The following is a 42,257-nucleotide window of genomic DNA, read 5'->3' as shown; positions in this document are numbered from 1 at the left end:
CTGTCGTGGGCGCAGGAAATTTGAGAGGAGCTGTCCTTAGTACGAGAGGACCGGGATGGACGCACCGCTGGTGTACCAGTTGTTCCGCCAGGAGCATAGCTGGGTAGCCAAGTGCGGACGGGATAAGCGCTGAAAGCATCTAAGCGTGAAGCCCCCCTCAAGATGAGATTTCCCAATTAGTAAGACCCCTGAAAGACGATCAGGTTGATAGGTTCGAGGTGGAAGCGCAGCAATGTGTGGAGCTGACGAATACTAATCGGTCGAGGGCTTATCCTAAACAAGTTAATCAAGCAAGAACTTCGCAAAGGTTCGTATCCAGTTTTCAGGGCGCAACTCACTGATGAATAATCGACAAGCGCGGGTATTCAGAAGTATTTTGCAGGAACGTTTGGCGACGTTTTTACCTGACCTTTATGGCTGCCTCGGTCATGATGGACAAGCAGTAATTGAGGCAATTGTGTGGCGGTGTAGCTCAGCTGGCTAGAGCATTCGGTTCATACCCGGAGGGTCGGGGGTTCGAGTCCCTTCGCCGCTACCACACCTATATGGAGGCTTAGCTCAGCTGGGAGAGCATCTGCCTTACAAGCAGAGGGTCGGCGGTTCGATCCCGTCAGCCTCCACCATCCATTTTTTAAATGCGGAGCCGTGGTGTAGTGGCCCAACATGCCTGCCTGTCACGCAGGAGACCGCGGGTTCGAATCCCGTCGGCTCCGCCATTTAACTCAATAACTAAGGCTCGGTAGCTCAGTTGGTAGAGCAGAGGACTGAAAATCCTCGTGTCGGCGGTTCGATTCCGTCCCGAGCCACCATTCATCATGGAGGGCTAGCGAAGTGGCCAAACGCGGGAGACTGTAAATCTCTTCCTTCGGGTTCGGTGGTTCGAATCCATCGCCCTCCACCATTCTCTTCACGAGAGCCATTAGCTCAGTTGGTAGAGCACCTGACTTTTAATCAGGGTGTCGTAGGTTCGAGTCCTACATGGCTCACCATTTCGATATCCATTCAACCTGTAGGCGACGCGCCTGCAGGTTTTTTTGTTGTTCCCCACATACAGATTATTTCAATCCCCAACGGGCAAACTGAACACAACGGCTGCTTCAGGGGGTTAGTAGAGACAATGGATTTCCTGTTATCTGCACTATTGTGTTTTGGGCTTGTTGCGGTGTTAGTACCGATCCTTCGTAAGTACGCGCTTCGAATGGGGTTCGTTGATCGCCCATCCGCGCGTAAAATCCACCGGACGCCGATACCGTTAATGGGCGGTGCAGCACTTTATATCGGTGTCGTTGTAACGTTGTTTATTTTCCAAGGGGCCACACCTCTTAGCATGACGATCGGTATTGGCGGCTTCATTCTTGTTGTCATTGGACTTGCGGATGATGCGGCGAAGGCGAACGGCAATGAGTTCCCGGTATGGCCGCGTGTTATTGTCTATATAGCGGCTTCCATTATTCCGCTGTTATTTGATATTCGCATTCAGGGCTTATCTGGGCTGCACGGAACGATTGATTTCCCGTTCTGGCTCCAGATCATCAGCTCAATCGTATGGGTGTTTGCGCTCATCAATATGATAAATTTCATAGATGGTGTGGATGGACTTGCTTCCGGCGTATCCACTTTATCGTCATTAACGCTTTTTATTACAGCAATAATGAAGCATCAGTTTCCTACCGCACTGCTCGCAGTTATTCTGGTGGGAGCATGCTTAGCTTTTCTCATCTACAATTTCTATCCGGCCCGGATCTTCATGGGGGACGCCGGTGCGGCTTTTCTTGGCTATGCGCTGGCGGTTACTGCTGTCGATGGGGCATTTAAGAGCGCCACGCTTGTGACGGTTGCAGTACCGCTGCTCGCGCTTGGCGTACCGATACTCGATACAGCAGTTGTCATGCTTCGCAGATTACTCTCGGGCAAGGGGCTGCATCGCGCTGATAAGCTGCACACGCATCACGTGTTGATGCGGTGGGGACTAACGCAGATCCAAACGGTATCTTTTATCTACTTGGTGGCGGCGTTGTTCTCCTTGCTTTCCATCGTTCTCCTGCTCGCTCTAAGCTGATTGAATCGCCTAATCTATGGTACAATGTGCTAAAAAAGCACATTCATGCGCAGTAGGTGTGGTACAATGAGCCAAAAAGCGCATAGACGCGTGTAGGATAGGGGCAAGCCGATGAGTGAAGCAAAGTGGATCAAGCAATTGCAAGCTGTCCTGGATTGCCCAGTAAGGCAGCTTCAGCTGCCGATCCAAGATTGGAACATGATACTGGAGGACCAAACGACGCATCAACATCAGCCAAAGCCGAAGGCGGTTACAATTGGCGATCATGTGATCGGTCCAGAAGGCGTTGTATGGTTTCTGCTGCACGTAGAAGCACAGTATGTCGATCTGCTTGAAGTAAGTCGTGAGCTCTTAAGGGAGAAGGAAATACGGCTTATTGGTTGGACATTAGCTCAGATGCTCGCTGAGAAGACGAAGAGCTACGAAGGCATTCCCGAGTCTGAGCGCTATGCCCGCGAGCTTGGGGCTTGGATTGAAGAACAGCTGGAAGCAAGTGAGCCGAAGCAGCAGCTGCCTGACCGGCTCATATCGAGAGGCCGACTGTTCTCCTCGATGATTCCGTTCTTACTTGTATGCGAGCAGGCTGAGTCGGGACGAGCAAGTTATAGCGAGCTGGAGAAACTGCTGCGTACTTTCCTCGCTGAAGAAGTGATGATTATTCCTTTGAAGGAGCAGGAGTGGCTCATTCTAGGCCCTGTTTCATTAATTCATGATGCCCAGCTCGAGGAACGGGATGAAGATGCGGAGGAATCGGTCGAAGAGAATCTGACCTCCATCGTATCCGGTCTGCACGATATGCTTTCGAGTGAGTGGATTGGCGAGTGCCATCTGGCAGTTGCGCAACCGATCTCACCGACGAGCTCGATTGTCAGCACAACTTCTGTGCTGCGGGAAACCGTTCATCTCGGACGATCTTTCCATGTCGGGACGAACATTCATCTGCCATGGCTGCTTCATCTAGAGCGGCTGCTCGATACGATCCCTGAAGCTCAACGTATCAAATTCGTGGAGCAGGCGCTGAAACGGAAGGATTCTTTTCTCGAGCCGGAGATTCTTACAACGCTCGAGACGTTCTTCTCACTGGATTGCAACGTCAGTGAAACAGCAAAGAAACTCTATATCCACCGCAATACGCTAATATACAGGCTGGACAAGCTGAAACAGGAGACAGAGCTGGATGTTCGTCAGTTCCGAGATGCCGTTCTCGTCAAAATTATTTTGCTATTGTACAAAGTAACGAAAAGGACGTAGTTTTTTTGTAAAGTATGTGCATAGTCATTATGAGGTCGCTGATATACACTAAGTGTATTGAAAGACTATTACCGTTTAGGGGGAAATACAAATGGCTGGTGTACGCTTAGAGCACGTTTACAAAAAATACGCGGGTACTGATCTCGCTTCAGTAAAAGATTTCAACCTCGACATTAAAGACAAGGAATTCTTGGTTCTTGTCGGTCCATCAGGTTGCGGTAAATCCACAACACTTCGTATGATCGCTGGTCTGGAAGAAATCTCTGAAGGTAAACTGTTCATCGGCGAGCGTCTTGTGAATGACGTAGCACCTAAAGATCGCGATATCGCGATGGTATTCCAATCCTACGCGTTATACCCACATATGAACGTATACCAAAACATGGCTTTTGGTCTTAAACTTCGTAAATTCAAAAAAGCAGAGATCGACAAGCGCGTTCGTGAAGCTGCTAAAATTCTTGATATCGAGCACTTGCTCGACCGTAAGCCGAAAGCACTCTCCGGTGGTCAACGTCAGCGTGTTGCCCTAGGCCGTGCGATCGTTCGTGAACCACAAGTATTCTTGATGGATGAGCCGCTCTCCAACTTGGACGCTAAACTCCGTGGCCAAATGCGCGCAGAGATCTCCAAGCTTGCTAAGCGTCTTGAAACTACTGTTATCTACGTAACGCATGACCAAATCGAAGCTATGACAATGGGTGACCGTATCGTCGTTATGAAAGACGGCGTTATCCAACAAGCTGCTTCCCCGGAAGAGCTGTACAACCACCCAGTAAACATCTTCGTAGCAGGCTTTATCGGTGCGCCTTCGATGAACTTCATCACTGGCACATTGTCCGAAGGCGGCGGCGCTGTTCGCTTCAAATCGAACGGTATCGACGTTCTTGTACCAGACGGCAAAGCTGCACAATTGCGTGAAAAAGGTCTGATCGGCAAGGAAATCATCCTTGGTATCCGTCCGGAAGATCTGCACGAAGAGCCAGTATTCCACGAGGCTTCCCCGCAAACTATCGTGAATGCTCACGTTGAAGTTGCTGAGAACCTTGGTCACGAAATGTTCCTGTACTTGAACGGTCTTGGTAAAGACACTGTTATCGCACGTGTTGACGGCCGCTCCGGTGTTAAAGAAGGTACTAACGTGAAGCTTGCTCTCGATATGAACAAAGTTCATGTCTTCGACAAAGAGACAGAACTGAACGTATTCGAACAATAATTGATAAGGCGCTGAGCCTTTACTGACAACCGCCCGATCACGAATCGGGCGGTTGTTTTTATTGCGCATTTTCGTTACGATAACAATAGCTGAAATCATCTAGAACTTTACATAACAAACTCGTAGCTGGCTGCGACTGTTGAGGAGGCCAACCGATGGCTAAAAAGGTGAAAGTATCTGAGCTAATCAGTCAATTCCAGCTCGAAATATTAAGCGGTGAAGATGGGCTGCGCCGCAGCATTTCTGTCGATGATTTGTCGCGCCCAGGCTTGGAGATGGCAGGCTACTTCGATTACTATCCGAAGGAACGTGTGCAAATTCTAGGAAGAACCGAACTGACCTTCATGGATACGCTAAGCAAGCAAGAGCGTATCGACCGTTTGGAGCGGCTATGCGATGAGGAAACGCCATGCTTCATTATTACGCGCGGCATGGAAGCGCCAGCTGAGCTGATCGAGCTGTCGAACCAGAAGCAGATTCCTGTTCTTCGCAGCAATTCGGCGACGACAATCTTCCTAAGCCGGATTACGAACTTCCTGGAGCGCAAGCTTGCTCCAACTGCCACGATTCACGGCGTTCTTGTCGATGTGTATGGCGTAGGCATGCTCATCACAGGCGGCAGCGGTATCGGTAAAAGCGAAACCGCGCTTGAGCTTGTGAAACGGAGCCATCGCCTCGTAGCGGATGATGCGGTTGAGATTCGTCAAACATCAGACGGTCAGCTGCACGGTACCGCACCTGAACTCATTCGCCATCTGCTTGAAATTCGCGGTCTAGGCATTATTAACGTTATGACTCTATTCGGTGCCGGTGCGGTTCGTAACATGAAGCGGATCAGCGTCGTTATTAAGCTGGAAAACTGGCAGGCAGACAAGCAGTATGACCGCCTTGGACTTGATGAAGAGACCACTCGCATCATCGATACGGAAATTCCGATCGTAACGGTACCCGTTCGTCCAGGCCGAAACTTGGCAGTCATTATTGAAGTGGCAGCGATGAACTTCCGTTTGAAGCGGATGGGCTACAATGCCGCACTACAGTTTACGAACAAGCTAACAGAGACAATTGCAGAAGACGCGGACGATTTTGATTGACATGCAAAACGATAGTTAAGAGAAGGAGTCTGTGATACATGTTTGGATTACGTTTAGATCCTATTGCTTTTTCCATTGGTTCCATCAGTGTCCACTGGTACGGTATTATCTTAGGAACCGCAGCGCTTGTAGGCTTGCTCCTCGCTGTTCGCGAAGGCAAGCGCTTCGGCCTGTCGCCTGACTTCTTCATGGATTTGCTGCTGCTCGGCGTGCCTTCGGCGATTGTCGGCGCACGTCTTTACTACGTGATGTTTACGTGGGATGAGTATAAGAACAGCCCGCTGGATGTGTTCAAGATCTGGCATGGCGGTATTGCGATCTATGGTGCGCTTATCGGAGCATTTATCTGCGGGATCGTTTATTTCCGCGTGAAAGGCTACAGCTTCTGGCGTATTGCCGATATCTGTGCGCCATCGCTTATTGCCGGTCAAATGATCGGACGTTGGGGCAACTTCGTCAACCAAGAAGCGTTCGGCGGTCCTGTCGAAGAGAGCTTCCTGCGTAATACGCTTCACTTGCCGGATTGGATTGTGAATCAGATGCTCGTCCAATCAGACGGCTTGTACCACCATCCGACGTTCCTTTACGAATCGCTTTGGAACCTGGTTGGACTTATCATTCTGCTCGTTCTTCGACGCCGTTCGTTCCTGCGCGCTGGCGAGCTGCTGTTCTCGTACTTCATCTGGTACTCCATTGGCCGTTTCTTTATTGAAGGCCTTCGTACGGACAGCTTGGCGTTCCATGGCGCTTCATGGGCAGCTTCGATGATGAATGGACTGTGGTCGCCAATGAAGCTCTTCGGATTCGAGGCGGGCTACTTGGACCCTGCAATCGGTAATATCCGTATTTCGCAGCTCATTTCCGTTCTGCTTGTCATTGCTGCAATCATCCTCATCATTGGCCGTCGTACAACTGGAGAAGCAAAGGTCCGTTACCTGGATCCGATCATTAACTTCAAAACGGGACTGCCTGCCGGTACGGAGACAGCTGAGAAGAAGACAGCCGCTTCTGCAGAAAGCCGTACAGATATTCAGAACCACTCTGACGATACAGGCAGTGACAAGACAATAAAGGAGTAACACCATTCGCATGACTACGATTAAAACGATGTTGTTTGATCTGGACGGCACGATTATGGATACGAATGAGCTCATCATTCAATCCTTCCTTCACTCGCTGAAGGGCATCGTGCCGCCGGAGTTTAGCCGTGAGCATATTATTCCGAGCATGGGACAGCCGCTGACGACACAGATGCAGCTGTTCTCAGGCCGCGAAGATGTGACAGACCTGGTTGCCGCTTACCGCGAAATCAATCTTAAGATGCACGATGATTATGTAACGGCATTCCCGTATGTTCGTGAGGTGTTTGCGAAGCTGCATGAAGCGGGCTTCCAAATCGGAATTGTAACGACGAAGATGCGGCTGACGACAGAGCGCGGCTTGCGTTTTGTCGGCTTGTATGAATATGTGACATCTGGCGCGATTGTGACGATTGAAGATGTCGAGCATCCGAAGCCGCATCCGGAGCCGGTTCAGAAGGCGCTTGAGCTGTTAGGCGCAGATCCGAAGACGACGATGATGGTCGGAGACAGCGGCGTGGACATCGAATCCGCTGAGGCGGCCGGTGTTGTATCCGTCGGCGTGGCGTGGTCACTTAAAGGTGAAGCGAAGCTGAAGGAGAGCGGTGCGCGTCATATCATTCATGACATGCGCGATTTGTACGCATTCGTGGGATTGGAGTAAAACTCCTTGAGAAATGTTGAACGTTTCCCGGTCGAAGGGCCGAATGCTTTGTGGCAAGTATATCGCACAGTCAGCCGGTTTAAGGCAATTCGCAATTTCGTGTTTATACAAGTGGCGCGCTACTGTCCGTCCTTGCCGGTGAAAAATTGGATTTACCGGCATGTGCTCGGGATGCAGGTAGGGCGCCACTGCTCGTTTGCGCTAATGGTGATGGTGGACGTATTTTTTCCAGAGAAGATATCCGTCGGCGAGAATTCAATCATCGGCTATAATACAACGATTCTCACGCACGAGTATTTGATCAAAGAATACCGGCTTGGTCCTGTACGGATTGGATCGAACGTGATGATCGGCGCGAATACGACGATTCTTCCCGGCATAACAATTGGAGATGGAGCGGTTGTTGCGGCAGGTTCTGTCGTGCATAAAGACGTACCGGCAGGCGCTTTTGTCGGAGGCAATCCCATCAGAGATATTCGTCAGAAGTAAGGAGCAGGATTCATATGAATCGGAAAATGATTGCGATCTCCGTGTTGTTCATCGTTGCGGCATTATGTACAGGCGGTTATTACGTGCATATGAAACGCGTGCAAGCATTGCGCTCTATAGAGCAAGCAGAGCATCGTGCCAGCTCAGCAAGACGGACGACTTCAGCGAGCCAAACAGTAACAAGGCGCAGAGGCAGTACGTCTATTCAGCCGGAGACGTACTATAGTAACAAGGTCATTGTGCTGATGTATCACGAGGTCGCTGCGGTGCCGAAGGATGATAAGGCGCTGCCGCTGAACAAGTTCGAACAGCAGTTGGCGATGATGAAGGCGGACAACTTCCACTGGATTACGATGAAGCAGTATGAACAGTTTATTTTGCACGGGGCGCATGTTCCGGTTAATGCCGTTCTGATGACGTTTGACGATGGTTACGAGTCGTATTTCACAGACACTTACCCCGTATTGAAGAAGTTTCATGTTCCGGCAACCAACTTTTTAATCGTCAATACAGTAGGCAATCCACATCATATCGGTATTCCGAAGCTCGACTGGCAGCAGGTAGCCGAAATGCACAAGAACGGCTATGACTTCTATAATCATACGTACGATTCCCATTTGTACGAAGCAACTGATCGCGCGGGTAAACGGCAGAAGCCGGCACTTGCGTCACCGATCTATCTGAAGGATAAGCATCGCAGGGAAACGACGAAGGAATATCGGACGCGGGTTACGTCGGATTTGTCCGAAGCAAATACGATATTGGCGCAAAAGCTTGGGGTCGGCGAAGACAAAGTTCTCGCATTCCCATACGGTGCCTACAATAAGCAGGTACTCGATATTTGCCGCAAGCTGGGCATTCAAGTTACATTTACGGTTAAGAGCGGCATTAATGCGGTTGGTCAGAGGAATGGATACCGCGTTAACGCTGGAGGCATCGACGATAATCCGGAATCATTGATCCAGATCATGAAGCAGGGGGGTCACTCTTCGGAGACGGAGAAGGCGACGCCCCTTTTCTTTATTCAATTAGGCGTCTTCGGAACGGCAATTATTGGACTTATACTCATACGGATGCTTGTCTTCGCATGGGAGGACAAGCATGGGCATTGGATTTTCAGAAACCGGCGGCACTAATGGCCAGTTATTGGGCAAGTTATACAGGAAAATGCTGTATTGACGAATAGATAGGCGCATGTTATTATTACGACTAATCCTTTATTTTGGCAGTATGGTAACATGGTAACACGTTAACAAACTAAAGTGTCGGTGGTGAATCTGGTGTCCAAACCTAAGGTGTTTGAGAAACCGATTGGGGTCAAAGATTATTTGCCGCATGCGGTATCGAAACTTAGACAAATTGAGAACCAAGTGTTGGCCTGCATGAGCTCATGGGGCTACGAGCAAATCATGACGCCAACGATGGAATATTACGATACGGTGGGCGTTGCAAGCTCGACGTCTGACCAGAAGCTGTTCAAGCTGCTTAATAACCGGGGTACGACGCTTGTACTCCGCTCCGATATGACGGCTCCGATTGCGCGGGTCGTTGCTTCTGTATTGAAGGACGTGCAATTCCCGATCCGTCTCTCCTATCATTCGAACGTGTTCCGTGCGATCGAAGAGGAAGCGGGACGCGAGGCGGAGTTCTTCCAAACTGGCGTAGAGCTGGTTGGGGATGCTTCTGCTGAGGCGGATGCCGAGGTTGTCGCGCTAGCGATTGCTTCGCTCCAAGCTGCTGGTGTCAGCCGCTTCAAGATCGCGATTGGCCATGTCGGCTTCTTGAACGGGCTGTTCGAAGAGGCGCTGCCAGGGCAGCTTGAAGCGCAAGAAGAGCTGAAAGCTTATTTGCTCGGCCGGGACTATGTCGGCTATAGAGAATGCCTGCGCGGCTTGACGTTGTCAGAGCAGATGCGCCTTGAGCTTGAGGGCATTATCCGTCTTCGCGGCGGACAGGAAATCTGCGATCAAGCGATGGCACTCAGCCTGGATGCGACGGCACAGGCGTCTATCAAACATCTATGCGAGATGTGGGATGTGCTGGCTGCGTACGGCGTACAAGAGCATGTGCTGATTGATCTAACGATGATTGGCGATTTTAAATATTATACAGGCATGACGTTCGAAGGCTATGCGGCAGACTTGGGCTTCCCGGTTGCGAGCGGCGGTCGCTACGATAATCTGCTGCAGCAGTTCGGACGCCCGGCACCAGCCACAGGGTTCGCGATCAAGACGACGCGTATCCTGGAGCTAATCGGTGCTGCTGCGGGCGAACAAGCGGCTGAGCGGATTTTGATCGGCTATGACGCCGAGGGCCGACAAGCTGCACTTGCGAAGGCTAGTGAACTGCGGGGGGCGGCGACTGCCGATGAGGCGGTTATCGTTGTGACGGAGCGTATGGATAGCTCGGCTGAGCAGAAGATGCAGGACGTCGTTAATGCGGCGGACGGAGGTCCGCTGCAGTATAAGGGCGCTACGTTTACGAAGCTGCTGACCTACTTCGGCAGCGGGGTACGAGGAGGTGCTGCGAAGTGAGCACAAACGGATTGAATCAAGCTGCGGATGGAGCGAACCGGGAGCTGTTGAAGGTTGCGATGCCGAAGGGCCGCATCTATAAAGTAGCATCGAAGCTGTTCCGCGAAGCCGGCGTGCCGATTCCAAGCGATTTCGAAGATACGCGCAAGCTCATCATCGACTTGCCGGAAGCGGGCATGTCGTTCATCATGGCGAAGCCGGTCGATGTACCGACTTACGTCGAGTACGGCGTTGCTGACATCGGTATCGTGGGCAAGGACGTCTTGATGGAAGAGAGTAAGGATGTCTACGAGCTGCTAGATCTCGGCATTGCCAAGTGCCGCATGTCCGTTATCGGACTGCCGGACTGGAAGCCGGTCATTCATCCTCGCGTAGCGACGAAGTACCCGAATGTCGCTTCGCAATACTTCCGCGAGCTGGGACAGCAGGTTGAAGTGATCAAGCTGAACGGCTCGATCGAGCTGGCGCCGCTGATCGGGCTGGCCGATCGGATTGTCGATATGGTCGAAACCGGCCAGACGCTGCGCGAGAACGGCCTTGTCGAGATGGAGCAAATCTTCGGCATTACGAGCCGATTGATTGCGAACCGGGTCAGCTACCGGATGAAGAACGATGCGATTCAAAGCTTATGCGATAAGCTGCAGCATGCCATTGCGGCGAATGCAGTGAGATAGATTGATTTGATGGCAGGTCGCTGCTGGATGGCAGCGGCTCTTGCGGAGGGAGAGAATGGCGTATGCGTAAGCTGCGTGCGGAGCAGTTCGGCTTAACGCGCAAGGTGGACTACGGTTCACCTGAGCAAAATGAATCGGTTCGCCAGATCGTCGAGGCGGTGCGAACCGAAGGAGATGCGGCATTGCTGCGCTATGCGGAGCAGCATGACCGTGTTCGTCTGAACGCGGCGGAACTTCGCGTCACGGAGAGCGAGATTCAGGCCGCCTACGACCGTGTAGATGCGGCGTTCCTGACGGCGATTCGCGAAGCGGCGGCGAACATTCGCAAGTTTCACGAGAAGCAGCTGCGCCAGTCCTGGGTCGACGTCCAGCCGGACGGCACGATGCTCGGCCAGCTGCTGCGGCCGCTGAAGCGCGTCGGCGTCTATGTGCCTGGCGGCAAGGCAGCGTACCCGTCCTCGGTGCTGATGAATGTCATCCCGGCACAGGTCGCTGGCGTGCCTGAGATCGTCATGGTGACGCCTCCCGCAACAGGCGGCAAAGCCGGCATTGACCCGTACATTCTCGTCGCGGCTGCGGAAGCGGGCGTGAAAGAGATGTACCGCGTCGGCGGCGCGCAAGCGGTTGCCGCGCTCGCTTACGGCACGGAATCGATCCCGCCGGTGGACAAGATTTGCGGTCCCGGCAATATCTACGTTGCGCTCGCGAAGCGCTCGGTATTCGGCGTCGTCGCCATCGACAGCATCGCCGGCCCGAGCGAAATCGTCGTGCTGGCGGATGAAACGGCTGATCCTGCGTACGTGGCAGCTGACCTGCTGTCGCAGGCGGAGCATGATGAGATGGCGTCGGCGATTCTCGTGACGACATCGGAGCAGCTCGGCGATGCCGTTGCTGCAGAAGTGGAGCGTCAGCTTGCTACGCTTCCGCGCGAAGGAACGGCGAGACAGTCGATTGCCGATTACGGCGCGATTCTGCTCGCCGAATCGATGGATGAAGCGATTGCCGCCGTCAACCGGATGGCGCCGGAGCATCTGGAAGTGATGACTGCAGAGCCGATGGCGCTGCTTGGCCGTATTGAGAATGCAGGCGCGATCTTCGTCGGGCCGTACAGCTCGGAGCCGGTTGGCGACTACTTCGCCGGACCGAATCATATTCTGCCGACGAACGGGACAGCACGCTTCTCCTCGCCGGTGAACGTGGACGATTTTGTGAAGAAATCGAGCCTCATCTACTACAGCAAGGACGCACTGCTTGCGAATGGCGACCAAATTATGACGCTTGCCCGTCATGAGGGGCTTGAAGCGCATGCAAGAGCGATTGAGATTCGGCTAGAGCGGGAGCGTTAAGCACCGTAAAAATAAATACAGGCTACCCTGGAAAGAAGGATGCATTCATGGCAGAGAACGTGATTCGTGCCTCCGAAGTGGCGCGCAAAACGAATGAAACGGACATTAAGCTGGCGTTAGCAGTGGACGGCAGCGGCACAGCGAAGATCGAGACGGACGTGCCTTTCCTGAACCATATGCTCGATCTGTTCACGAAGCATGGTCAATTCGATCTCGCAGTTGAAGCGCAAGGCGATGTGGATATCGACGATCACCACACGGTTGAGGATATCGGCATCTGCCTCGGCCAGACGCTCCGTGAGGCACTTGGCGATAAACGCGGCATTAAGCGTTATGCCTCCGTGTTCGTTCCGATGGACGACGCGCTGGCTCAGGTTATCATCGATATCAGCAACCGCCCGGCTTTCGAATACCGCGCTCAATATCCGTCCCAGCAAGTGGGCAGCTTCCAGGTGGAGCTGGTTCACGAGTTTCTGTGGAAGCTTGCTCTTGAAGCGCGCATCAATCTTCATGTTATCGTCCATTACGGGGTGAACACGCATCATATGATCGAAGCGGTATTCAAGGCGCTTGGCCGCGCGCTCGACGAGGCGACAAGCATTGATCCGCGCGTGCAAGGAGTGCCTTCGACGAAAGGAGTGCTGTAGGATGATCGCGATCATCGATTACGGCATGGGGAACCTCCACAGCGTAAGCAAAGCGGTTGAGCGGCTCGGATTCGAGGCGTTCATTACGGCGGACGCGAAAGAAATTATGGAGGCGGACGGTGCGATTCTGCCAGGGGTCGGCGCCTTCGGCGATGCGATGCAGAACCTGCAGAACACCGGTCTAGACGAAGTGACGAAGTTCTACGCTGCTTCGGGCAAGCCGCTGCTCGGTATTTGCCTTGGCATGCAGCTGTTGTTCAGCGAGAGCGAGGAATATGGCCGTCACGAGGGACTCGGCTTGCTGCCAGGTACCGTGAACCGTTTCCAAGGCGATTTCAAGGTGCCGCACATGGGCTGGAACAAGCTTGAATTCAAGCAGCAGCAAAGTCCGTTATTCGAAGGACTGACGCCAGGCCATGTCTACTTCGTCCACTCCTTCCATGTGAAGCCGGAGCGGTCCTCGGATCTGCTCGCGACGACGGATTATTATGGACAAGTAACGGCGATCGTCGGACGCGGCAACGTGTACGGCATGCAGTTTCATCCGGAGAAGAGCGGCGAGCTCGGCATGAGCCTGCTGCGCAATTTCCTTGCATTAAAGGGAGCGCGAGAAACAGTTCGTTAAGGGTAAGAGAAGGGAGGTAAGCATATCCATGCTAGCCAAACGTATTATTCCATGTCTGGATGTCAAAGACGGACGTGTCGTAAAAGGGGTTAATTTCGTCAACTTGCGCGATGCCGGCGATCCGGTGGAGCTTGCGGCGATTTACGACAAGGAAGGCGCGGACGAGCTTGTCTTCCTTGATATTTCTGCATCGGTTGAAGGCCGGGCGACGATGATCGAAGTGGTCAAACGGACAGCCGGCGAAATTACGATTCCGTTCACGGTAGGCGGCGGCATCTCGCACGTTGATGACATGAAGCGTCTGCTTCGTGCTGGTGCTGATAAGATCGGCATTAACACGGCGGCCGTGAAGAATCGCGACCTTGTGAAGGACGGCGCGCGCAAGTTCGGCTCGCAGTGCATCGTCGTTGCAATCGACGCGAAGTTCAATCCCGCATGGGGCGAATGGGAAGTGTACACGCATGGCGGACGGACGGCAACGGGCATCAAGGCGCTTGCTTGGGCCAAAGAGGTCGAATCGCTCGGGGCGGGTGAGATCCTGCTGACAAGCATGGACGCGGACGGCACGAAGGACGGCTTCGACTTGAAGCTGACGCAGGCCGTATCCGATTCACTCAGCATTCCGGTTATCGCTTCCGGCGGTGCGGGCAAGGTAGAGCATTTCTATGATGTATTCCAGCAGGGGCACGCGGATGCGGGCCTCGCAGCAACGATATTCCACTACAAAGAGATGACGATCCGCGAAGTGAAGGATGATTTGCGGCTGAAAGGAGTCGAAATCCGGTGAGTTTGAATACGAGTTCGATCAAATGGAATGAAGCGGGACTGGTCCCTGCCATCGTGCAGGACGCCGTTAGCAAAGAAGTGCTTATGATGGCGTACATGAACGAGGAATCCTATGCGCGCTCCATCGAGACAGGCGAGACGTGGTTCTGGAGCCGTTCGCGCGGCGAGCTGTGGCACAAAGGCGCAACGAGCGGCCACACACAGCAGATCGTCTCGATGCACTATGATTGTGATGGCGATACGCTGCTTGTGCGCGTTGTACAGAACGGGCCGGCTTGTCATAACGGCACGTACAGCTGCTTCACGAATGCAGTTGAAGGTGTTGGCGCTTCGGCTTCAACTTCAGTTTCGGCTGGTGAGCTGTTGCAATCAAGCGACCGGTTCGCGATGCTGAACCAACTCGAAGCGACGATCGCTCAGCGCTATATCGAGCGTCCGGAAGGCGCTTATACGACGTATCTGTTCGAGAAGGGCGTCGATAAGATCCTGAAGAAAGTCGGCGAAGAGTCGGCAGAGGTTATTATCGCAGCGAAGAACAAAGACAATGACGAGCTCCGCTGCGAAGCTAGCGACCTTATCTTCCATCTGATGGTGCTGCTCCGTGAACGCGGACTGTCACTTGATGAGATCATGGCTGAGTTGAATCGACGTCATAATAAGTCCAAGCAGCCTTCCTAGGCGTGTCTAGCACGATACGAAACCGAGTCCTCGTCCGCGAGCGCTCGGTTTCTGTGGCGTTAGCCAACCTTTTTGCCATACAATTGTCAAACAATGCGGCAAAATGCGTGAGAGGATGCAAGTGGACGAGATTAGGCATTTCGTGGAGTTAAGCACTTCCATAGTGCTTTTGATCGATTTTTGAAATATGGTGAATTCCATGTATAATGGATGATGTCGAAAGAAGCGGTTTTTGTAAGCATATAAATTAAAGTGGTCTAATCGCTCAGGAGGGTAAAATGTTGTTTAGCGACAAGCTGCGTATTTTCTCGGGTTCCTCGAATCCCAAACTAGCTGCACAGATCTGTGAGAATCTCGGTGTGGAGCTCGGTAAAAGCAAACTGTCTCGTTTCAAAAGCGGTGAAATTTACGTTCACTATGAGGAGACCATCCGTAACTGTGACGTATTCATCGTACAGTCGTTCTCGCATCCCATCAATGATCATTTTGTCGAGCTGCTCGTCATGATCGATGCGGCGAAGCGTGCTTCCGCACGTACCGTCAACATCATCGTTCCGTACTACGGTTATGCACGTCAAGAGCGCAAGGCTGCTCCGCGTGAACCGATCTCGGCTAAAATGCTTGCGGACGTGCTGACGACTGTTGGTGCGAACCGCGTTATCACAATCGATTTGCATGCACCTGCGATCCAGGGCTTCTTCAACATCCCAGTGGATCACCTGACAGGTCTTGATCTGATCAGTGATTATTTGAAATCGAAGAACATCAAGAATCCAATCGTCGTTTCCCCGGATGCTGGACGCGCCTCGACTGCCGAGAAGCTGGCCAACTATCTGGATGCACCGTTCGCGATTATGATTAAGAAGCGTCCGGCGCATAACGAGTCTGTCATCACACACGTTATTGGTGATGTAGAAGGTCAGACACCGATTATTATCGAGGACCTGATTGATACGGGCACAACGATCGTCAACGTCGTTGAAGGTCTTAAAGAACGCGGCGCTGAAGACGTGTATGTATGCGCGACGCACCCGCTCTTCTCCGGCCCTGCGCTGCAGCGATTGGATCACCCGAATATTAAAGAAGTCGTTGTTACTGACTCCATTGCACTGCCAGAGGATCATTCCGATCGCTTTACTGTGCTGTCTGTTGCGCCAATCTTGGCAGAGACAACACGCATCATTCTTGAGGGCGGATCGATCAGCACACTCTTCAAGAATGCTGGCATCTAGTACACATATGGGCCGCGTCACAGCGACCAATTACCGAAATCGCGGGCCTATGCCCGCGATTTCCCACATATTCTTTCGTGTAAGGATAGGCCGCGCTATGGTATAATCGTAGATACTTTGATGTACCGGGGAGGTGCCTTGTGCTATGAAGGAAAAGAAAATTGCGATAGCCAGCCAGAACACAAAGATCATACCGATTCAATGGGACGCAACGTTCTTCTTCGAGCGAGCGGTCCGGTCGATGGATCGTTATCACTACGACAAGGCACTGAAGTATTTCCGCCGCGCGGCCGAATATGAGCCAGAGAATCCTGTGAACCATTGCAATATGGCCGGGATTCTGTCGGAGATGGGGAACTACGAGGAGTCCAATCGGATTCTGAATTCGATCGTGAGCGAGCTCGATCCCGAGATGACGGAATGCCATTTCTATATGGCGAACAATTACGCCAATATGGAGAACTATGAAGCGGCCGAAGAATCGCTTATTCGTTACTTGGAGGAAGACCCCGACGGTCAGTTCCTTGAGGAAGCGGAAGAGATGATGGAGCTGCTGCATTTCGAACTGGAACGACCGACGAAGCTCGCTTTTATTAAAGCGCGCGAAGGTTTCTTCGAGCATGACCGGGCGAGGTCGATGCTTGAAGAAGGCAAATTCGTCGAAGCGGTAAGATTGCTTGAGAGCATTGTGGAGAAGAACGGCGAGTTTATGGCGGCCCGCAACAATTTGGCGCTGGCCTATTACTATATGGGCATGTTCGAAAAAGCGATGGTGACGATTCAGCAGGTGCTGGAGCTCGAACCGGGCAATTTGCATGCGCTTTGCAACCTTGCGATTTTCTATCAGCAGGCCGGAGACAAGGAGCACTTGAAGCCGCTTGTGGAGCTGCTGTGCAAGACGGTGCCTTTCCATCAGGAGCATGTGTTTAAGCTGGCGACGACAATGGGCATTCTAGGTGAACATGGCGAAGCGTACCGTCACTTCACTCGTTTGCTGAAGGATAACGCGCTGAAGTCTGATCCTTGCCTGTATCACTACGCCGCTGTTGCGGCATGCAACATCGGACGCTATGAAGAAGCGAGACGACTGTGGCATCAAGTGAGCAAGCTGGACAGCGAATCGCATGTGCCGGGCTACTACTTGGAGCAGCTCGAGCTGATGGAGAACGGCCTGAATGCAGCGCCGACGAGTTATCACTACCATCTCCCGTTCGAAGAGCAGTTCAAGCTATGGGAGAAGCGGTCCGAAGCGCTGCCCGATCATATGAAGCGGGATCCGCTCGTGCGGTCGTCCTTCTTCTGGGCGCTGCGTCACGGTGATCGGCATACGAAGCTGCAGGTCATTCAAGCGCTCGGCATGATTGCCGACAATGAAGTGAAGGACGCCCTGCGCGACTTCATTCTGGAGCCGCAAGAGGATGACTACTTGAAGCGGATTGCGATCTTCGTGCTCCGCTCGATCGGTGTGCATGAGTCGCTGCGTGCGGTGCTTGAGGGCAAAGAGACGGTCATCGAGCATAGCCGGATGCCGTCGCGTCTGCCGATTTGGGAAGACAAGTGGCAGTCGGTGCTCGAAGCGGCACTCGCACGCATGAACAAACATTATGATCTTGTGCAGCAGCATGACCTGCTGACGCTCTGGATCGAGTTTCTGTCGCGCATCTATCCGAACGTGCCGAAGCTCGGCAAAGTAGAAGGCTGGGCGGCTGCGCTTGAATATTTGACTGCGAAGATGCATCGCAGAGAAATCTCGTATCACGAAGTGTCTCAGCGTTACGGCACGTCGATCGCGACCGTAAGCAAATGCGCGAAGCGCATCGATGAGATATGCGGCATTAAAGAGAAGATGCGCATGGTTTTGCCTGGGCAAAACCTTCGCTAACAGATAAAGAGAAGAACAACAAGCAATAGACATTATTGTTGTAGGAGGCACCAATCGTGTACAAAGCAATTATTATCGGAACAGGTCCTGCGGGACTGACAGCTGCGATTTACTTGGCACGTGCGAATATGAATCCGCTTGTTATTGAAGGTCCGGAACCGGGCGGTCAATTGACAACGACGACGGAAGTGGAGAACTTCCCAGGCTTCCCTGAAGGTATTATGGGTCCGGATCTGATGGCGAATATGCGTAAGCAAGCAGAGCGCTTCGGCGCGGAATTCCGTACAGGCTGGGTAAACTCGGTCGATACGTCGAAACGTCCGTTCACGCTTCAAGTCGAAGGTCAAGGCGAGCTCCAAGCGGAATCGCTTATTATCTCGACTGGCGCTTCCGCGAAGTACCTCGGAATCACGAATGAGCGCGAGAATGTGGGCAAAGGCGTAAGCACTTGCGCAACTTGCGACGGCTTCTTCTTCCGCGGGAAGAAGATTATCGTTGTCGGCGGCGGCGACTCCGCGATGGAAGAAGCGAACTTCCTGACTCGCTTCGCTACCGAGGTTGTGCTTGTACACCGCCGTCCGGAGCTGCGCGCTTCTAAAATCATGCAGGACCGTGCGCGCGAGAACAGCAAGATCAGCTGGGCACTAGACCGCACGCCGCTTGAAGTCGTTGCGACTGGCATGGGCGTAACTGGCCTTAAGGTTCGCAACAACGAGACAGGCGAAGAAGAAGTGATCGAGACGAACGGTATCTTCGTTGCAATCGGCCACACGCCGAACACGAAGTTCCTCGGCGGTCAGCTGGAAACAGACGAGACAGGCTATCTGAAAGTGAAGCCGGGCACTTCCGAGACGAACATTCCGGGCATCTTCGCTTGCGGCGACGTACAGGACAACAAGTACCGCCAAGCGATTACTGCAGCGGGAAGCGGCTGTATGGCTGCGCTTGATTGCGAGAAGTTCCTCGAAGGCCACGCTACGCACGACTGGAGCCAATCGCTTTAACACAAGGTCGTTTCATTTATAGCCTATATCACATGGATGACGCTGTCCGAAATTAACGGACGGCGTCACTTCATGTACGAGCGGCAACCCTTGCCGGCCTTGGTTCATGGGGCGTTTTCGCTCGGAATTCGCCGGAGTTTGTTTGTCCTTGACCAGTTGGAAGCGTTCGCTTATAGTTTTAGTTGCAAGCCAAGAACGAAGGAATCACTAATTTCCTATATTATAGAGGTGGCCTAATATGTCAGAGAAAATTGTCGTAGGTGTCGATATCGGCGGAACTTCCATTAAAGTTGGGATTTGCAGCATGGAAGGCGAATTGCTGCATACATTTGAAGGACCGACTGAAGTTGAGAAAGGTTCTGACGTCGTTTGCGATAACATCGCAAAATACGCGAAGCAAATCGTTGAAGAGTCCGCATACACTTGGGAGCAAGTTGAAGGCGTAGGCATTGGCATCGCCGGCTTCTTGGATATTCCAAACGGTATTGTCAAGAAATCGGTCAACCTGTTCTTCGACAATGTGCCTCTGAAGGCTATTCTTGAAGAGAAGCTTGAGAAGAAAGTACTTGTAAACAATGACGCGAACGTTGCGGCGCTTGGCGAAGCATGGGCTGGCGCGGGTCGCGGCATCAGTGATTGCGTATGCTACACGCTCGGTACAGGCGTTGGCGGCGGCGTCATCATTAACGGTAAAGTCGTTGAAGGCTTCGCTGGCATGGCTGGCGAGCTTGGACATATGGTTATTGTTCCTGATTTGGAAGCTATTCAATGTAACTGCGGTCAAATGGGCTGCCTGGAGACAGTATCCTCCGCTACCGGGATTATTCGCATGGCGAAAGATGCTGTTGAACGCGGCGATCGCACCTCGCTCTCGTTCGTTGAGAACATCGCAGCGAAAGACGTTATCGATGCGGCAAAAGCTGGCGACGAAGTTGCAGCGCGCATCGTAACTCGTGCCGCTTACTACCTGGGCAAATCGCTCGGTACGATGGCCGTTGTTCTGAACCCGCAGCGCTTCATCATCGGCGGCGGCGTGTCGAAAGCAGGCGAATTCCTGTTTGAACAAATCCGCGAAGCATTCAAGAAGTCGGCTCCGGCTATGGCGCAAGAAGGCGTCGAGATCGTTCCTGCGATTCTCGGCAACGATGCTGGTGTGGTTGGCGCGGCTGGCCTTATTATTCGTTCTTAAGAAGAACGTCTGTTTCGGGTAGGGGGAGGGAAAGACGATGGAAGTGGGAACAGCGAAGGCAAAGCTGGTTATTATAACGGGCATGTCCGGCGCTGGCAAGACGATTGCAGTACAGAGCCTAGAGGATCTCGGTTTCTTCTGTGTCGATAATTTGCCGCCGGTGCTAATACCGAAGTTTGCCGAGTTGATTGAACAATCGAATGGCAAAATCGGCAAGGTAGCGCTCGTAATAGACCTGCGTGGGCGCGAGTTTTTCACCGCATTGTCGGAGTCTCTAGCTTACGTGAAAGAGCATTATACAATCGGGTACGAGATCTTGTTCCTCGATGCGACAGATAGCGTGCTCGTTCAGCGTTACAAGGAGAGCCGCCGGCTGCATCCGCTGGCGGCGGAAGGGCTGCCGCTTGAAGGAATCAAGCTGGAGCGGCGCCTGCTCGAAGATTTGAAGGGCTGGGCGACGCAGGTGATCGATACAAGCAACCTGAAGCCGGCACAGCTTAAGGAACGTATTATCTCCCGATTTACGAATTCCGATGTGAGCAAAATATCGGTTAACGTCATTTCATTCGGATTTAAATATGGCATTCCAATCGATGCCGATTTGATTTATGATGTCAGATTCCTGCCTAATCCGCATTATGTTGATCATCTCAGACCGAACACAGGGCAAAATCCTGAAGTGTACGAGTATGTCATGAAATGGCCGGAGACGCAGACCTTTCTGACGAAGCTGCTCGATATGCTTCAGTTTCTGATCCCGCTGTATCACAAAGAAGGCAAGAGCCAGATTGTCATTGGCATAGGCTGTACCGGCGGTAAACACCGGTCGGTTGCCATTGCCGAGTATTTGGGCCGTATGCTGGGCAGCAGTGATACGGAACTCGTTCGTGTCAGCCATCGGGATTCAGAGCGTGATCGGAGCTGAGGCAGAATGACGACGACTGAGCGTCGAAAGGAACAATTGCCCCGTATCGTCGTCATTGGCGGCGGTACGGGTCTTTCCGTCATGTTGCGCGGATTGAAGGAGAAGCCCCTTGATATTACGGCCATCGTGACCGTGGCAGATGATGGCGGCAGCTCCGGAATATTGCGTAACGAGCTTCAGATGCCGCCTCCAGGCGATATCCGCAACGTGCTGATTGCGCTTGCGGATGTGGAACCGCTTCTGTCTGACATGCTGCAGTACCGGTTCAACTCGGGTACAGGGCTTGCCGGGCACAGCTTGGGCAATTTGATGCTTGCAGCGATGACGGACATCTCGGGCGATTTCGTCTCCGGCGTGCGGATGCTGAGCAAAGTATTGGCGGTGCGCGGACGTGTCCTCCCAGCTGCTGGCGAAGCGATCGTGCTTAAAGCGGAAACGGTAGACGGAACGATTATTACCGGGGAGTCGAACATTCCGAAGGCAGGCAAAGCCATCAAGCGGGTCTTCATTGAACCGCCGGATGTGGAGCCGCTGGAGGAAGCGGTGGAGGCCATAAGGCAGGCCGATGCCATCTTGATCGGGCCAGGCAGCTTGTACACGAGTATCATTCCGAATTTGCTCGTGCCGAAGCTGGCAGAGAGCATCGTCGATTCGAATGCGGTCAAAATGTTCGTCTGCAACGTGATGACACAGCCAGGCGAAACCGACAACTATTCGGTCAGCGACCATCTGGCGGCGGTCCATGCGCATATCGGACATCATCTGTTCGACTATGTCATCGTCAACGATGGTGAAATACCGGAGCAAGTGCAGATGAAATATGCCGAGCGCGGTGCGAAGGCGGTTCATCTGGATTTAGAAGAAGTGAAGCGGCGCGGCTATGAGGTCATCGCCGATAAACTGGTGCTGTTCCGTACGTATCTGAGACATGATGCGGTGCGGCTCAGCCATCATATTTATCAGCTTGTGGAAAGCTGGATGGAACGAAAGAGGTGAGTTACATTGTCTTTTGCGGGACAAACCAAAAAAGAGTTGACGCTCATCGAAGCGGATCCGTGCTGTGAGAGAGCGGAGCTTTCGGCGCTCATCCGAATGAATGGCTCGGTATCGCTATCCAGCCGTAAAATCATCCTCGATATCTCTACCGAGAATGCCGCGATTGCAAGACGAATCTACTCCCTCATTAAGAAGCAGTTTGACGTGCATACGGAGCTGCTCGTGCGCAAGAAGATGAGACTGAAGAAGAATAACGTCTATATCGTACGGATTCCGGCCAAGGTTCAAGAGATATTGAGTGAGTTAAGGATTGTTTCTGAAGGATTTATGTTCAATCAGGGCATCGATAAGGAGATCATCCGCAAGTCCTGCTGCAAACGGTCGTATTTGCGCGGCGCGTTTCTGGCAGGCGGCTCGGTGAATAATCCGGAGGGGTCCTCCTATCATCTTGAAATTGCAACCATGTACGAAGAGCACTGCAAGGCGCTTGTGGAGCTGGCGAACAAGTTCGAATTGAACGCCCGCTGCATCGAACGCAAAAAAGGCTTCATCTTCTACATGAAAGAGGGCGAGAAAATTATCGAGTTCCTCAGCATCGCCGGTGCGCACCAGGCGCTGTTCAAGTTCGAGGATGTCCGCATCATGCGGGATATGCGTAACTCCGTGAATCGGATCGTTAACTGCGAGACAGCCAATCTGAATAAGACCATTGGTGCGGCTGTGCGGCAGATCGATAATATTAAGCTGCTGGAGCGGGAGGTTGGCCTTGATTCCTTGCCGGATAAGCTTCGGGAAGTGGCTCAAGTGCGGCTGACGCACCCTGACCTGAATCTGACGGAAGTCGGCGAAATGCTTAGCGGTAAAGTGAGCAAGTCCGGTGTGAATCACCGTTTGCGCAAAATCGACGAGCTTGCCGAAAAAATACGGAACGGTTCAGCGGAAGGCTAGTGTAGACTTAAGAAAAGTGCTATAATGGTGAGCAAGTGTAAACGGATGTCGCCATCCTTTGGCGACAAAAAGCTAACGTTTCACGGAGACATTATAGAAATTCATACAGATGAAGCATATAAATTCTATAATGTTAAAATGACGTTTGTAAATGTCTCAATCGTTGGATTGAATTTCGTATAGGGGGTAAGGTTTCCATGACAAGACACCCGGTTGTCGTTCGACTGAAGACGGGTCTTCATGCAAGACCAGCCGCACTTTTTGTTCAGGAAGCGAACAAGTTTTCTTCTGAGGTGTTCGTAGAGAAAGACGATAAAAAAGTGAACGCTAAATCGATTATGGGTATTATGAGCCTTGCAATCAGCTCCGGTACTGAAGTTACGATTAGTGCAGAAGGTTCCGACGCCGATCAGGCTGTAACCGCTTTAGTCAACTTGGTAAGCAAGGAAGAGTTGGAAAACCAATAAGATCGGCAAAACGATCACCATGAAGAAACTCCCTTGCGGGGGTTTTTTCTATTTTCGGAACTATTTTCCGCAGCGCCCGCAACAAAGGAAAGACTTGCAGCGTCTGAGTAGACAGAAGTGACAATTTGATTAGAAAAGGGGCTGCGATCAAATGTTGTGGAATCGGAAATGGGTACTGGTGCCTGTACTGGCACTGGCGGTAGGGGTTGGAACGGTGTTCGGAGCGGCAAGCCATAACGGCAATGAGGTGTACGCGGTCGATAACAGCGCTATCGTTCAGAAGAGCACGATTACGGTTGCGGGAACAGGCAAGCTGCAGGTCACGCCTGACGTTGCTTATGTGAACGTTTCCGTGGAGACTCACGCAACGACAGCGAAGGATGCACAAGCGCAGAATGCGACACAGTTCGCAGGTCTGAAGAAGGTGCTGTTCACGACGTACAAGATGGCGGAGAAGGATGTAAAGACAACGGGCTTCTACGTTCAGCCGGAGTACAGCTACGATCAGAAGACGGGCGAGAGCAAAGTGAAAGGGTACGTAGCGACACATAGCGTTCAAATTACGACGCGTAACCTGGATGGCATCGGACAGCTGCTGGATGCATTGTCGGCATCGGGCGTTAACCGTGTGGAAGGCGTTCAATTCGATACTGAGAAGCAAGACCAATACGAGTTGCAGGCGCTCGATAAGGCGATGGCGAATGCAAGAGCGAAAGCCGATACACTTGCGAAGGCAGCGGGCAAGCAAGTGAAAGAAGTCATCTCGATCTCGCAAAATAGCGTCAATGCCGGTCCGATCTACTACGGTCAAGGCAACATGGCGGCAGCGGACAGCGCAATGTCGGGTTCGAAAGCGCCAACGAGCATCGAGACAGGTACGATCAACGTCTCCACCGACATTACCGTCGTTTACGAAATGCAATAATAGAGATAGAAACAGAGAAGGCAGGCCATTCTCCCGAAGGAGAGCGGCCTGCCTTTATTCATGCAATACGCTTATGCCAGCGTCTTATGGTCGTCGTTGATCGATAGTCCTCGCTGCTCGATGGCATGTTCAATCAGGGCAATGAATTCTTCGGACAAACGCATTGCAATCGCTTCGTGATAAACCTCAATCAGATGATTATCGCTAAGCGGACGCAGCAGCAGAGACTTGTCCTGCATCGGCAAGAACAAATTGTGGGTATCCCCATCTGTCGTATGTGCATAGCCCGGCTCGTAGCCAGGGGTGTACTGCGCGTATGCGTTTCCAGCATCGCTCGTTCGAATGAAATTTCGCACGCTTGCGAATGGATTCGTAAGTTTCATGCGTGTGCAACTCCGTTATTATAGATTTCTGTGTCATAGCCTAAGGGACGGTGAATATGGAATCATTTAGTACATAGTAACATGATTTTTATAGCCAGTCCGCACCGATTCAGCGCGTTAAATGACCATTGACAGAACAAATAATTTATGGTATTTAATAACAATTTTAACCAGAGAAGGCAAAAGAGCGATCCTCCTAAGCAGGAAGATCGCTCTTTCATAGCGTGCATATTTAAGGCTGTTGCAAGCTTACGTGCTAAGGATTACAGCTTATCAATGACTTTATCAACGAGGCCGTAAGCAGCAGCTTCCGCAGCCGACATGAAATTATCGCGGTCCGTATCGCGCTCGATCTTCTCGAAGGATTGACCTGTGCGCTCTGCCAAGATTGTGTTCAGTCTGTCGCGAGTTTTCAAGATATGCTTCGCGCGAATCTCGATATCGCTTGCTTGACCTTGAGCGCCGCCGAGCGGCTGGTGGATCATCACTTCGCTGTTAGGCAGCGCATAACGTTTGCCCTTCTCGCCTGCAGCGAGCAAGAATGCACCCATCGAAGCGGCCATACCGACGCAGATCGTCGATACTTGGGGCTTAATGAAATTCATCGTATCAAAAATAGCGAGACCAGCGGATACCGAACCGCCAGGGCTGTTAATGTAAAGGGAGATGTCCTTATCCGGATCATCGGCTGCAAGGAACAACAGCTGCGCGATAATGGAGTTGGCGACCATATCGTTGACCGGCGTGCCGAGGAAAACAATTCGATCCTTCAGCAAACGGGAGTAGATGTCGTAAGCGCGTTCGCCGCGGTTGTTCTGTTCAATAACCATTGGTACGAAATTCATCATTTCCATCGTAAGACCTCCTTGGGAACATGTATTAAATAGTGAATCGTGTAATCATCATAACGGATTGATCAGGAAAAGTCAAAGATGGTCAAAACATCGCAAAAGTCAGTCAAATTGACGGGTTAGCAAGGTTACTTTGCAGTGGAATTGGAGATGCTGTATGAGGTGCAGGGGCATTACATGCGTGCGCGCGTGGATATGCAAGAAGGACCCTCCGTTATCGGAAGGTCCTTTGTTATGAATGCAGATGTAATTGAATTGTAAATGGCGCGCCCGCGAGGAATTGAACCTCGATCTCAGGCTCCGGAGGCCTACGTCATATCCATTGGACCACGGGCGCGTATAGTGACAGCGAAGATTAGTATATGCCATTGCACCGAGAAAAGCAAGTGTGGGCAATAAATTAAATTTTCGGAAATCGTGACAGTAAACGGTTTCACCGGGCAAACTGATCTTGCCCCTGCCTGAAGTTTGGAGTACAATATGTGTGGGACTAAAAAAGTGCATGCGGGACATTACACGTCCACGCACCTTGTCCCCTTGAATCGCGCTCTTTTCGTAACAGGAGTTGATGTTGAAGGATGCAAACTCTCATCGAAATACAGCAGCAGCTTCTTCCGGACTTGCTCGTTGTGATGAGAAAACGGTACCTCATACTCCGCCAGGTAATGCTCTCGGATATGGTCGGCCGGCGCACATTAGCAGCATCATTGGATATGACAGAGCGTGTGCTCCGAGCGGAGACGGATTTCCTGAAGGCTCAGGGGCTTCTCCTAATAGATGCGGCAGGCATGCGCATCAGTGAAGCCGGGAAGCGACTGCTGGAGGATATGGAGCCATTCTACAAGACGATGTTCGGCTTGTCGGAGCTGGAGGAACGAATTCGCCATCATTTTGGACTGAAGCAGGTTGTCATCGTATCCGGTGATTCGGATTCATCTCCGCACACGAAGCGGGAGCTTGGCAAGGCCGGCTGTGCCGTGCTGAGCAAGGCGATGAAGCAGAACGATGTCATTGCAGTAACCGGCGGATCCACGATGGCCCAAGTAGCGAATCAGCTGACGACACAGACGCCGTTCAAAGGGAATTGGTTCGTACCGGCACGGGGCGGGCTTGGCGAAAGCCTCGATTATCAAGCGAATACCATCGCCTCGACGATGGCGAAACGGACCGGCGCGCAGTACCGGATGCTCCATGTACCGGATCATCTCGGAGAGGAAGCTTACACATCCTTGATGCAGGAACCGAACGTGAGGGAGATTGTGGAGGTTATCCGCAGTGCCCGCATCGTCATACATGGGATCGGGGACGCTATGGTCATGGCGCGGCGCAGACGCGTGGACGCGACTGTAGTGGAAGCGATGGAAGCAGAAGGCGCGCTTGCGGAATCATTCGGCTACTACTTCGATCGAAGCGGTGCCGTCGTTCACAAGATGCTGACCGCGGGCCTCAGACTTGAGGACATTATGGAAACAGAAGTCGTCATCGCTATCGCAGGCGGACGCAGCAAGGGCGAAGCGATCGCAGCGGTGATGCATTTTGGGCATGATGATGTGCTCGTCACAGATGAAGCTGCGGCACTTGAGATTGCAGCGATCATCGATAAGGAAGAGCAAGAAGCTTCGGCCACAAGCAAGTGATCTTGACGAAAGCGGCCGGCTTACAGCTGCTGCTGGTACTCGTCTTGAGATAAATGAAATTATGTCTAGGAGGAATTTACAATGGTAAAAGTTGGTATTAACGGATTTGGTCGTATTGGTCGTAACGTGTTCCGCGCAGCGCTGAACAACCCTAATGTTGAAGTGGTGGCTGTTAACGATTTGACAGACACGAACACACTTGCTCACCTGCTGAAGTACGACACGACTCACGGTACACTCGAAGGCACTGTTGAAGCTAAAGAAGGTGCTTTGATCGTAAACGGCCGCGAAATCAAAGTTTTTGCTGAACGCAACCCTGAGAACCTTCCTTGGGCATCTGTAGGCGCAGAAATCGTTGTTGAATCGACTGGTATTTTCACAGCGAAAGAGAAAGCTGAGCTTCACTTGAAAGGCGGCGCGAAGAAAGTTATCATCTCCGCTCCAGCTACGAACGAAGACATCACAGTCGTTATGGGCGTTAACGAAGACAAGTACGATGCAGCTGCTCACACTATTATCTCCAATGCTTCTTGCACAACGAACTGTCTAGCTCCATTCGCGAAAGTTCTTAACGACAAATTCGGTATCGTTAAAGGTATGATGACTACAATCCACTCGTACACTAACGATCAATCCGTGCTTGACGTTCCTCATAAAGATCTGCGCCGCGCTCGCGCTGCCGCAGAGAACATCATTCCTTCTTCGACAGGCGCTGCAAAAGCAGTATCCCTTGTACTGCCTGAGCTGAAAGGCAAATTGAACGGTATGGCTATGCGCGTACCTACACCTAACGTTTCCGTAACTGACCTGGTTGCTGAACTGAAAGTTAACGTTACAGTTGAAGAAGTTAACGCAGCTTTGAAAGACGCTGCTAACACTTCCCTTAAAGGCATCTTGAACTACTCCGACGAGCCGCTTGTATCGAGCGACTACAATGGCGACCCTGCTTCCTCCACAATCGATGCTCTGTCGACTATGGTTGTTGAAGGCAACATGGTTAAAGTGATCTCCTGGTACGACAACGAGTGGGGCTACTCCAACCGTGTAGTTGACCTGGCTGCTTACATCGCATCCAAAGGTCTGTAAGACATAGACATTCGTTACTAACGTGAAGGAGCTGCTTGAATGCAGCTCCTTCTCGATAGTTTTCGGGACACTATAGCATTATCTAAACTATAAATATAAACCTGCGGAAAGCCGCGGGATGGATAGCAAGTGGCGAATTTTTAATATACTTAGACCTTTATCCTGGGATGATTGGAAGGCAGCATTCATCTTAGTGAAGTTAGGTACCCCGGGAGGATTTCTACTTATGAACAAGAAGAGTGTACGTGACGTTGAAGTAGCCGGCAAACGCGTATTTGTCCGCGTTGATTTTAACGTGCCAATGGAAAACGGTGCAATTACCGATGATACACGGATCCGCGAAACACTTCCAACCATTAAGTATTTGATCGAGAACGGCGCGAAAGTCATTTTGGCGAGCCACCTGGGACGTCCAAAAGGTCAAGTTGTAGAGAGCATGCGTCTGACAGAAGCCGGCGTGCGTCTGTCCCAATTGCTCGGCAAGCCTGTTGTAAAAACCGACGAAGCAATCGGAGACTCCGTGAAGGCTGAAGTTGCCGCTCTGAATGATGGCGACGTGCTTCTTCTGGAGAACGTGCGGTTCTACGAGGGCGAAGAGAAGAACGATCCGGAACTGGCAAAAGCTTTTGCCGAGTTGGCTGATCTGTTCGTAAACGATGCATTCGGCGCAGCTCACCGTGCACATGCATCGACTGAAGGCATTGCGCACCACCTGCCAGCTGTTTCGGGTCTGCTGATGGAGAAAGAGCTTGACGTGCTTGGCCGTGCGCTGCTGAACCCAGAGCGTCCGTTCACGGCAATTGTCGGCGGCTCCAAAGTGAAAGACAAGATTGACGTTATTAACAAAATGATCGAAATCGCGGATAACATCATCATCGGCGGCGGTCTGTCCTACACATTCTTCAAAGCGCAAGGCCACGAAATCGGCCAATCGCTGTGCGATAACTCCAAGCTGGATCTGGCGCTCGAGTTCATCGAGAAAGCAAAATCCCTTGGCAAGCAGTTCCTGCTGCCGGTTGATATCGTCATTACGGACGAGTTCAGCGCGAAAGCAAACACGAAGATCGTTGACGTTGACGGCATCCCGGCGGATTGGGAAGGCATCGACATCGGTCCTAAGTCTCGCGAAATCTATGCAGACGTGATCAAGAACTCCAAGCTGGTCGTATGGAACGGACCAATGGGCGTATTCGAGATCGAGCCGTTCTCGCATGGTACACTCGCAGTCGCACAAGCTTGTGCAGAAACTTCCGCTTACACTGTAATCGGCGGCGGCGACTCGGCTGCTGCAGCTGAGAAGTTCGGCCTCGCTGACAAGATGGATCACATCTCCACAGGCGGCGGCGCTTCGCTTGAGTTTATGGAAGGCAAAGCGCTCCCGGGCGTTGTTGCACTGAACGATAAGTAAAAAGGATTAAGAACGTTAAGGTTAAAGGAGCGAATCGACATGCGTACACCGATTATTGCAGGCAACTGGAAAATGTTCAAAACGGTTTCGGAAGCAACGGCATTCTTCGCTGATGTGAAAGGCAAAGCAGAAGTAAGCGGCGTTGAAACGGTTATCTGCGCACCGTTCACGACGCTGCCAGCGCTTGTAGAAGCAGCAAAAGGCACAAGCATCGCGATCGGCGCACAGAACGTCCACTTTGAGGACAACGGTGCATTCACAGGCGAAATCAGCGGCGTTATGCTGAAGGACCTGGGCGTGAAATATGTGATTATCGGCCACTCGGAGCGCCGCGCATATTTTGCAGAAACGGATGAAATCGTAAATAAGAAAGTACATGCTGCGTTCAAGCACGGCCTCACGCCAATCGTATGTGTCGGCGAGAAGCTGGAAGAGCGCGAAGCAGAACAAACGAAGAACGTTTGTAAAGTGCAAACAGAAGCAGCTTTCGCAGGCTTGTCTGCAGAGCAAGCGGCTGAAGTGGTTGTTGCTTACGAACCAATCTGGGCAATCGGCACTGGCAAATCGTCGACATCTGCAGACGCAGAGGACGTTATCGCGTTCATCCGCGGCGTTCTTGCAGGCTTGTACGATGCAGCTACAGCTAACGCAGTCCGCATCCAATACGGCGGCAGCGTGAAGCCGAACAACGTAAGCGAATATCTTGGTCAATCCAATATCGACGGCGCTCTGGTCGGCGGTGCAAGCCTTGAGCCTGCATCCTTCATCGCACTGGTCGAGGGGGCATCGTCACGATGACAGCACCTGTAGCGCTTATTATCCTGGACGGCTTCGGTCTTCGTAACGATGTGACAGGCAATGCCGTGGCACAAGCGAACAAGCCGAATTACGACCGTTACTGGGCAACTTTCCCGCACACGACGCTGACAGCTTGCGGCGAAGCGGTAGGTTTGCCGGAAGGCCAGATGGGCAACTCCGAAGTTGGCCATCTGAACATCGGCGCGGGCCGTATCGTCTATCAGGATCTGACTCGCATCAGCAAGTCGATCCGCGATCGTGAATTCTTCGACAACGAGACGCTTAAAGGCGCGATTGCACATGTGAAAGAGAAGGGCACGAAGCTGCACCTGTACGGACTGCTGTCCGATGGCGGCGTGCACAGCCATATCGCTCACTTGTTCGCGCTGCTTGAGTTGGCGAAGAAAGAAGAGATCGGAGAAGTCTATATCCATGCGTTCCTCGACGGACGCGACGTATCGCCAGACAGCGCGAAAGGCTACTTGGAGCAGCTCACAGCGAAGATCGAGGAAATCGGCGTAGGCAAGATCGCGACTGTACAAGGCCGCTACTACGCAATGGACCGCGATAAGCGTTGGGAGCGTACAGAGAAGTCGTACCGCGCAATGGTCTATGGTGAAGGTCCTCAGTATACAGACCCGATCCATGCGGTTGTGGAGTCTTACGAGAAATCGGTATTCGACGAGTTCGTTATGCCGACGGTTATCGTGAAAGAAGACGGCAGCCCGGTAGGCGTGGTGGAATCGGATGATGCCGTTATCTTCTTCAACTTCCGTCCTGACCGTGCGATCCAACTGTCCCAAGTGTTCACGAACACCGACTTCCGCGGTTTCGACCGTGGACCGAAAGAACCGAAGAACCTGTATTTCGTCTGCTTGACACTGTTCAGTGAAACGGTGGGCGGATACGTAGCGTATAAGCCTAAGAATCTCGATAACACGCTTGGCGAAATTCTTGTGCAGAACAATAAGCGCCAGCTGCGTATCGCAGAGACGGAGAAATACCCGCATGTTACGTTCTTCTTCAGCGGCGGCCGCGACACGGAGCTGCCAGGCGAGACGCGCATTCTAATCCCTTCGCCGAAGGTTGCGACTTACGACCTTCAGCCAGAGATGAGCGCGTATGACGTAGCAGCAGCTGCAGTGAAAGAAATCGAAGCGGATCGTCAGGACGTTATTATCCTGAACTTCGCGAACCCGGATATGGTCGGTCACTCCGGCATGCTGGAGCCGACGATCAAAGCGGTAGAAGCAACGGACGAGTGCCTTGGCCAAGTCGTTGAAGCAGTTCTTGCCAAAGGCGGCGTATGCCTGATTACAGCGGACCACGGCAATGCCGATATGGTTATTGACGAGAACGGCCGTCCATTCACGGCCCACACGACAAACCCGGTTCCGTTCATCGTAACGAAGCAGGTTGGCCCATTGCGCGAAGGCGGCATCCTCGCCGATATCGCACCGACTATTCTTGCGCTTGCAGGGCTGAATAAGCCGGAAGAGATGACGGGAACGTCGCTTGTACAAGGTTAAGCATTAAATTCGTTTAACAGTATCCTTGATGCGGTAAAAGATTAAGGATGTCATTTTACACAAACAATTGAAGGAGTGTTTCGTACATGTCTATCATTACTGACGTTTATGCACGCGAAGTGCTTGATTCCCGCGGTAACCCTACCGTTGAAGTTGAAGTTATGCTGGAGTCCGGCGGCAAAGGCCGCGCAATCGTTCCATCCGGTGCTTCCACTGGCGCATACGAAGCAGTTGAGCTTCGCGACGGCGACAAATCCCGTTACCTCGGCAAAGGCGTTCTGACAGCTGTTGATAACGTAAATACAATCATCGCTCCTGAGATCATCGGTCTGGACGCGCTTGATCAAGTATTGATCGACCGCAAAATGATCCAGCTTGACGGCACAGACAACAAAGGCAAGCTCGGCGCTAACGCGATCCTTGCTGTATCGATGGCTGTAGCTCGCGCAGCTGCTGACGCTCTCGATATGCCTTTGTACACATACCTCGGCGGATTCAATGCTAAGACGCTTCCGGTTCCAATGATGAACATCGTGAACGGCGGCGAGCACGCTGACAACAACATCGACGTTCAAGAGTTCATGGTTCTGCCAGTTGGCGCAGAAAGCTTCAAAGAAGCGCTTCGCATCGGCGCAGAAATCTTCCACAACCTGAAATCGGTTCTGAAAGATAAAGGCCTGAACACGGCAGTTGGCGACGAAGGCGGCTTCGCACCGAACCTTGGTTCCAACGAAGAAGCCATCACTACAATCATCTCCGCTATCGAGCGCGCAGGCTACAAGCCGGGCGTTGACGTATTCCTCGGCATGGACGTTGCGTCCACTGAGTTCTACAAAGATGGCAAGTACCACCTCGAAGGCGAAGGCCGTTCCTTCACTTCCGCGGAATTCGTTGACCTGCTTGCTTCGTGGGCGGATAAGTACCCAATCATCACAATCGAAGACGGCTGCTCCGAAGACGACTGGGAAGGTTGGAAGTTGCTCACTGACAGACTGGGCGGCAAAGTACAACTCGTTGGCGACGACCTGTTCGTAACGAACACAACTCGCTTGTCCGACGGTATCGACAGAGGCGTAGGTAACTCGATCCTGGTTAAAGTAAACCAAATCGGTTCCTTGACTGAAACATTCGATGCCATCGAAATGGCGAAGCGCGCTGGTTACACAGCAGTTATCTCCCACCGTTCCGGTGAATCCGAAGACAGCACAATCGCAGACATCGCTGTTGCGACAAACGCTGGCCAAATCAAAACAGGCGCTCCGTCCCGTACGGACCGCGTTGCGAAATACAACCAATTGCTTCGCATCGAAGACCAATTGGGCTCGACTGCTCAATACGCAGGCAAGAGCGCGTTCTATAACCTGAAGAACTTCAAAAAGTAATTCCGGTTAGGAAGCAATACCAAAATGACAAAAGAATGTCCCAAAAGGTGAGGTAGTTTACGCCGGGGCGTTCGATATAATGAGAGGAGAGAGGCGTGGCGCAAGGACATGTCGCTCTCCTCTTTTTTGTATTTTCATCCAAAATAATCGATTATGAGGTGGAAGCAGTGGCAAAACCAGTTGTAGCTTTACAGTTGTACACGCTCCGTGATCAAACGGAGAAGGACTTTCTCGGTACGATCCGTAAAGTAGCGGGAATGGGCTATCAAGCGGTGGAATTTGCAGGTTACTTCAACACGCCGGCGAATGAATTGAAAGCGCTTCTGGACGAGCTTGGCTTGCAGGCGCCTTCTGCGCATGTTGGTTTGAACTTCGGCGAGCCGGAGAAAATCGAGGCGGATCTTGCGAAGCAAATCGAGTACGCGAAGGAGCTTGGCCTCCAATATATTATTACGCCTTGGGCTCCGCTGCCTGAGAACCCTACGATTGACGATGTAAACAGACTTGCCGGCATCCTCGAAGCAGCAGGCAAGCAAGTGAAGGAAGCAGGCCTTATCTACGGCTATCATAACCATGATTTCGAATTCAAGCTCGTGGACGGCAAGCCGGTTATCGACCTGCTGCTCGAGAAGGTTTCCCCGGAATATCTGCAAGCGGAATTCGACTTCGGATGGGTGCATATGGGCGGCCAAACGCCGGTTGATTATGCAACTCGTTACGCAGGCCGCGTGCCTCTGGCGCACTTTAAGGATTTCGGCGACGGCCGCAGCGACACTGAGGTAGGTAAAGGTGTGGTTGACCTGAAGAGCGTGCTGGATATTGCGGAGCAAGTCGGCATTCAGTACATTATCGTGGAGCAAGAGCAGTTCGCGAACTCTTCGCTGGAGAGCGCAGAGCTGAGCCTCGAGTTCTTCCGCGAAAACGGTTATTTGTAGGATAGAGCGGCCCCGGGCTTAAGGAGAGATCCTTGAGTCCCGGGGCTTTTTTGGCGTTGGCGGTGTTGACGGTCGGGAGTGCTGTTGGAGGCTGCCTATAGTGGAAAAATCCACTGTATAACCGGCATTTAGGCGTTTTCTGTGAGCTATGTTGGATTTATCCACTCCTATGACCCGAGAAAGCGGGAATTGGTGGCATTTCACTGAAAATGAGTGGATTTATCCATTATAGGCGACGAAAAAGGACGTTTTCGGCAAAAATGAGTGGATTTTTCTGATTTATCCAACATAGGCTTGAATTGCGGATTGCAAAGGGCGGAGGGAAGAGGAAGAGGAAGAGGAAGAGGAAGAGCACTCCCCTGGCCTCAAATAAAGCGGGACTGCTTGCGAAACCGCCCCGGAGGCATGCCGGTGTGCTGCTTGAACCATTTGGTGAAGTTGTGGATGGTGCCTGCCTCGAGCTCATCGGCAATGGCGAGCAGCGTCAGCTCCGAATGCGTGAGCAGTTCCTTAGCTAGCTGCAGCTTGCTCGTCATGAAATAGTCATGCGGAGTAACATCGAGCTCGGCACGGAACAATCTTGCAATATGGTCCGGATGATACGCGCTCCACTCACCGAGCCAACTGTGATTGTAACGTTCCCGTGCGTGCTCAGCGAGCTGCTTCGCCACGCTGCTGATGAGCGGAGATACCGGCTTCCGGGACTTCTCACGCTCTTCTTGCCGCTTGATCTCGGCGATTAGCTCAAGCAGCATCCCGCTTAACAGCGGCTGTTTGAACTCGCGTTCTTCCATGCCATAGGCCTCCGCCAGCCGAATGAAGCGGGGCTCGAAACGCTGCGCGGGCAGCTGTCTGACATCGTCGATGAGCAGGCTGTCCGGGGACTGCGAATGCGGACTCTCCTCATTGCCGACCAGCATCCGATTATCCTTCCTCATATCAACAGCGGGGTCGAACTTGGCGTCGCGGATATGAAGTGGCGAGCCTCGGCGCTCTCGGTACTTACCAGACCAGCTGAAATGCAGGCCATACAGCAGAAAAGGATCAGCTTCATCCGCGATAAAGTGGTGCACCGTATCCGGACCGTAATAAAATAAGCAGCCAGGCATGGCCTCATAGCGCTCGCCCTGAATCCACGCAGTGCCTTTGCCTGCGGCGACGAAGATGAATTGATACTCTTCAATAACACGCGGACCGAAAGCAAACCCGGGCAGACATTGCAGCCTATTCGCGTAATGTACAGAAGGCTGTAGAGAGTGCCAGGGAATCGATGGTGGCTGATGTATAGACATGAATCAAAGAAAGCCTCCCCGCTCACACGAATATGTCGACCAGAGTTAAAAATGCGTCTAGCGCTCATAAATACAGCTAATCAACTAGAGCATACAATAGAAATACAAGGTCGGCAATCGACAAATTCCAATAGAGGGGGATGTGGCGTATGGATCCTGCAATCAAACCGGCTACACGAGCATTCGAAGACGCAACACCGCTGCTCGCAGCACCTGAGGAGCTGCGGCGCGAAGCGGTGAGGAAGGGATATCTGTTCTTCAAGCACTTTTTCTCACGGGAAGAGATTATGGAGCTTCGAACTCAAATTCTTAATGTGCTTCAAGGCGAAAATCTGCTAGATCCCGCGAAACCGTTCATGGACGGTTATGGCAATCTGCCGTTGATCGATAGCATGACGATGGAGGAGCTGAACTGGAACGGCATCGGAACGACACAGCAGGTGTACCATAAGGTGCAGAAGCTGGAGGCATTTCACGCTTTCGCTCATCATCCGAAGCTGATCGGGCTGTTCGATACATTGTTCGGCGAGCGGACCTTCCCGCACCCGCGCAATATTGCGCGCATTATGCTGCCGAGCGACAAGCTGAACGTGACGCCGCCGCATCAAGATTTTCTTCATATTCAAGGCAGCAGCAATACATGGACCTGTTGGGCACCGATCGGTGATGTACCGTTATCGCTAGGCACGCTCTCCATGCTTGAGGGCAGCCATGACGGCGGTCTGCTCCAAGTGACAGGCAATCCCGGCGCTGGAGGATTGGAGTCCATTCTATGCGGGCTTGGCTACGAGTGGGCGGAGGGGGATTATGAAGCGGGCGACATCGTTATTTTTCACAGTATGATGGTGCATAAGGCGCTGCCGAATCAGCAGCCCGGCCGTATACGGCTGTCACTCGATCTTCGGTTCCAGCCGGCTAGCCAGCCAATCGAGAATGCATCGCTGCTGCCGCATGGCCCTTTCGAATGGGATGAACTCTATGAGGGATGGACACGGGAGGACTTGAAGTACTACTGGAAGAAAGAGCAATTCACGTTCTTGCCGTTCGACGAAAGCATCCGCTGGCAGAAGGACAAAATTTGCTAAGTGAAATTGAGGCGTAAGGCGATTCCGCTGGCTTGTATTCGCTTCCTTGCTATGCTACAATAATAATGCTGTTTCTAGGTCTTGTCTCCATTACTCGCGACAAGGCAGCGACGCGTACAAATTTGCTCCTTGTGCAGGAGGTGGAACTTTTGGCAATTACGTTTAAAATTTTGCTTATTATTTTTGCGCTTGCTCTGATCTCTGTTGTTCTATTGCAAAAAGGTAAGAGCGCAGGGTTGTCTGGTGCTATTTCCGGTGGTGCTGAGCATTTGTTCGGCAAGACGAAGGCACGCGGCTTGGATCTGTTCTTGCAGCGTCTAACGATTGCAGTTGCTGCGGGCTTCTTTATTACAGCCCTCATTGTTGCATACTTGGTTAAAGTTTAATAATGAACGCAGAAAGCGGGCTTATGGCTCGCTTTTTTTGTTGCTTGCTTGGGATGGGATGATATTCCAAGCGAACCCTGCAGGTGAAAAATGTTAATTTTGCGGGGCTGTCCGCGGATGCTGACTGCCCCTTTCGTGTATACTATATAGTATATGAGAATCTATCAACCGACGGCTGTACAAGGGATTGACGGCACCATCGGTACTTGAGGTGAAGAAGTTATGGTGACAGAGCAGCAGCTGCTGGATTACATGCGAGAGCCGGCGTACAAGCCGATGACCTATCAAGAGCTTGATAAGCAGCTGGGCGGGGGAGGCAATGCGGAGTCGTTCCGCAATTTCCTGGTGGTCTTAAATGAACTGGAGAACGAAGGAAAGCTCGTACGGAATTCCAGTGACCGCTATGGCCTTCCAGAACGGATGAATTTAGTGCGCGGACGCATTCAGGCGCATGCGAAAGGCTTTGCATTCCTCATTCCTGAGGACAAAGCACATGGTGATGTATATATTGGCGCGCATGATTTGACGAGCGCGATGAACGGGGATACCGTGCTTGTGCGCGTGACGTCCAGAAGCGAGCATGGCGGACGCATGGAAGGGGAAGTCATCCGCATCGTGGAGCGAGCGGTGACGCAGATCGTCGGTACCTTCCAGAACCACGAGTCGTATGGTTTTGTGCTGCCGGATGATAAACGGATTAATCGGGATATTTTTATTGCGAAGGATCATTTTCACGGCGCGGTGACAGGACAGAAGGTTGTTGTGAAAATCCTTACGTATCCGGAAGGACGCTCGGCCGCAGAGGGAGAGATTGTTGAGGTGCTCGGTCATAAGGATGACCCGGGTATCGATATCCTGTCCATTATCCGCAAGCATCAGCTGCCGGAGGGGTTCCCGGTTGATGTGATGGCAGAGGCGGAAGCGGCGCCGGACTCCATTACGGAGGACGAGATTGTACGTCAGGGTCGTCGCGATCTGCGCGATAAAGTGATCGTCACCATCGACGGTGAGGATGCAAAAGACCTTGATGACGCGGTCAACATTGAGCGGCTGGAGAACGGCAACTATGTGCTTGGCGTACATATCGCTGATGTCAGCTATTACGTCAAGGAGAACTCGGCGCTGGATCAAGAAGCATACCGCCGCGGCTGCTCGGTATACTTGGTAGATCGGGTTATTCCGATGCTGCCGCACCGGCTGTCGAACGGGATTTGCTCGCTCAATCCGAAGGTAGACCGGCTCACGATGTCGTGCGAAATGGAGTTCGACGGGGAGACGCTGAAGCGTGTCCGGCACGACGTCTTTACGAGTGTCATTCGGACGAAAGAACGGATGACGTACACGAATGTTCGCAAAATCCTGCAAGGTGAGGACGAGGAAGTGACGGAGCGTTATGCCGACCTCGTCGATACGTTCAAACTCATGGAGGAACTTGCAACGAGGCTTCGCGGGAAGCGGATGAAGCGCGGCGCGATTGATTTTGACTTCGTGGAGTCGAAGGTCATCGTGGATGAGACGGGCAAAGCCGTTGATATCATCAAGCGCGAGCGTTCGATCGCGGAATCGATTATTGAAGAGTTCATGCTTGCGGCCAACGAGACGGTGGCGGAGCATTTCTACTGGCTGAAGGTGCCGTTCCTGTACCGGACGCACGATAATCCGGACCAGGAGAAGCTGCTGCACTTCGTGCAGTTCGCGGCGAACTTCGGGTACACGATCAAAGGCAAAGGCGGAAGCGTGATTCATCCGCGTGCGCTGCAGACGCTGCTTGAGGATGTACGCGGTTCGAAGGAGCAGACTGTTATCTCGACAGTAATGCTGCGGTCCATGAAGCAAGCAAAGTACGATGCGGAGAGCCTTGGACATTTCGGGCTTGCAGCAGAGTTCTATTCGCACTTCACTTCGCCGATTCGGCGTTATCCCGACTTGGTCATTCACCGCGTCATGCGCGAGGTGCTCGAGAACGGCGGCACGCTGCCGGAAGCTCGCCAAGAGTCGCTCGCGGCGCGGATGCCGGACATTGCGCAGCAATCCTCCGAGCGTGAGCGGGTCGCCGTTGATGCGGAACGGGATACCGAGAAGCTGAAGAAGTGCGAATATATGCTCGACAAGGTCGGCGAGGAATTCGACGGTATCGTCAGCAGCGTAACGGGCTTCGGCATCTTCGTCGAACTGCCGAATACGGTTGAGGGATTGATCCGTCTGAGCGAGCTGTCGGACGATTATTATCACTTCCACGAGCAGCATATGCTGCTCATCGGCGAACGGACGTCGAAGACGTACCGGATCGGCGATGAGGTACGCGTCCGCGTGGAGCGGGTGAATATGGATGAGCATACGATCGACTTCACGATGCTCGAGAATATGAGCGCGGACGACGCGGACCGTGCCCGCGAGTTCGGCTGGGTCGGCCGCGGCGGAGGCAAACGTGGCGGTAATGCGCGCGGCGGCGGTCGCGAGCGTGGCGGCGCAGCGGCATCGGCGCGCAGCGACGGCGAGCGGGGTGGCCGCGCAGGCGGCGGGCGCGGTGAGCGCGGCGCGGGCCGCCGAGGCGCCCGTGGCGGAGCCGGCGGCGCAGCGCCAGCGGCAGCCGCAGCGCGCGAAGCGAGCGCGGCCGTGGGCCCGCGCGGCCGCGGCAAGCGACGCGGCGGCGGAGCAGCGCCGAGCGCGGCAGGCGAAGCCGCGTGGGGCGCGAGCGGAGCGCGCGCTGGCGCAGGCGCAGCGGCGCCGGCGGAGCAGCGCGGCGGCCGCAGGCGCAATGGCCGCGGCGGCGGCGAGAGCGGCGGAGCAGCAGCCGGCGGCGGGAACGCGCCGGCGCAGCGCGAGCGCGGGAGCGACTCGCGTGCGTGGAAGCCGGAGGACGATTACAATCTCGACCGGCTTCTGGGCAATGACCGCAGCGGCGGGAGCAGCAACGGTGCCTCCTCCAGCGGCGGTGCCCGTAAGGTTAAGACTGACATGTGGGGACTGCCGATCACGAACGCGGGCTCGTTGAAGGACTACGGCGAAGATCCGGATTCCTCATGGTCTTCCCGCGGCCGAGGCGAGGGCGGTGGTCGACGTGGCGGGCGCTCTGGCGGTGGCGGCGAGCGCGGCGGCGGCAGTGCTGGCCGCAGTGCCGAGAATGCCGGAACTGGCTCGCGCCGCAAGAATAAGGGCGGTGGTCCTGCTCCTTCGAAGTCCTCAGCTGCGGACCGAGCAGGCGGCGGCAACGGCAATGGCTTCAGCCAGCGCAAGAAGAAGAAAAAAGGCAATTCCACCGCAGCTTTCGTTCGTAAGAATCGCGTGTAATCCGCGGTTGGAGCTTGCTTTTACCAAATCTTGATTTCACGATGTAAAGTTGCTACAATGGACTCCTAGCCAAGGTTAGGAGTCCGTTCATTTACGCGTTTGGGGAGAGGTGATTAGCGTGGCAAGCAAGAAAAGTGACGGGAAACAGCTGGCACAGAATAAGAAGGCTTCCCATGACTATTTCATCGAGGAGACCTTCGAAGCGGGTATGGTGCTGATGGGAACGGAGATCAAGTCGCTGCGGACAGGCAGGGCGAACATAAGCGATGCGTTCGCAACCATTCGTGACGGCGAGATTTTCATTCACAACCTGCACATAAGCCCGTTTGAACAAGGAAACCGGAGCAACCCGACCGATCCGACACGGACGCGCAAGCTGCTCATGCACAAGACGCAGATTCATAAGCTGCTCGGCCAGTCGAAGCAAGAAGGCTACACGATTGTGCCGCTCAAGATCTATATTCGCAACGGTTACGCGAAGCTGCTGCTCGGCTTAGGTAAAGGTAAGAAGCAGTACGACAAGCGTGAATCGGCGGCGAAGAAGGATGCGCAGCGTGATATTCAGCGTGCACTTCGTGAGAAGCAGAAGGTCGCTCGCTAAGGCAGTTTGGCCTGTTGGGATGTAAGGCGATCGCCGCCAATGCTTCCAACAACATATAGCTTCAAGATCGCTTCACCTGTGTTATACTAAGTAAGCAACGAACGAAGTACATGCTCACCTGATGTAGCTGCCTTTTGCAGGATTGATAGAATGGTAGCTGCAGTCGAATGAGCGCTTTACCAACTGCTAAACGGAACGTATGGAGCCGTTTATGCGATATCGGGGGCGTTTATGGATTCGACGGGGATAGTACGAGCATGGGTTGCGGGTAGTGGGGACGCGTCCACTTCATCAACGCTAAAGCCAATTAAATGGCAAACAACAACAAACTTACGCTTTCGCAGCTTAATAACCTGTGAGCGTGCTTCTACCTAGCATCGCCCATGTGACTAGGCTAGGGGCTAACAAGTAGTGGGATACGCCGCTTCGGTCTCCGCCTGGGGTCGACGGAAGAAGATAATCAGGCTGACCCAACGCGTAGTCGGTTACGGGACGACGCTCGGGTGACATCAATACCGTGACTACACCCGTAGAAGCCTGTGTGGCGTTGTCTTCGGACAGGGGTTCAAATCCCCTCGCCTCCACCATGTAAACCACTACCGCATGAGGTAGTGGTTGTGCTTTAAACCATAAGTTTGCCGCCGCGGCAAACAATTGCTTTAAAATTCTCGCGGCAAACAATTGCTTTAATTTTTCTTACGGGGCCGTTTATGGATTCGACGGGGATAGTTCGAGCATGAGTAGCGAGTAGTGGGGATGCGTCCACTTCATCAACGCTAAAGCCAATTAAATGGCAAACAACAACAAACTTACGCTTTAGCAGCTTAATAACCTGTTAGCGTGCTCCTACCTAGCATCGCCCATGTGACTAGACTAGGGGCTAACA

At 52.7% G+C, this 42,257-nt stretch carries 38 protein-coding genes, 7 tRNA genes, 1 rRNA gene and 2 other RNA genes; 44 read left to right on the top strand and 4 right to left on the bottom strand.

Going from position 1 to position 42,257, the window contains the following annotated elements:
* From A8990_RS27870 to A8990_RS27720, 31 genes are all read left to right on the top strand, one after another.
* Positions 1-276 (top strand): 23S ribosomal RNA (locus A8990_RS27870); the annotation flags it as partial.
* 185 nt (positions 277-461) lie between these two features.
* Positions 462-538 (top strand) — tRNA-Met (locus tag A8990_RS27865).
* Between the two features lie 9 nt (positions 539-547).
* Positions 548-623 (top strand) — tRNA-Val (locus tag A8990_RS27860).
* A gap of 16 nt (positions 624-639) precedes the next feature.
* A tRNA-Asp gene (locus tag A8990_RS27855) sits at positions 640-716 on the top strand.
* 17 nt (positions 717-733) lie between these two features.
* Positions 734-809 (top strand) — tRNA-Phe (locus A8990_RS27850).
* Positions 810-817: 8 nt separating this feature from the next.
* Positions 818-901: transfer RNA gene (locus tag A8990_RS27845), tRNA-Tyr, on the top strand.
* Between the two features lie 12 nt (positions 902-913).
* Positions 914-989, top strand: a tRNA-Lys gene (locus A8990_RS27840).
* 128 nt (positions 990-1,117) lie between these two features.
* Positions 1,118-2,059, top strand: coding sequence for an MraY family glycosyltransferase (locus A8990_RS27835; protein WP_116192287.1), 942 nt, complete (start codon positions 1,118-1,120; stop codon positions 2,057-2,059).
* Between the two features lie 111 nt (positions 2,060-2,170).
* The gene (locus tag A8990_RS27830) at positions 2,171-3,310 is read left to right on the top strand and encodes a PucR family transcriptional regulator (protein WP_116192286.1); all 1,140 of its coding nucleotides are present in this window, start codon (positions 2,171-2,173) and stop codon (positions 3,308-3,310) included.
* 91 nt (positions 3,311-3,401) lie between these two features.
* Positions 3,402-4,523 carry an ABC transporter ATP-binding protein gene (locus A8990_RS27825; protein WP_116192285.1) on the top strand — a complete coding sequence of 374 codons (1,122 nt, stop codon included), beginning with the start codon at positions 3,402-3,404 and terminating at the stop codon, positions 4,521-4,523.
* Positions 4,524-4,678: 155 nt separating this feature from the next.
* Positions 4,679-5,617, top strand: coding sequence for an HPr(Ser) kinase/phosphatase (hprK, locus tag A8990_RS27820; RefSeq protein ID WP_116192284.1), 939 nt, complete (start codon positions 4,679-4,681; stop codon positions 5,615-5,617).
* 38 nt (positions 5,618-5,655) lie between these two features.
* The gene (lgt, locus tag A8990_RS27815; protein ID WP_116192283.1) at positions 5,656-6,696 is read left to right on the top strand and encodes a prolipoprotein diacylglyceryl transferase; all 1,041 of its coding nucleotides are present in this window, start codon (positions 5,656-5,658) and stop codon (positions 6,694-6,696) included.
* 10 nt (positions 6,697-6,706) lie between these two features.
* A complete protein-coding gene (gene ppaX, locus A8990_RS27810) occupies positions 6,707-7,360 on the top strand; it encodes a pyrophosphatase PpaX (protein WP_116192282.1) in 654 nt (217 codons plus the stop codon).
* A gap of 6 nt (positions 7,361-7,366) precedes the next feature.
* The gene (locus A8990_RS27805; RefSeq protein WP_116192281.1) at positions 7,367-7,849 is read left to right on the top strand and encodes an acyltransferase; all 483 of its coding nucleotides are present in this window, start codon (positions 7,367-7,369) and stop codon (positions 7,847-7,849) included.
* A gap of 14 nt (positions 7,850-7,863) precedes the next feature.
* Complete coding sequence (locus A8990_RS27800; protein ID WP_245996262.1) at positions 7,864-8,985, top strand: polysaccharide deacetylase family protein; 1,122 nt, start codon at positions 7,864-7,866, stop codon at positions 8,983-8,985.
* 144 nt (positions 8,986-9,129) lie between these two features.
* Positions 9,130-10,383: an ATP phosphoribosyltransferase regulatory subunit gene (locus tag A8990_RS27795; protein ID WP_116192280.1), complete on the top strand. Its 1,254-nt coding sequence runs from the start codon at positions 9,130-9,132 to the stop codon at positions 10,381-10,383.
* 59 nt (positions 10,384-10,442) lie between these two features.
* A complete protein-coding gene (gene hisG / locus A8990_RS27790) occupies positions 10,443-11,057 on the top strand; it encodes an ATP phosphoribosyltransferase (RefSeq protein WP_116192291.1) in 615 nt (204 codons plus the stop codon).
* Positions 11,058-11,119: 62 nt separating this feature from the next.
* A complete protein-coding gene (hisD, locus tag A8990_RS27785; protein ID WP_116192279.1) occupies positions 11,120-12,403 on the top strand; it encodes a histidinol dehydrogenase in 1,284 nt (427 codons plus the stop codon).
* A gap of 47 nt (positions 12,404-12,450) precedes the next feature.
* Complete coding sequence (gene hisB / locus A8990_RS27780) at positions 12,451-13,050, top strand: imidazoleglycerol-phosphate dehydratase HisB (RefSeq protein ID WP_116192278.1); 600 nt, start codon at positions 12,451-12,453, stop codon at positions 13,048-13,050.
* Position 13,051: 1 nt separating this feature from the next.
* Positions 13,052-13,675 carry an imidazole glycerol phosphate synthase subunit HisH gene (gene hisH / locus A8990_RS27775; RefSeq protein ID WP_116192277.1) on the top strand — a complete coding sequence of 208 codons (624 nt, stop codon included), beginning with the start codon at positions 13,052-13,054 and terminating at the stop codon, positions 13,673-13,675.
* A gap of 28 nt (positions 13,676-13,703) precedes the next feature.
* A complete protein-coding gene (gene hisF, locus A8990_RS27770; protein WP_116192276.1) occupies positions 13,704-14,462 on the top strand; it encodes an imidazole glycerol phosphate synthase subunit HisF in 759 nt (252 codons plus the stop codon).
* Positions 14,459-15,139: a bifunctional phosphoribosyl-AMP cyclohydrolase/phosphoribosyl-ATP diphosphatase HisIE gene (gene hisIE, locus A8990_RS27765; protein ID WP_116192275.1), complete on the top strand. Its 681-nt coding sequence runs from the start codon at positions 14,459-14,461 to the stop codon at positions 15,137-15,139. Before hisF ends, hisIE begins: the two co-directional genes overlap by 4 nt.
* 281 nt (positions 15,140-15,420) lie before the next feature.
* Positions 15,421-16,371, top strand: coding sequence for a ribose-phosphate diphosphokinase (locus A8990_RS27760; RefSeq protein WP_116192290.1), 951 nt, complete (start codon positions 15,421-15,423; stop codon positions 16,369-16,371).
* Positions 16,372-16,516: 145 nt separating this feature from the next.
* Positions 16,517-18,253 carry a tetratricopeptide repeat protein gene (locus A8990_RS27755; protein WP_116192274.1) on the top strand — a complete coding sequence of 579 codons (1,737 nt, stop codon included), beginning with the start codon at positions 16,517-16,519 and terminating at the stop codon, positions 18,251-18,253.
* Between the two features lie 56 nt (positions 18,254-18,309).
* Positions 18,310-19,257: a thioredoxin-disulfide reductase gene (trxB, locus tag A8990_RS27750; protein ID WP_116192273.1), complete on the top strand. Its 948-nt coding sequence runs from the start codon at positions 18,310-18,312 to the stop codon at positions 19,255-19,257.
* 238 nt (positions 19,258-19,495) lie between these two features.
* On the top strand, positions 19,496-20,446 hold the full coding sequence (locus A8990_RS27745) for an ROK family glucokinase (RefSeq protein WP_116192272.1): 951 nt from the start codon (positions 19,496-19,498) through the stop codon (positions 20,444-20,446).
* Between the two features lie 37 nt (positions 20,447-20,483).
* A complete protein-coding gene (rapZ, locus tag A8990_RS27740) occupies positions 20,484-21,371 on the top strand; it encodes an RNase adapter RapZ (protein WP_116192271.1) in 888 nt (295 codons plus the stop codon).
* 6 nt (positions 21,372-21,377) lie between these two features.
* The gene (locus A8990_RS27735; RefSeq protein WP_116192270.1) at positions 21,378-22,367 is read left to right on the top strand and encodes a gluconeogenesis factor YvcK family protein; all 990 of its coding nucleotides are present in this window, start codon (positions 21,378-21,380) and stop codon (positions 22,365-22,367) included.
* 6 nt (positions 22,368-22,373) lie between these two features.
* Positions 22,374-23,315 carry a DNA-binding protein WhiA gene (gene whiA, locus A8990_RS27730; protein ID WP_116192269.1) on the top strand — a complete coding sequence of 314 codons (942 nt, stop codon included), beginning with the start codon at positions 22,374-22,376 and terminating at the stop codon, positions 23,313-23,315.
* 197 nt (positions 23,316-23,512) lie between these two features.
* A complete protein-coding gene (locus A8990_RS27725; protein ID WP_090583454.1) occupies positions 23,513-23,782 on the top strand; it encodes an HPr family phosphocarrier protein in 270 nt (89 codons plus the stop codon).
* Positions 23,783-23,933: 151 nt separating this feature from the next.
* Positions 23,934-24,707, top strand: coding sequence for an SIMPL domain-containing protein (locus A8990_RS27720; protein ID WP_116192268.1), 774 nt, complete (start codon positions 23,934-23,936; stop codon positions 24,705-24,707).
* Positions 24,708-24,778: 71 nt separating this feature from the next.
* Here the strand turns inward: A8990_RS27720 and sda are convergent, their stop codons facing one another.
* The 3 genes from sda to A8990_RS27705 form a co-directional block, all read right to left on the bottom strand.
* Positions 24,779-25,090: a sporulation histidine kinase inhibitor Sda gene (gene sda, locus A8990_RS32390; RefSeq protein WP_245996261.1), complete on the bottom strand. Its 312-nt coding sequence runs from the start codon at positions 25,088-25,090 to the stop codon at positions 24,779-24,781.
* Positions 25,091-25,353: 263 nt separating this feature from the next.
* Positions 25,354-25,935: an ATP-dependent Clp endopeptidase proteolytic subunit ClpP gene (clpP, locus tag A8990_RS27710; RefSeq protein ID WP_181909812.1), complete on the bottom strand. Its 582-nt coding sequence runs from the start codon at positions 25,933-25,935 to the stop codon at positions 25,354-25,356.
* A 268-nt stretch (positions 25,936-26,203) separates the two neighbouring features.
* Positions 26,204-26,278: transfer RNA gene (locus tag A8990_RS27705), tRNA-Arg, on the bottom strand.
* A 241-nt stretch (positions 26,279-26,519) separates the two neighbouring features.
* On the opposite strand from A8990_RS27705, the gene A8990_RS27700 reads away from it, so the two are divergent.
* The 7 genes from A8990_RS27700 (at position 26,520) to A8990_RS27670 (ending at position 34,716) form a co-directional block, all read left to right on the top strand.
* On the top strand, positions 26,520-27,578 hold the full coding sequence (locus A8990_RS27700; protein WP_116192266.1) for a sugar-binding transcriptional regulator: 1,059 nt from the start codon (positions 26,520-26,522) through the stop codon (positions 27,576-27,578).
* Between the two features lie 81 nt (positions 27,579-27,659).
* The gene (gene gap / locus A8990_RS27695; RefSeq protein WP_116192265.1) at positions 27,660-28,664 is read left to right on the top strand and encodes a type I glyceraldehyde-3-phosphate dehydrogenase; all 1,005 of its coding nucleotides are present in this window, start codon (positions 27,660-27,662) and stop codon (positions 28,662-28,664) included.
* A gap of 226 nt (positions 28,665-28,890) precedes the next feature.
* The gene (locus A8990_RS27690) at positions 28,891-30,072 is read left to right on the top strand and encodes a phosphoglycerate kinase (protein ID WP_116192264.1); all 1,182 of its coding nucleotides are present in this window, start codon (positions 28,891-28,893) and stop codon (positions 30,070-30,072) included.
* Positions 30,073-30,111: 39 nt separating this feature from the next.
* Positions 30,112-30,870 (top strand): triose-phosphate isomerase, encoded by a 759-nt coding sequence (gene tpiA / locus A8990_RS27685; protein WP_116192263.1) that lies wholly within the window; start codon positions 30,112-30,114, stop codon positions 30,868-30,870.
* Positions 30,867-32,399 carry a 2,3-bisphosphoglycerate-independent phosphoglycerate mutase gene (gene gpmI / locus A8990_RS27680; protein ID WP_116192262.1) on the top strand — a complete coding sequence of 511 codons (1,533 nt, stop codon included), beginning with the start codon at positions 30,867-30,869 and terminating at the stop codon, positions 32,397-32,399. The genes tpiA and gpmI overlap by 4 nt, the downstream gene beginning before the upstream one ends.
* An 86-nt stretch (positions 32,400-32,485) precedes the next feature.
* Positions 32,486-33,781: a phosphopyruvate hydratase gene (gene eno, locus A8990_RS27675; RefSeq protein WP_116192261.1), complete on the top strand. Its 1,296-nt coding sequence runs from the start codon at positions 32,486-32,488 to the stop codon at positions 33,779-33,781.
* Positions 33,782-33,948: 167 nt separating this feature from the next.
* A complete protein-coding gene (locus A8990_RS27670) occupies positions 33,949-34,716 on the top strand; it encodes a sugar phosphate isomerase/epimerase family protein (protein WP_116192288.1) in 768 nt (255 codons plus the stop codon).
* A 365-nt stretch (positions 34,717-35,081) separates the two neighbouring features.
* Here A8990_RS27670 and A8990_RS27665 read toward each other — a convergent pair whose 3' ends face one another.
* Complete coding sequence (locus A8990_RS27665; RefSeq protein WP_116192260.1) at positions 35,082-36,008, bottom strand: helix-turn-helix domain-containing protein; 927 nt, start codon at positions 36,006-36,008, stop codon at positions 35,082-35,084.
* A 149-nt stretch (positions 36,009-36,157) separates the two neighbouring features.
* On the opposite strand from A8990_RS27665, the gene A8990_RS27660 reads away from it, so the two are divergent.
* The 6 genes from A8990_RS27660 to ssrA (A8990_RS27635) all read left to right on the top strand — a co-directional run.
* Positions 36,158-37,093 carry a phytanoyl-CoA dioxygenase family protein gene (locus A8990_RS27660; protein WP_181909811.1) on the top strand — a complete coding sequence of 312 codons (936 nt, stop codon included), beginning with the start codon at positions 36,158-36,160 and terminating at the stop codon, positions 37,091-37,093.
* 149 nt (positions 37,094-37,242) lie between these two features.
* Entirely contained in the window at positions 37,243-37,479 is a 237-nt protein-coding gene (gene secG / locus A8990_RS27655; protein ID WP_116192258.1) for a preprotein translocase subunit SecG, read from the top strand.
* 222 nt (positions 37,480-37,701) lie between these two features.
* Complete coding sequence (gene rnr / locus A8990_RS27650; protein ID WP_116192257.1) at positions 37,702-40,770, top strand: ribonuclease R; 3,069 nt, start codon at positions 37,702-37,704, stop codon at positions 40,768-40,770.
* A 118-nt stretch (positions 40,771-40,888) separates the two neighbouring features.
* Positions 40,889-41,371, top strand: a complete 483-nt coding sequence (gene smpB, locus A8990_RS27645; protein ID WP_116192256.1) for an SsrA-binding protein SmpB — start codon at positions 40,889-40,891, stop codon at positions 41,369-41,371.
* Between the two features lie 221 nt (positions 41,372-41,592).
* Positions 41,593-41,958: a transfer-messenger RNA gene (gene ssrA / locus A8990_RS27640) on the top strand.
* A 113-nt stretch (positions 41,959-42,071) separates the two neighbouring features.
* Positions 42,072-42,257: a transfer-messenger RNA gene (gene ssrA / locus A8990_RS27635) on the top strand; the annotation flags it as partial.

The sequence above is a fragment of the Paenibacillus taihuensis genome, from assembly GCF_003386535.1.
GTDB classification, from domain to species: Bacteria; Bacillota; Bacilli; order Paenibacillales; family Paenibacillaceae; genus Paenibacillus_Z; species Paenibacillus_Z taihuensis.
This window is presented reverse-complemented; position numbering and strand designations above follow the sequence as displayed.

Excerpts from the sequence above, each read along its gene's own strand:
- A8990_RS27830 (WP_116192286.1), top strand. The coding sequence starts at position 2,171 with ATGAGTGAAGCAAAGTGGATCAAGCAATTGCAAGCTGTCCTGGATTGC.
- hisG (WP_116192291.1), top strand. The coding sequence starts at position 10,443 with ATGCCGAAGGGCCGCATCTATAAAGTAGCATCGAAGCTGTTCCGCGAA.
- tpiA (WP_116192263.1), top strand. The coding sequence starts at position 30,112 with ATGCGTACACCGATTATTGCAGGCAACTGGAAAATGTTCAAAACGGTT.
- ppaX (WP_116192282.1), top strand. The coding sequence starts at position 6,707 with ATGACTACGATTAAAACGATGTTGTTTGATCTGGACGGCACGATTATG.
- hisB (WP_116192278.1), top strand. The coding sequence starts at position 12,451 with ATGGCAGAGAACGTGATTCGTGCCTCCGAAGTGGCGCGCAAAACGAAT.
- A8990_RS27700 (WP_116192266.1), top strand. The coding sequence starts at position 26,520 with ATGCAAACTCTCATCGAAATACAGCAGCAGCTTCTTCCGGACTTGCTC.
- sda (WP_245996261.1), bottom strand. The coding sequence starts at position 25,090 with ATGAAACTTACGAATCCATTCGCAAGCGTGCGAAATTTCATTCGAACG.
- clpP (WP_181909812.1), bottom strand. The coding sequence starts at position 25,935 with ATGAATTTCGTACCAATGGTTATTGAACAGAACAACCGCGGCGAACGC.
- A8990_RS27735 (WP_116192270.1), top strand. The coding sequence starts at position 21,378 with ATGACGACGACTGAGCGTCGAAAGGAACAATTGCCCCGTATCGTCGTC.
- A8990_RS27665 (WP_116192260.1), bottom strand. The coding sequence starts at position 36,008 with ATGTCTATACATCAGCCACCATCGATTCCCTGGCACTCTCTACAGCCT.
- gpmI (WP_116192262.1), top strand. The coding sequence starts at position 30,867 with ATGACAGCACCTGTAGCGCTTATTATCCTGGACGGCTTCGGTCTTCGT.
- A8990_RS27835 (WP_116192287.1), top strand. The coding sequence starts at position 1,118 with ATGGATTTCCTGTTATCTGCACTATTGTGTTTTGGGCTTGTTGCGGTG.
- A8990_RS27825 (WP_116192285.1), top strand. The coding sequence starts at position 3,402 with ATGGCTGGTGTACGCTTAGAGCACGTTTACAAAAAATACGCGGGTACT.
- lgt (WP_116192283.1), top strand. The coding sequence starts at position 5,656 with ATGTTTGGATTACGTTTAGATCCTATTGCTTTTTCCATTGGTTCCATC.
- A8990_RS27660 (WP_181909811.1), top strand. The coding sequence starts at position 36,158 with ATGGATCCTGCAATCAAACCGGCTACACGAGCATTCGAAGACGCAACA.
- gap (WP_116192265.1), top strand. The coding sequence starts at position 27,660 with ATGGTAAAAGTTGGTATTAACGGATTTGGTCGTATTGGTCGTAACGTG.
- hisH (WP_116192277.1), top strand. The coding sequence starts at position 13,052 with ATGATCGCGATCATCGATTACGGCATGGGGAACCTCCACAGCGTAAGC.
- A8990_RS27745 (WP_116192272.1), top strand. The coding sequence starts at position 19,496 with ATGTCAGAGAAAATTGTCGTAGGTGTCGATATCGGCGGAACTTCCATT.
- eno (WP_116192261.1), top strand. The coding sequence starts at position 32,486 with ATGTCTATCATTACTGACGTTTATGCACGCGAAGTGCTTGATTCCCGC.
- A8990_RS27755 (WP_116192274.1), top strand. The coding sequence starts at position 16,517 with ATGAAGGAAAAGAAAATTGCGATAGCCAGCCAGAACACAAAGATCATA.
- rapZ (WP_116192271.1), top strand. The coding sequence starts at position 20,484 with ATGGAAGTGGGAACAGCGAAGGCAAAGCTGGTTATTATAACGGGCATG.
- hprK (WP_116192284.1), top strand. The coding sequence starts at position 4,679 with ATGGCTAAAAAGGTGAAAGTATCTGAGCTAATCAGTCAATTCCAGCTC.
- rnr (WP_116192257.1), top strand. The coding sequence starts at position 37,702 with ATGGTGACAGAGCAGCAGCTGCTGGATTACATGCGAGAGCCGGCGTAC.
- A8990_RS27800 (WP_245996262.1), top strand. The coding sequence starts at position 7,864 with ATGAATCGGAAAATGATTGCGATCTCCGTGTTGTTCATCGTTGCGGCA.
- A8990_RS27690 (WP_116192264.1), top strand. The coding sequence starts at position 28,891 with ATGAACAAGAAGAGTGTACGTGACGTTGAAGTAGCCGGCAAACGCGTA.
- hisD (WP_116192279.1), top strand. The coding sequence starts at position 11,120 with ATGCGTAAGCTGCGTGCGGAGCAGTTCGGCTTAACGCGCAAGGTGGAC.
- hisF (WP_116192276.1), top strand. The coding sequence starts at position 13,704 with ATGCTAGCCAAACGTATTATTCCATGTCTGGATGTCAAAGACGGACGT.
- A8990_RS27720 (WP_116192268.1), top strand. The coding sequence starts at position 23,934 with ATGTTGTGGAATCGGAAATGGGTACTGGTGCCTGTACTGGCACTGGCG.
- A8990_RS27725 (WP_090583454.1), top strand. The coding sequence starts at position 23,513 with ATGACAAGACACCCGGTTGTCGTTCGACTGAAGACGGGTCTTCATGCA.